At 38.1% G+C, this 57,671-nt stretch carries 49 protein-coding genes, 1 tRNA gene and 3 pseudogenes (1 of these 53 only partly in view); 25 read left to right on the forward strand and 28 right to left on the reverse strand.

The genetic code is table 11. The features are described from left to right. Positions 1–509: 509 nt before the first annotated feature. The 8 genes from secA to Q360_RS0120305 all read right to left on the reverse strand — a co-directional run bounded on the left by secA (position 510) and on the right by Q360_RS0120305 (position 10,021). The gene (gene secA / locus Q360_RS0120265) at positions 510–3,872 is read right to left on the reverse strand and encodes a preprotein translocase subunit SecA (RefSeq protein ID WP_027078714.1); all 3,363 of its coding nucleotides are present in this window, start codon (positions 3,870–3,872) and stop codon (positions 510–512) included. Positions 3,873–4,180: 308 nt separating this feature from the next. Further along, positions 4,181–4,405, reverse strand: coding sequence for a DUF2795 domain-containing protein (locus Q360_RS0120270; RefSeq protein ID WP_027064442.1), 225 nt, complete (start codon positions 4,403–4,405; stop codon positions 4,181–4,183). A gap of 134 nt (positions 4,406–4,539) precedes the next feature. After that, the gene (locus Q360_RS0120275; protein WP_027078715.1) at positions 4,540–5,115 is read right to left on the reverse strand and encodes a cob(I)yrinic acid a,c-diamide adenosyltransferase; all 576 of its coding nucleotides are present in this window, start codon (positions 5,113–5,115) and stop codon (positions 4,540–4,542) included. 176 nt (positions 5,116–5,291) lie between these two features. Beyond that, positions 5,292–5,432: a hypothetical protein gene (locus tag Q360_RS26230; RefSeq protein WP_169734681.1), complete on the reverse strand. Its 141-nt coding sequence runs from the start codon at positions 5,430–5,432 to the stop codon at positions 5,292–5,294. Between the two features lie 30 nt (positions 5,433–5,462). After that, entirely contained in the window at positions 5,463–5,957 is a 495-nt protein-coding gene (locus Q360_RS0120285; RefSeq protein WP_027078716.1) for a hypothetical protein, read from the reverse strand. Positions 5,958–6,253: 296 nt separating this feature from the next. Continuing rightward, positions 6,254–6,448 carry a hypothetical protein gene (locus Q360_RS0120290; protein WP_245603321.1) on the reverse strand — a complete coding sequence of 65 codons (195 nt, stop codon included), beginning with the start codon at positions 6,446–6,448 and terminating at the stop codon, positions 6,254–6,256. Between the two features lie 406 nt (positions 6,449–6,854). Continuing rightward, a complete protein-coding gene (locus tag Q360_RS0120300) occupies positions 6,855–8,726 on the reverse strand; it encodes an ABC-F family ATP-binding cassette domain-containing protein (protein WP_027078718.1) in 1,872 nt (623 codons plus the stop codon). A 98-nt stretch (positions 8,727–8,824) separates the two neighbouring features. Further along, the gene (locus tag Q360_RS0120305; RefSeq protein ID WP_027078719.1) at positions 8,825–10,021 is read right to left on the reverse strand and encodes a lipoprotein N-acyltransferase Lnb domain-containing protein; all 1,197 of its coding nucleotides are present in this window, start codon (positions 10,019–10,021) and stop codon (positions 8,825–8,827) included. 207 nt (positions 10,022–10,228) lie between these two features. Here Q360_RS0120305 and Q360_RS0120310 point away from each other — a divergent pair, with 207 nt between their 5' ends. From Q360_RS0120310 to Q360_RS0120350, 8 genes and pseudogenes are all read left to right on the forward strand, one after another. Beyond that, positions 10,229–10,981, forward strand: coding sequence for a CDP-alcohol phosphatidyltransferase family protein (locus Q360_RS0120310; RefSeq protein WP_027078720.1), 753 nt, complete (start codon positions 10,229–10,231; stop codon positions 10,979–10,981). 90 nt (positions 10,982–11,071) lie between these two features. Further along, positions 11,072–11,587 (forward strand): GNAT family N-acetyltransferase, encoded by a 516-nt coding sequence (locus Q360_RS0120315; protein WP_027078721.1) that lies wholly within the window; start codon positions 11,072–11,074, stop codon positions 11,585–11,587. A gap of 61 nt (positions 11,588–11,648) precedes the next feature. After that, positions 11,649–12,068: a GyrI-like domain-containing protein gene (locus Q360_RS24050; RefSeq protein ID WP_084273508.1), complete on the forward strand. Its 420-nt coding sequence runs from the start codon at positions 11,649–11,651 to the stop codon at positions 12,066–12,068. After that, positions 12,065–13,321 (forward strand): MFS transporter, encoded by a 1,257-nt coding sequence (locus Q360_RS0120325; RefSeq protein WP_027078722.1) that lies wholly within the window; start codon positions 12,065–12,067, stop codon positions 13,319–13,321. Before Q360_RS24050 ends, Q360_RS0120325 begins: the two co-directional genes overlap by 4 nt. A gap of 704 nt (positions 13,322–14,025) precedes the next feature. Then, positions 14,026–14,178, forward strand: coding sequence for a hypothetical protein (locus Q360_RS0120335; RefSeq protein WP_156950197.1), 153 nt, complete (start codon positions 14,026–14,028; stop codon positions 14,176–14,178). A 24-nt stretch (positions 14,179–14,202) separates the two neighbouring features. After that, positions 14,203–14,532, forward strand: a pseudogene (locus Q360_RS0120340) (DUF4198 domain-containing protein); the annotation flags it as partial. A 101-nt stretch (positions 14,533–14,633) separates the two neighbouring features. Continuing rightward, positions 14,634–15,263 carry a low molecular weight phosphatase family protein gene (locus tag Q360_RS0120345; RefSeq protein ID WP_027078725.1) on the forward strand — a complete coding sequence of 210 codons (630 nt, stop codon included), beginning with the start codon at positions 14,634–14,636 and terminating at the stop codon, positions 15,261–15,263. Then, positions 15,264–16,040, forward strand: a complete 777-nt coding sequence (locus Q360_RS0120350) for an MIP/aquaporin family protein (protein WP_027078726.1) — start codon at positions 15,264–15,266, stop codon at positions 16,038–16,040. Here Q360_RS0120350 and lptB read toward each other — a convergent pair. Genes lptB through Q360_RS0120370 form a run of 4 tightly spaced genes read right to left on the reverse strand, consistent with a single transcriptional unit; the run spans position 16,037 to position 19,033 of the window. Then, positions 16,037–16,777 (reverse strand): LPS export ABC transporter ATP-binding protein, encoded by a 741-nt coding sequence (gene lptB, locus Q360_RS0120355; protein WP_027078727.1) that lies wholly within the window; start codon positions 16,775–16,777, stop codon positions 16,037–16,039. The genes Q360_RS0120350 and lptB overlap by 4 nt on opposite strands. A gap of 51 nt (positions 16,778–16,828) precedes the next feature. Continuing rightward, positions 16,829–17,179: a carboxymuconolactone decarboxylase family protein gene (locus Q360_RS0120360; RefSeq protein ID WP_027078728.1), complete on the reverse strand. Its 351-nt coding sequence runs from the start codon at positions 17,177–17,179 to the stop codon at positions 16,829–16,831. Then, complete coding sequence (gene tatC, locus Q360_RS24055) at positions 17,163–18,056, reverse strand: twin-arginine translocase subunit TatC (protein WP_051554826.1); 894 nt, start codon at positions 18,054–18,056, stop codon at positions 17,163–17,165. The genes Q360_RS0120360 and tatC overlap by 17 nt, the downstream gene beginning before the upstream one ends. Next, a complete protein-coding gene (locus tag Q360_RS0120370) occupies positions 18,056–19,033 on the reverse strand; it encodes a KpsF/GutQ family sugar-phosphate isomerase (protein ID WP_394331963.1) in 978 nt (325 codons plus the stop codon). Before Q360_RS0120370 ends, tatC begins: the two co-directional genes overlap by 1 nt. Before the next feature lie 162 nt (positions 19,034–19,195). Between Q360_RS0120370 and Q360_RS0120375 the strand changes: the two genes are divergently transcribed. Next, positions 19,196–21,406 (forward strand): RecQ family ATP-dependent DNA helicase, encoded by a 2,211-nt coding sequence (locus Q360_RS0120375; RefSeq protein ID WP_027078730.1) that lies wholly within the window; start codon positions 19,196–19,198, stop codon positions 21,404–21,406. A 126-nt stretch (positions 21,407–21,532) separates the two neighbouring features. On the opposite strand, the gene Q360_RS24975 is transcribed toward Q360_RS0120375, so the two are convergent. From Q360_RS24975 to Q360_RS24985, 4 genes and pseudogenes are all read right to left on the reverse strand, one after another. Next, the gene (locus Q360_RS24975; protein ID WP_027078731.1) at positions 21,533–22,954 is read right to left on the reverse strand and encodes a c-type cytochrome domain-containing protein; all 1,422 of its coding nucleotides are present in this window, start codon (positions 22,952–22,954) and stop codon (positions 21,533–21,535) included. Between the two features lie 2 nt (positions 22,955–22,956). Next, on the reverse strand, positions 22,957–24,420 hold the full coding sequence (locus Q360_RS0120385) for a DUF1501 domain-containing protein (RefSeq protein ID WP_027078732.1): 1,464 nt from the start codon (positions 24,418–24,420) through the stop codon (positions 22,957–22,959). Between the two features lie 220 nt (positions 24,421–24,640). Further along, entirely contained in the window at positions 24,641–27,001 is a 2,361-nt protein-coding gene (locus Q360_RS0120395) for a PSD1 and planctomycete cytochrome C domain-containing protein (protein WP_036196344.1), read from the reverse strand. 246 nt (positions 27,002–27,247) lie between these two features. Further along, positions 27,248–28,156 (reverse strand): annotated as a pseudogene (locus Q360_RS24985) (S66 peptidase family protein). A gap of 337 nt (positions 28,157–28,493) precedes the next feature. Between Q360_RS24985 and Q360_RS0120405 the strand changes: the two are divergent. Beyond that, positions 28,494–28,994, forward strand: coding sequence for a fasciclin domain-containing protein (locus Q360_RS0120405; RefSeq protein WP_245603357.1), 501 nt, complete (start codon positions 28,494–28,496; stop codon positions 28,992–28,994). Positions 28,995–29,073: 79 nt separating this feature from the next. Here the strand turns inward: Q360_RS0120405 and Q360_RS0120410 are convergent, their stop codons facing one another. The 4 genes from Q360_RS0120410 to Q360_RS0120425 form a co-directional block, all read right to left on the reverse strand. Next, complete coding sequence (locus tag Q360_RS0120410) at positions 29,074–30,387, reverse strand: carboxypeptidase-like regulatory domain-containing protein (protein WP_036196345.1); 1,314 nt, start codon at positions 30,385–30,387, stop codon at positions 29,074–29,076. 555 nt (positions 30,388–30,942) lie between these two features. Continuing rightward, positions 30,943–31,686 (reverse strand): 23S rRNA pseudouridine(2604) synthase RluF, encoded by a 744-nt coding sequence (rluF, locus tag Q360_RS0120415; RefSeq protein WP_027078736.1) that lies wholly within the window; start codon positions 31,684–31,686, stop codon positions 30,943–30,945. 30 nt (positions 31,687–31,716) lie between these two features. Continuing rightward, positions 31,717–32,838 (reverse strand): serine hydrolase, encoded by a 1,122-nt coding sequence (locus tag Q360_RS24070; protein WP_156950200.1) that lies wholly within the window; start codon positions 32,836–32,838, stop codon positions 31,717–31,719. A 66-nt stretch (positions 32,839–32,904) separates the two neighbouring features. After that, on the reverse strand, positions 32,905–33,147 hold the full coding sequence (locus tag Q360_RS0120425) for a hypothetical protein (RefSeq protein WP_027078737.1): 243 nt from the start codon (positions 33,145–33,147) through the stop codon (positions 32,905–32,907). A gap of 402 nt (positions 33,148–33,549) precedes the next feature. Between Q360_RS0120425 and Q360_RS0120430 the strand changes: the two genes are divergently transcribed. The 6 genes from Q360_RS0120430 to Q360_RS0120455 all read left to right on the forward strand — a co-directional run bounded on the left by Q360_RS0120430 (position 33,550) and on the right by Q360_RS0120455 (position 40,450). Continuing rightward, on the forward strand, positions 33,550–34,260 hold the full coding sequence (locus Q360_RS0120430) for a peptidyl-prolyl cis-trans isomerase (protein ID WP_245603322.1): 711 nt from the start codon (positions 33,550–33,552) through the stop codon (positions 34,258–34,260). A gap of 4 nt (positions 34,261–34,264) precedes the next feature. Further along, positions 34,265–35,701 carry a peptidylprolyl isomerase gene (locus Q360_RS0120435; RefSeq protein WP_245603324.1) on the forward strand — a complete coding sequence of 479 codons (1,437 nt, stop codon included), beginning with the start codon at positions 34,265–34,267 and terminating at the stop codon, positions 35,699–35,701. Between the two features lie 3 nt (positions 35,702–35,704). Continuing rightward, the gene (locus Q360_RS0120440) at positions 35,705–36,658 is read left to right on the forward strand and encodes an AAA family ATPase (protein WP_027078740.1); all 954 of its coding nucleotides are present in this window, start codon (positions 35,705–35,707) and stop codon (positions 36,656–36,658) included. Positions 36,659–36,842: 184 nt separating this feature from the next. Then, positions 36,843–39,116: an aconitate hydratase gene (locus Q360_RS0120445; RefSeq protein WP_027078741.1), complete on the forward strand. Its 2,274-nt coding sequence runs from the start codon at positions 36,843–36,845 to the stop codon at positions 39,114–39,116. 74 nt (positions 39,117–39,190) lie between these two features. After that, entirely contained in the window at positions 39,191–39,745 is a 555-nt protein-coding gene (locus Q360_RS0120450; protein WP_027078742.1) for a TlpA family protein disulfide reductase, read from the forward strand. A gap of 51 nt (positions 39,746–39,796) precedes the next feature. After that, a complete protein-coding gene (locus Q360_RS0120455; protein WP_245603326.1) occupies positions 39,797–40,450 on the forward strand; it encodes a DUF3291 domain-containing protein in 654 nt (217 codons plus the stop codon). On the opposite strand, the gene Q360_RS0120460 is transcribed toward Q360_RS0120455, so the two are convergent. From Q360_RS0120460 to Q360_RS0120495, 8 genes are all read right to left on the reverse strand, one after another. Beyond that, on the reverse strand, positions 40,447–41,091 hold the full coding sequence (locus Q360_RS0120460) for a carotenoid biosynthesis protein (RefSeq protein WP_027078744.1): 645 nt from the start codon (positions 41,089–41,091) through the stop codon (positions 40,447–40,449). The two genes, Q360_RS0120455 and Q360_RS0120460, sit on opposite strands and share 4 nt — an antisense overlap. Continuing rightward, positions 41,084–42,562, reverse strand: coding sequence for a 1-hydroxycarotenoid 3,4-desaturase CrtD (gene crtD / locus Q360_RS0120465; RefSeq protein WP_027078745.1), 1,479 nt, complete (start codon positions 42,560–42,562; stop codon positions 41,084–41,086). The genes Q360_RS0120460 and crtD overlap by 8 nt, the downstream gene beginning before the upstream one ends. Before the next feature lie 2 nt (positions 42,563–42,564). After that, a complete protein-coding gene (locus Q360_RS0120470; protein ID WP_027078746.1) occupies positions 42,565–43,011 on the reverse strand; it encodes a sterol desaturase family protein in 447 nt (148 codons plus the stop codon). Then, positions 43,012–43,851, reverse strand: a complete 840-nt coding sequence (locus Q360_RS0120475) for a phytoene/squalene synthase family protein (protein ID WP_027078747.1) — start codon at positions 43,849–43,851, stop codon at positions 43,012–43,014. Between the two features lie 9 nt (positions 43,852–43,860). Beyond that, on the reverse strand, positions 43,861–45,318 hold the full coding sequence (locus Q360_RS0120480) for a phytoene desaturase family protein (RefSeq protein WP_027078748.1): 1,458 nt from the start codon (positions 45,316–45,318) through the stop codon (positions 43,861–43,863). Positions 45,319–45,342: 24 nt separating this feature from the next. Next, positions 45,343–46,242 carry a MerR family transcriptional regulator gene (locus Q360_RS0120485; RefSeq protein WP_027078749.1) on the reverse strand — a complete coding sequence of 300 codons (900 nt, stop codon included), beginning with the start codon at positions 46,240–46,242 and terminating at the stop codon, positions 45,343–45,345. A gap of 111 nt (positions 46,243–46,353) precedes the next feature. Then, positions 46,354–46,437 (reverse strand) — tRNA-Leu (locus Q360_RS0120490). A gap of 179 nt (positions 46,438–46,616) precedes the next feature. After that, positions 46,617–47,453 carry an AraC family transcriptional regulator gene (locus Q360_RS0120495; RefSeq protein ID WP_027078750.1) on the reverse strand — a complete coding sequence of 279 codons (837 nt, stop codon included), beginning with the start codon at positions 47,451–47,453 and terminating at the stop codon, positions 46,617–46,619. A gap of 132 nt (positions 47,454–47,585) precedes the next feature. On the opposite strand from Q360_RS0120495, the gene Q360_RS0120500 reads away from it, so the two are divergent. The 9 genes and pseudogenes from Q360_RS0120500 to galE all read left to right on the forward strand — a co-directional run. Next, positions 47,586–48,494: a dihydrodipicolinate synthase family protein gene (locus Q360_RS0120500; RefSeq protein ID WP_027078751.1), complete on the forward strand. Its 909-nt coding sequence runs from the start codon at positions 47,586–47,588 to the stop codon at positions 48,492–48,494. A gap of 220 nt (positions 48,495–48,714) precedes the next feature. Then, the gene (locus Q360_RS0120505; RefSeq protein ID WP_027078752.1) at positions 48,715–50,298 is read left to right on the forward strand and encodes an aldehyde dehydrogenase (NADP(+)); all 1,584 of its coding nucleotides are present in this window, start codon (positions 48,715–48,717) and stop codon (positions 50,296–50,298) included. A gap of 36 nt (positions 50,299–50,334) precedes the next feature. Further along, positions 50,335–52,065 (forward strand): DUF885 domain-containing protein, encoded by a 1,731-nt coding sequence (locus Q360_RS0120510; protein WP_084273512.1) that lies wholly within the window; start codon positions 50,335–50,337, stop codon positions 52,063–52,065. 9 nt (positions 52,066–52,074) lie between these two features. Continuing rightward, the gene (locus Q360_RS0120515; RefSeq protein WP_027078754.1) at positions 52,075–53,082 is read left to right on the forward strand and encodes a 4-hydroxyproline epimerase; all 1,008 of its coding nucleotides are present in this window, start codon (positions 52,075–52,077) and stop codon (positions 53,080–53,082) included. A gap of 2 nt (positions 53,083–53,084) precedes the next feature. Then, positions 53,085–54,341, forward strand: coding sequence for an NAD(P)/FAD-dependent oxidoreductase (locus tag Q360_RS0120520; protein ID WP_027078755.1), 1,257 nt, complete (start codon positions 53,085–53,087; stop codon positions 54,339–54,341). 275 nt (positions 54,342–54,616) lie between these two features. After that, positions 54,617–55,474 carry a glucose-1-phosphate thymidylyltransferase RfbA gene (gene rfbA / locus Q360_RS0120525; protein ID WP_027078756.1) on the forward strand — a complete coding sequence of 286 codons (858 nt, stop codon included), beginning with the start codon at positions 54,617–54,619 and terminating at the stop codon, positions 55,472–55,474. 3 nt (positions 55,475–55,477) lie between these two features. Further along, positions 55,478–56,032, forward strand: coding sequence for a dTDP-4-dehydrorhamnose 3,5-epimerase (gene rfbC / locus Q360_RS0120530; RefSeq protein WP_027078757.1), 555 nt, complete (start codon positions 55,478–55,480; stop codon positions 56,030–56,032). Positions 56,033–56,043: 11 nt separating this feature from the next. After that, a complete protein-coding gene (gene rfbD / locus Q360_RS0120535) occupies positions 56,044–56,904 on the forward strand; it encodes a dTDP-4-dehydrorhamnose reductase (RefSeq protein ID WP_027078758.1) in 861 nt (286 codons plus the stop codon). Between the two features lie 147 nt (positions 56,905–57,051). Further along, positions 57,052–57,671, forward strand: a pseudogene (gene galE, locus Q360_RS24075) (UDP-glucose 4-epimerase GalE) (it continues 408 nt past the right edge of the window).

A 57,671-nucleotide genomic window follows, 5' to 3' on the forward strand; every position in this document is an offset into this window, starting at 1 on the left:
TTCTTTAGCTGTTTTTGCAGGTTCTTTTTTGACATTTTTTTTTGCGTCTTGACTTTTTGCCATAATAATAGTATTTAATGATTAGTATTTTTTTAGTAATTAAGTGACTAGGTATGCGTGCACATCAAACAACAAAAGTCATGATATTCAACTCACTTGGGAGTTTAATATTCGATGTCTTTTTTGTCGTTTGCAAAGACAAAAGGCTTTAGTTAAATAATTAAAGTCTGTTTTCTTACCGAAAGATAGCGTAATTAATGACAGTTTAAAACCTTTAATTTTTTAATCTTTTGTCATATTAATTCTCTTTGTCACCAAATAGATTCTCTGGGTTTTAAAATTATAATGGCTTCTCTCCTCGGATGAGGAAAGAAGCCATTATATCTTATTTTTAAAAACTTAAGGAACAAATAAAAATATAGCCACTTTTCAAATACTATAGCTACTTTGGTATTGACCGCAGCGTAACCCAAAATAGGTACTATCTTTTAGTGCCTATTGCTAAGCGTTTAATCTTGAGTAATTACCCATTCACCTTTATGGAGTAAGGGTTCGGCCTGCTTGAATTTAACGGTCTTGCTTTCGCCGGACATAACATTCTTTATGGTTACGCGTTCGTTTCTGCCAATTTTTGGTTGCTCTCTGGTAATGGTTTCAGTCACTTGTGGACGTTGCCCTTGGTTCTGACCTACAGCTCTGCTGCGGGCTGCAAGTTCATCACTATTAGGAATTTCGGCTTTAGAGGTCTGTAAATTTTCCTTACTTTGTTGTACTTTACGAGCTTCTTGTATCTCGTTTGAATTTTCAGAAGGTAGTTCTCCTTTGAACAAGAAAGAAATAATTTCCTTGTTCACTTTCTCAATCATCTCTTTGAAAAGTTCAAACGCTTCGAATTTATAGATTAATAAAGGGTCTTTTTGCTCGTGTACCGCTAATTGAACCGATTGTTTTAGTTCATCCATTTTTCTCAAATGTGTTTTCCAAGAGTCGTCTATAATAGCAAGTGAGATGTTTTTCTCAAAATCTGTAACCAATTGCTTTCCTTCGCTATCATAGGCTTCTTGTAAATTAGTCACCACACTAAGACTTTTAATGCCATCCGTAAACGGCACTACAATACGCTCAAAGTTGTTGGACTTGTCCTCATATACTTGTTTTATAACAGGCAAAGCGGAAGCGGCGTTACGCTCCATCTTCTGCTTATAATACTCATAACCTGTTTTGTAGACTTTCCCGGTAATTTCTTGTGCACTTAATTTTCCAAATTCTTCCTCTGTAATAGGGGAGGTCATGGAGAAATATTTTATTAATTCAAACTCAAAATTTTTATAATCACTGGCGCCTTTGTTGCCCTCTACAATCACTTCACAGGTATCGTAAACCATATTGGCAATATCTACCTTTAAACGTTCTCCTTGCAATGCATGACGTCTTCTTTTATAAACTACCTCACGTTGTGCGTTCATCACATCATCATACTCCAATAAACGTTTACGCACACCAAAGTTATTTTCCTCTACTTTTTTCTGTGCGCGTTCAATGGATTTGGTCATCATACTGTGCTGAATGACTTCACCATCTTCAAGTCCCATCTTATCCATCATCTTGGCCACCCTGTCCGAACCGAACAACCGCATTAGGTTATCCTCTAAGGAAACGTAGAATTGAGAGCTTCCTGGATCTCCTTGACGCCCAGAACGTCCTCTTAACTGTCTATCTACCCTACGGGAATCATGTCGTTCTGTACCTACAATAGCAAGTCCGCCAGATTCTTTTACCTCGTTGGAGAGTTTGATATCTGTTCCACGTCCTGCCATGTTCGTAGCAATGGTCACTACTCCTGCGTAACCTGCCTCTGCAACTACATCTGCTTCCTTCTTATGAAGTTTTGCGTTCAATACGTTGTGCGGTACTTTACGGACACTTAAAAGTTTAGAAAGCAATTCAGATATTTCTACAGAGGTAGTACCAATAAGAACGGGTCTTCCAGCCTGGCTCAATTTGGTAACCTCGTCTATAATCGCGTTGTATTTTTCCCGTTTTGTTTTGTAAATCAAATCATTACGATCATCCCTGGCAATCGGTCTATTGGTTGGAATTTCCATTACATCCAATTTATAGATTTCCCATAACTCTCCAGCTTCTGTTACTGCTGTACCAGTCATACCGGCCAACTTGCTATACATTCTAAAGAAATTCTGTAAAGTAACCGTGGCGAAGGTTTGGGTTAATGCTTCGATTTTTACATTTTCCTTAGCTTCAATGGCCTGGTGCAATCCGTCCGAATATCTACGACCATCCATAATACGACCAGTCTGCTCGTCTACAATCATCACCTTGTTTTCCATTACCACATATTCCGTATCTTTTTCAAATAGAGTATATGCTTTTAACAATTGACTCATGGTATGAATGCGCTCACTTTTTATGGTAAAGTCTTTAAAAAGCTCCTCTTTAATTTCTGCTTCTTTTTCAATTTCTAAACCTTGATTTTCAATCTTAGCGATTTCACCTCCTATATCTGGCATTACAAAAAAGTCCCTGTCTTTCTCCCCAGAGATATAGTCTACTCCCTTATCTGTAAGTTCTATCTGATTGTTCTTTTCGTCTATCACAAACAATAGGTCTTCATCGACTTTAGGCATCTCCCTGTTATTATCTTGCATGTAAAAGTTCTCTGTTTTCTGCAAGAGCTGTTTTACCCCTTCTTCACTCAGGAATTTTATCAGTGCTTTATTTTTTGGCAGTCCTCTGAAAACGCGAAGTAATAAAAATCCTCCTTCTTTGGTGTCGCCCTCTGCAATCAGTTTTTTTGCTTCGGCCAAAATACCTGTTAAATGCTGACGCTGTTTTTGAACGATTTCGTTGACTTTTGGTTTTAATTCATTAAACTCGTGTCGGTCTCCTTCCGGTACAGGCCCAGATATGATAAGCGGCGTACGTGCATCATCTACCAAAACAGAATCTACCTCATCTACAATCGCATAATTATGTGGTCGCTGTACTAAATCTGTTGGCGTATGTGCCATGTTATCCCTTAGGTAATCAAAACCGAACTCGTTGTTAGTGCCATACGTGACATCTGCGTTATAGGCTGCTCTTCTGCCGTCGGAGTTAGGTCTATGGTGGTCTATACAGTCTACGGAAAGGCCGTGAAATTCAAAAATTGGGGCCATCCATGCACTATCCCTTTTTGCTAGGTAGTCGTTAACGGTAACCAAATGGGTTCCGTTGCCTGTTAGTGCATTCAAATATAACGGTAGGGTCGCTACCAATGTTTTGCCTTCCCCAGTTTGCATTTCAGCAATTTTACCTTGGTGCAGGGCAATACCTCCAACAAGCTGTACATCATAATGCACCATGTCCCAGGTCACTTGCTTACCGGCCGCATCCCAAGAATTTTTCCAAATCGCTTTATCGCCGTCCAAGGAAAGATAGTCTTTACTGCCAGATAACTTTCTGTCGTTTTCAGATGCGGTAACGGTGAGGGTTTCGTTATCAACAAAACGTTTTGCCGTTTCCTTTACTACAGCAAAAGCTTCAGGTAATATTTCGTTTAAGGTAGCTTCTGAAATAGTGTAGACCTCTTCTTTTAGAATATCTATTTGTGTGTAGCTATCCTCGTTTTTATCGATGTCGGTAGACTCGTGAACTTCTTTTTCTAGCTCGGCTATTTGGGCAGTGATGTCTTTGTAGGAGTCTTGTATTTTTTGCTTAAAATCGATGGTTTTCTGACGGATTTCATCCAAACTCAGTTTTTCCATATCGGCTTCAAAAGACTTTATTTGTTCTACAAGAGGTTGAAGCTCTTTTACATCTTTTTTTGATTTGTCGCCAACAAAAGCCTTTAAGACGGAATTTATGAAACTCATATGTTTTTATGTATTTGTACCGAATACGTAGAGGTTTTAATCTCTAAGAGGTTTTTTATATTAATTAAAATCGATTTTTACAACTTATATATCAATTAGGAACAAAAGCCATTCCAGTCTCTACAATAGTCTAAAATACCTTTTATTACTGTCAAAATTACATAAAAAAAAAGCCTCCAAGGAGACTTTTTAGTAGTAATTATAATATGTAAGCCTACAAAAGGTAGTTCGTCATAAAATGATACAGCCTATTTTATATACCTTGTTTATAACCAAATAGTATGCTTATGTTTTAGCTAAATGTAGCGCTAATATTCGTCCTCGTTCCAGAGGTAGTCTTCTTCCGTGGGATAGTCTGGCCAAATCTCTTCAATTGATTCGTAGATTTCACCACCTTCTTCCTCCATGGATTGTAAGTTTTCTACAACCTCTAAAGGCGCACCGGTTCTGATTGAGTAGTCAATCAACTCATCTTTACTTGCCGGCCAAGGTGCATCACTTAAATAAGATGCTAGTTCTAATGTCCAATACATGGTAACAATGTTTTTTTATATTTTTGCAAAAATAATTTTTAAATAATGGCAGCCAAGATAATTCGCAATTATTTCGTTTTAGTTATCAACATTTAACGCTTTTGTAAATTGATAACGAAGAAATTTGAGTTTTATTAGTCCGTTTTTTCTGAAATCCATTTTACCTCTTCTGCCTTCAAATCTTTTGACAATTTTCGTGCCAATACAAACAGATAGTCCGAGAGACGGTTTAAATAAGAGAGAACCTGTTCATCAAAAGGTTCGTTTTCTTGTAAAAGTGTCGCCATGCGTTCTGCCCTTCTACAAACGGTACGTGCGATATGACAGTATGACACGGTAGTGTGGCCACCGGGAAGTATGAAATGTGTCATTTGTGGCAAATCTTTTTCCATAGTGTCTATGGCTACTTCTAGTTTTTGGATATGGGATTCCTTAATTCTTGGAATATTGAGCCGCTCTTTACCATTTTTTAATACTGCTTTTTCTGGGTCCGTTGCCAAAATTGCGCCAAGGGTGAACAAGTCTTCTTGTATTGTGGTAAGTTCTTGTTTGGTTGAAGTGTCTATTTTTTGGTCACGAACAAGCCCCAACCAGGAATTAAGCTCGTCTACGGTTCCGTAGCTATCTATACGGATATGATGTTTAGGAACACGCGTGCCGCCAAAGAGTGCTGTTTCTCCTTTGTCTCCGGTTTTGGTATAAATTTTCATATGTTTCTTTTGGATTTTTAGGAAGCCTGAAGCGTAGTATTTCAGGTTTCTTTTGTTACTGTTTTTGAAAGCAGGCAATTGATAGTGGTTAGCGGACAGTCGAATGATATTTCTCAGTACCCCTATTTTCATGTTGACTTTTGAACTTTTCTGTTCTTACTACCAATTGCAAGGGCCTACTTCTGTTCCTTTTTTCGTTTATAATCCTCCATGAATTTTCTTGATTTTCTATCTCTTGATTTTCCTCTATTCATAAAACGGAAACCTACATAAATCGCAAAAACGACTCCAAGAGTAATGTATACGGTATTGTTCATGGTCTAGGATTAGTGATTAAAATTAAGGGATTATATCCGTATCTTAAAATGTTCCTTTGCTTGTTCTTTTCTGAAAAATACGATACCACAGTGGTACAGATCCAAAGTAACACGAACATGCGCTTGCTCTTTTAATGCGTTCCACATGGTACGGCTTTTCTTTGTGGCGTGTACGCCCTCTATGATGAGCATACTTTCATTATGAATATATTGTTTTCCAATAGTTTTAAATGGTTTGCCTAATACATTCGCATAAATAATATCAAAAGGAAAAGAGCCGTAGTCCAACTCTTCAAATATGGTATTCAACTTTATTTTGAGTTCATTGGAATCGGTTACCAAGCCAATATTTTTGTGTGAAAAATAGGATATGCTTTTTACTAAAACATTTTCTGTAACCGAAAGGTCTTTGTTTCCTTTACGGTATAAACCCTTAGTAACGAACCCGTATATGAACGGAGAGTGCACGCCATGCTGATTGGTTGCCGAAAGGAGAAACTTTATATAATAAATAAACCGGTACACTGCTGCAATTCAAAATTTATCAAAGGTAGTCATACGCACTCTATTTTTTAGTGGAGATTTGGTTATAAAGATAGGAGTGTTCAAGAAGTGTAATGTTTATCTTTTTTTGTCTAATGCTGAAGAAGTGTCTTTTTAATGTACTGGGTGATGTTCTTGATAGCGCTCTAAACACCTGGTGAGTCAACTTCTTCATCAGCCCTTACTACTATTATAATGATAAATGCCCACTAATAATGAACTCTGGCAGGAGGTTTAATTAATGGGCACTTAAATCATGAGCGTTAGTCGATATTATATTAAGCCATTTTAGCTTTGTTTCTTTTTGTAGTAAAAGTCAATACTTTAGTTACTCTAGCATTTTTAAACTTGTAAAGTCTTGCAACTTCCGCAGTGTTCTCTTCCTTCAATTCAGTAGTAGTTTCGATAACGGTAGTTATTTTAATAGTTTCTACATTAACAGCTGTTATGTTGTTCTGAGCTTTTGCGCTCATTCCGATGAAGAAGATAAAGAAGATGGTAGCTATTGTTTTTATGACTTGCGTTTGTTACACTATTATAACGCCAGCAAGTCTGTTCTAGAGGGTAGTCGTTCGCCGAATAACCCACATTACTCCGTATCTGACAGCAGTTTGGTTGAAGTGCAAAATTTGTTCGGTAAACGGCATGAGCGCCAAAAACACCTTATCGAAAAAAGGTGTCGTTTGTTTGTGGTTATTTTTTGGATTTGGTAAGGAAAATAATTTTGAACCTGTTTAGTTGAGGTCTTTGCGCTTTATGTACAATAAGACTTTAGTAAAATAAGATGAAATAAATTTAGTCTTAGGTCTTTAGTAGTTCTGTCCTACTTTCGATTTTTAGCGTAGCAAAGCAAATGTAATTGCTAAAGCAACAACGTGGTTATCCCTCCATCATGGCCGAAAGCTCAAACCAACGTTCAGTTTTTTGATTAATGGTTTCCGATAGTTCGCCAAGTTCTATAGATAAGGCAGCGATTTCCTCTCCTGATAAAGAGGAATCAGCGAATTTAGCCTGGAGTTCCACCTTCTTGGACTCTGATTTTTTAATGTCTCGCTCCAATTGTTTGTACTCCTTTTGGTCGTTATAGGAAAGTTTGTTTGTAGTTTCGGTTTTTTTCCAGGTGGCTTTAGAAGTATCGGCTTTTTCTTTAAGCTCTCTTTTCTCCTGTACCTGGCTATCTTCATAGGCGCGATAATCAGAATAGTTGCCTGGGAAATCTTCTACAACACCATCACCCCGAAAAACAAATAAGTGATCTACAATTTTATCCATGAAATACCTATCGTGAGAAACGACAAGGAGACATCCTTGAAAATCCAACAAGAAACTCTCCAAGACATTTAGGGTTACAATGTCCAAGTCATTGGTAGGTTCATCTAGGATTAAAAAGTTAGGATTCTGAATTAAAACGGTACAAAGGTAAAGGCGTTTACGTTCACCACCGCTCAGTTTATCTACGAAGTCGTATTGTTTTTTACGGTCAAATAGAAACCGCTCCAATAGCTGTTGGGCAGAAATCTGCTTGCCTTTCATCAAGGGAATATAATCCCCAAACTCCCGGATAACATCGATTACTTTTTGCCCCGCTTTTATTTTAATTCCTATTTGAGTGTAGTAGCCAAATTTTATGGTTTCCCCAATAATGACCTTTCCACTATCTGGTTGGTCCCTTCCGGAAAGGATATTAAGAAAGGTGGATTTCCCTGTTCCATTCTTACCAATGATGCCTATGCGTTCCGCTCTATTGAAGTTATAATCGAACTTGTTAAGAATAAGTTTGTTGGGATAGGATTTTGAAACCTTGACAAATTCTACCACCTTACTGCCCATCCGCTCCATGTTAAGCTCTAGCTGCACCTCATGCTCCTTTCTGCGGTTGCTAGCTTTTTCCTTAATCGTATTAAAATCGTCAATCCTTGATTTGGATTTAGTAGTACGTGCCTTAGGTTGGCGTCGCATCCACGTTAACTCCTTTTTAAATAGTAATTCGGTTTTGTGCTGTTCTACCGTTTCTTGCTCCAAACGGGCTTCTTTCTTTTCCAGATAGTAAGAATAGTTTCCTTTATAATGGTGTAGTACTCCATTGTCTAGCTCAATAATATCGTTGCATACGCGTTCCAAGAAAAATCGATCGTGCGTTACCATAAAAAGGGTCATATTTTCCCTGGCAAAGTATTCCTCTAGCCACTCAATCATCTCTAAATCCAAATGGTTGGTAGGTTCATCCAGCACCAATAAGTCTGGTTTGTTGATAAGGGCATCTGCTAGGGCCAATCGCTTTTTTTGTCCACCGGAAAGCATGCCTACTTTAGCATCTAAATTTTCTAGTTTCAACTTGAAAAGTATCTGCTTATATTGGGTCTCAAAATCCCAAGCTTGAAAACGATCCATAGCTTCAAAGGCAGTTTGGTAAGCGTCTGCATCTTCGGGATTTTGTAAGGCCTTTTCATAACTACTAATCACTTGAAGTACCTCATTGTCCGAGGCAAAAATTGTTTCCTCAACAGTAAGTTCAGGGTCCATTACCGGTTCCTGAGACAAAAAAGAAACGCGTGTGCTTTTTCGGTAATTCACTTGCCCAGTATCTGGACTATCGGCACCCGATAGAATATTAAGTATGGATGTTTTTCCACTTCCGTTTTTGGCAATTAGCGCTATCTTTTGATCTTTATTAATACCAAAGGAAAGGTTCTCAAAAAGAACCAATTCGCCATAGGATTTAGAAATATTTTCAACGGTAAGTAGATTCATAAATTTACAAGTATCAAGGTCAAGGTTGCCTGCCAGAGGTAGGTTTACGTGTTTTTAAATTCAAACATTAGACTTAAGCGCGAATATCAGGCTCAAATTCAATACTTTTTATTTTTAAATAGCTGTGCAGGTTTTTTAAAGTGATATATCAGAAACAGATATCTGATTCCCAATGCCAATAAAATGAAGCTAATTAAAACGGAAAACACCTGCACTTTTAAAAGCCACAAAACTACGCTAATTACCAATAGAACTAAAGCAATTCTAATATATGTTCTAAGCCATTTTAAAGGTTGCTTTTTAACCAGGTAAAAAGCAATGATTAGATTGGGTGCGAAGGCCCAAAAGATATTGTAGTTTGCTTTTGTAGCATCATGGTCTGTCAGAAACCATAGAAAGAGAATAATGAATCCCGCGATTCCAGTTAGGGAAAATAAAAGGGTGTCTATCCATTTTGTTCTGGTGTTTCCCTTCCAATCAGAATACGTACAGTAACTCACCACTAGTAATAGTAGTCCCAGCCAGAATGTGGGTGATAGTAAGAAAAACGTGGTATCTCGTGCAGTAGGGATATCAAGAATAAGCACTTCTTTTTTTACAATAGGTGTGCCATTTACGGTTGCATATTTTAGTTGTTCGTACACATAAATAGGTAGAAACAGATGTTCATAAGGGGTAGCCTTTCTATCGATTACGGAGCCAAGTGCTAGGTCTATCCCAAAATTGGACCAGGAATTTACGTTCAGGTTTTGATGAATGAGCTGTCTGAACGTAAACTGCTCTTCTAGATGATTGTAATCAAACCGTAAGGCATCCCCAAGATTTTTTTCAAAAATCTCCGGGATTTTAGTAGCGCAGTTTTCGAACAGAAAGTCATAGGTATATAATCTGTTTTCTGGTAATAAGTTGGTTTCTAGAAAACCTACTATCTTTTTACGTTGTTCCAAATCTAGGTTCAACTCTTGTTCCTTGATCCAGCGTTGTTCAACAACATAGTTTCTTTCAAACAGGCTAAAAGGGTGGCGTGTAATAGTGTAGTCTAGTTTTCCTCTTGTGAAGTTTAGATAAAAATTAGGATCCTCAAAGTTGTAGGTTCCGTACCCGTATACTACGTCTATACCAACTGAAGGGTCTTGGAGGCGTATAGCGCTATGCCCAAATTTTGCCGCTAAATCTTGCCCAGTGCCTACCGTAAGCAAACTAAGTTTTGAAAGTCGGGATAACTGTGCTTCTTGGGAATACCCATGTAAACTAAGAATTATGAGGAAAATAGAAAGACTAATTTTTTTAAACATCTGTAATTCCGATTAATCTAGCAACAAAGATGCGAATAATAAGAGATTTATCCGATATTCGATTTTTATTATTCATGCAAGTATCTTTTTGTTATCAAGGAGCTAATAAACTAGTGTTTTACACCCTTCTTGGAATTTAGAATGCTTAACTAAATCATTTGTGTTATTTTTAGGCGAGTGCAACGAATACAGCTAATAAACCAACCTATGCGAAAACACATTCCAAATTTCATTACACTTTTAAATCTTTTTTGTGGCTGTGTGGCAACAGTCTTCGCGGTATTAAATCAGTTAGAACTTACAGCATTGTTTGTCGCCCTTGGTATTTTCTTTGACTTTTTTGATGGGTTGGCAGCACGTGTTTTGAATGTTAAAAGTGAACTTGGGTTGCAGTTAGATTCGTTAGCCGACATGGTAACCAGCGGCTTAGTACCAGGTATTGTTATGTTTCAGCTATTAGGCTCGTCCCAAATGGGCGGATGGAATAATGATGTATTGAACAGGATGGCGTATTTGGGCGACTTTCAACTCGGTTCGGTATTGCCTTTTTCGGGCTTTATTATTACCCTGGCATCTGCCTATCGCTTGGCGAAATTTAATTTGGACGAAAACCAAGTATCCTCTTTTATCGGTCTACCCACTCCTGCCAATGCGCTGTTGATTCTTTCCTTGCCCTTAATTTTGTTTTATCATCCTAGCAATATACTCAGTGATATAATCCTCAACCAATGGTTTTTGATAGGGTTAACGCTTTTGAGCGCATTTTTATTGAATTGTAATTTACCGCTATTTGCTCTTAAATTTAAAAATTGGAGTTTTAATGATAATGTACTTCGCTATATCTTTTTGATTATAAGCCTAGTCCTCCTTATTACGATGCAGTTTTTGGCAGTACCTATTATCATTCTTTTTTATGTGTTGAGCTCTTTGGTTAGTCATTTTGGGTTAGTAAAAAAGTGAGCTAATAAATCAAACAAAATTATTTATAACTATTTTTTTTAAGGTCCATAGTTCAAACGAGTAATAAATTTTATGAGGTAAAATAAATCCATGAATATTACCAATTCCACCCCAGAAGACATCACTGAAATCTTTCGCCTTTACAAAATAGCTTCTACCTATCAGAAAGCCATAAAAACAGTGATTGTTTGGCCTAATTTTGAACGTATATTGGTTGAAACAGAAATATCGGAGCAGCGTCAATTTAAACTAATAATCAATACTGAAATCGCTTGCGTTTGGGCAGTTACTTTTTCTGATGAGCACATCTGGGAAAAACGAAATATAGATACCGCAGTTTACATACATCGTATAGCGACCAACCCCAACTATAGAGGTCAAAATTTTGTAGGTATGATTGTTACTTGGGCAAAGGAATACGCCAAGGTAAACAATAAACGGTATGTACGTTTAGACACCCTTGGGGAGAATACCAAACTTATTAAGCACTACGATAATGCAGGATTTGACTTTTTAGGGCTATTCGATTTAAAAAATACGGACACACTTCCAGCCCATTACAAGGAAGCCCCTGTATGTTTGTTTCAAATTGATTTAAAAGGGTGAGACAATGCAGCCAAGAATACTATAAGGAAAGGAAAAAAGGAGGATTGGTAGGTCTATAACGATGAGTCTAGCAAATAATCTAACCGGTAAACTTTGGAATAATTTTATGCCAAGAAGCGTAGAGATTAGAAATAGGGTAGGAGAACATTTTATTTCCCTTCAAGTATATCCACTTGAGAATTATATTGCTTTTAAGCCAAAACTTGAATTTATGAAATACGCACTTTTGGAAGTATCGCGGTATAGTGCGATTCTCGTGGGTATAGTAGAATTTACGTTTAAAGCGGGACTATGCGACATTTTTGATTACAAAGGTGCTGGTGGCGACCCCAGTATTTTTCAATATATTTATGCCAATTGGTTACCTAAACCTGAGTATCGTCTCGATAATCGTCTTCATTTTGAAGTTTTAGGAGCCAACTACAAGAACAACGATTCCAATTCCGAAGAAGAAATTTGGATTCCTATAAAACAACTATGAATCAAACACAAAAAGCACCTTGGTATTATCTATTACTATTGATACTAGCCGGGGAAAGTGTTTTCATAATTCCATTTGTGCTTCCCCGTGTATTCAGGCCTACTGTACTGGATGTATTTACCTTGGATAATACACAGCTTGGATTATGCTTTTCTGTGTATGGTTTTGTTGCCTTGATTTCTTATCTTTTTGGTGGGCTCTTAGCAGATAAGTATCCTCCGAGAAAACTGATTGCAGTTGCACTCTGGACGACCGCACTTGGAGGATTGGTATACGCTACCTTTCCGAGCTATCTTGTTCTTAAAGCATTGTATGGCTACTGGGGCTTTACCACAATTTTTTTATTCTGGGCAGCCATGATAAAAGCGACTCGCGTTTGGGGAGGGGCAAACTCACAAGGTAGGGCCTTTGGGTTTTTGGATGGTGGCCGTGGTTTGGTAGGTGCTTTGTTCGGAACCATGGGTATCCTTATTTTTTCCATTTTTATCACGTCTGAAATTACCGAGGCTACGATGACAGAAAGCAGAGCTGCATTTAGATATGTAATTTTGGTATCCTCAGGTATTGTGGTGGTGGTTGGCTTTTTAGTTTGGTTTTTTATGAGGATGGATAAAGCGTCGGAGAAGGCCATTATTTTAGATAAAATTACTGTTTCTCAAATCAAGGAAGTGCTGAAACTGCCTGCGGTTAGTTTGTTAATGGTCATCATTCTCTGTGCCTATGTAGGATATAAAATCACCGATATATTTTCGCTCTACGCTCAAGACGTAATGTTGTATGACCAAGTACAGTCAGCTCAAGTAGGAACTTTTTTATTATTCATACGCCCAATAATAGGTGTGGTTATAGGTGTTTTGGCAGACCGCTCACAAACTACCTATTGGTTGTTGGTTAGTTTTATTCTTTCTTTCTTTGGTGCTTTATTATTTGCAACAGGAATGATTTCCGACTCGTCCACGGCCTTGTTTTTTATATCCACCTTAGTGGTAGCAACCGGAGTTTATGCGGCACGTTCCTTATATTTCGCAGTTATGGAGCGTGGCAAGATTCCATTAGTATTAACAGGTACGGCTGTGGGACTTATTTCCATAGTTGGATATACGCCGGATATTTTTGCAGGACCCGCCATGGGTTATTTACTGGATGCTAATCCCGGTGCTATAGGTCATCAGTATGTTTTTGGAATGCTGGCCATATTTTCTTTGGTAGGCGGTATAGCGGCTTGGTATTATTATAAATTATACAGGAAGTAGTTCACTACCTTATGAAGAAGCACTTACCCTTAGTGCTTTCTGTTATCATCGTAATTATTGTGGGTTGAGTCTATGGTGGTCATCCATCTTATCTGATACCTTTGATTTTGGTTTTTAAAGGAGAAGCCTTGGAGTTGAAAAATATGCTTCGAGCTGTTATGGGAATTTATATAGGAATTGGAATATTTTGGATACGGAGCAGGTACAAAGCTAAACTTTAGTATGCGGCTACGTGGAGTAACGTGCTGTTTATGGAAGGTGTCTCTTTTGAAAGAATTATAAGTATACAGTTTGATGGGGTTTCCATGCAATTTACTCCTGCACTTATCTCGGAGATATTATTTTTTTGCTGGGGACTTTATAATTTGAAAAGGTATTCCATTTTAGAAAAATAGTAAAACCCTTTTTAATTTTCTATGTAGGAGGGTGTAATCTAAAAACGACTATAATGCGTAAAATAAGCTGTCTTTTTCTCTTTTTGTTCGCCATCGTTTTGTTCTCCTCCCATGAGTGATTTATTAAAACAGACGCTCATTTTTTAAAATCTAATTCAGTCACATAGCTTTATATTTGCTAAACGGAACTTTTAATACTGGTGAGAATGCAATCACTGCCACCGTATTATAAATCCGAAAGTTATCGGCCCTAATTAGCTGATGGAACCAAGCGAAGGTCAATTTATAATAAAAGATAAAACTACATATTTGTATTTTGCCACAGGTAATGCTGGAACCTATGTGGTAGGGATACCCATATTGCTAAGGATTTTAGAAATGGATGCGAAGGCTTTTATAGCCTATTTAGTGCATAAAGGTCTAAAACATGCTATTGCCAAGCGAAAGGCATTAAAAAATTAGAATACGGGAGCTAAGGAGCGCTATTCTAAACATGTGAAAGCTTTGCTTCAAGTAGGAGGAGAAAGCTTCATCGATTTTATGAAGTCTTTAGGGTATCCTATTGAATTTGTGCCTATGAACAATCCGTTTCAGATTAGCCTAGGAGATGCAGTTGGCTTTAAATTGCTTCGAAATGGAAAGCTTCTGGCCAATCATATTGTGCACTATAGTACAGCCGTTCCAGGCCAAGATGCATATGAAAATGAAAATTCTACTAGAACAAACGAAAACATACTTGTATCCATAAAGCCTTCATTAAAAGGAAAATGGTACGTAGCCACAATTGATATGGAGAAAAAAAAGATGAAGATATGAATCATGAATCTAATTGGGCAACATTGACCTTTGAGATTAAATAAACGTTAGCATTTATTCTCAAAGGGAATTTAGGCTCCGATAAATTGTATTATTGCGCTATGCAAATACAAAATTCCGGATTGTTCCAACGTATTCAAAAAGTGATAGGCAAGTTGGATATTTTAGAAATTCCTAAAGAACGAATACTAGTACTTCAGAGCCTGATTGATTTTATTCAAGATAAAAAAGATGCTCATGTAAATATCAACCTCAATTTTATCTGCACCCATAACTCACGCCGTAGTCATTTAACTCAAATATGGGCTCAGACTATGGCCGCATATTTTAAGATAGAAAATGTATTTTGCTATTCCGGAGGAACAGAGGCAACTGCCTTATTTCCAAAAGTAATTGACGTATTAAGTACAATAGGTTTTGAAATTACCAATCTTACAGAAGGAAATAATCCTGTATATAGTATCAAATTATCGGATGATTTGCATCCTATAATAAGTTTTTCAAAAACATACGACAACCCTTTTAATCCAAAAGCAAACTTTGCCGCGATTATGACCTGTGGTCATGCAGATGAAAACTGTCCGTTTATTCCTGGAGCAGAGAAAAGAATTCCACTTACTTTTGAGGACCCTAAGGCATTTGATAATACCCCTTTACAGACCGAAAAATATCTGGAGCGGAGTGTGCAGATTGCTACTGAATTAAGTTACGTATTTTCTAAAATTCAATAATTGAAAGAGTACAAGGAATTGCTTGGGGAGTCTATAGGGACGTTTATACTTGTTTTTTTTGGCTGTGGTTCTGTGGCTGTTGCTGTTTTGTTTAATGCTTTCTCTAGTCTTTTGGAAGTTGCACTTATATGGGGTTTAGGTGTCGCTATTGCTATTTATACAACGAGAAATATATGTCCTGCACATTTGAACCCTGCGGTAAGTTTAGCCATGTGTATTTCAAAGAAACTAGGGTGGAAGAAACTGCCGTTTTATATACTAGCACAGTTTTTAGGAGCCTTTTTAGCGGGATTACTGCTATTTGTCATATTTGAAAATGCAATACAAACGTTTGAGGAAGTTCATGAAATTACACGAGGATCGGATGCGTCCATAAAATCGGCCATGATGTTTGGAGAGTATTTTCCCAACCCTAGTTTTGAGAATTTCATGGAAGTATCTGCAGCGCTAGCTTGTATCATGGAGGGTCTGGGGACGTTTCTCCTCGTGTTCGTGATATTACGCGTTACGGAGAAACCGGAGCAAATAAATAATACCACACCACTGGTTATTGGTTTAACTGTTACTGTGATTATATGTATTGTAGCACCATTTACACAAGCGGGTCTTAATCCTGCCCGTGATTTTGGACCTAGAATGGTAGCTTTTTTTACTGGATGGGGAAGTGCTGCTTTTCCTAAAGTAACCTATAGCTTTCTAACCGTTTATATTTTATCACCATTGCTAGGAGGAATAGTTGCCGCATATAGCCATAAATTGATAAAAGGAGGTAATTAAAAGTCCAACTTCTTCTTTCGAAGTTCAAAGTTTTGTCCCAAATAAACTTTACGCACCATTTCATCGGCCGCAAGATCCTCCGGAATACCAGACTTTAAGATTCCGCCTTCAAACATTAGATAAGAACGTTCCGTAATGGCAAGTGTTTCCTGTACATTATGATCAGTAATCAAGATGCCAATATTCTTGTCTTTTAGTTGCGCAACAATACGTTGTATGTCTTCCACCGCAACAGGATCAACTCCTGCAAAGGGTTCATCCAACAGAATAAATTTTGGATCGGTTGCCAAGGCACGCGCGATTTCTGTCCTTCTTCGTTCCCCTCCTGATAATAAATCACCACGACTCTTTCTGATGTGACCAAGACCGAATTCCTCTATCAGGGATTCCATCTTCATATGCTGTTCTTTCTTACTTAGTTTGGTTAATTGCAGTACACTAAGGATATTTTTTTCAATACTCAATTTTCTGAAGACTGATGCTTCCTGAGCCAAATAGCCAATGCCGTTTTGGGCTCGTTTGTACATAGGAAATTTAGTAATCTCCATGTCGTCTAAATAGATAGCACCTCTATTAGGTTTAATAAGACCAACAATCATGTAAAATGATGTCGTTTTTCCAGCTCCGTTTGGTCCTAGAAGGCCAACAATTTCACCTTGGTTTACTTCCAACGATATACCTTTGACCACTCTTCGGCCTCGGTAAGATTTCATTATGTTCTCGGCTCTAAGCTTCATCTTTTCAAATCTAAACCTTATTCATAGGTACGAAAAGGTTTTATCGTTTATTTAACCTTCCTTATTTTCCAGTTCTTCCCAATACTCATAAGCACGTCTTAGATGGGGAATGACGATTGTACCGCCTACTAGCGTTGCAATACCTAAGGTTTCCATAAGCTCTTCCTTGGTAACACCTTCTTTATGGGAACTTTCTAGGTGATATTTTACACAATCATCACATCGCAGAACAGTAGATGCGACCAAACCTAAAAGCTCTTTGGTTTTTACATCTAATGCACCCTTAGAGAAAGCATTCGTGTCTAAGTTAAATATGCGCTTTATGACCTTGTTGTTATCTGCTAAAAGCTTATCGTTCATCTTCGCCCGATAGGCATTAAATTCATCAATTTGGTTTGACATCTTTTTTTACTTTTTCTGCTTTTGCTTTTGCAGTTTTGGCGTTGTCCGCTGCTTTCCGCGCACTTTTTGCTTCGTTCTTTAACACCCGTTTAGAAATGTAAATACTTACCTGATATAAAATTAAAACGGGAATGGCTACAATAATCTGGCTTGTAACATCAGGAGGTGTTATTACGGCTGATAGGATTAAAACGATTACCAGTGCAATTTTACGGTATTTTTTCATTATTTCCGGAGTAACCAAACCAACTTTGGTAAGGAAATAGATGACAATAGGTAGTTCAAATAAAATACCACAAGCGATTACAGATGTCCTAATAGTTGAAATATATGAAGCTAAATCAAATTCGTTGGTTACTTCTGAGCTCACCTGATAGGTGCCTAAAAAATTGATAGACAAAGGCGCTACAACGTAGTATCCAAAGAGTACGCCTAAGAAAAATAAGAAGGAAGCTACAAGAATAAAACCTCTTGAATTCTTTCGTTCTTTCTCATAAAGTCCGGGACTAATAAATTTCCAGACTTCGTATAGTACATAAGGAAAGCCTACGATGAAACCAGCCCAAATAGAAGTCCAAATATGGGCAGAAAACTGACCTGACATTAACCTACTTTGTATCGTGAAGGGTAATTTATCTGCACAAAAAGCCGAATCAAAACCTAAAAAAGTAGCGATTTCACAAAAGAGACGATAGGTCGGAAAATCCATTTTCTTTGGACCAAAAATAATGGTATCGAAAATAAAGTCTTTCATTAAAAATGCTACAGAACCAATAATTACTATAGCTAAGGTAGACCGTATTAAATGCCACCTCAATTCTTCCAAATGATCCAAAAAGGACATCTCGTTCGGTGGTGTAGTAGTTTTGTCGCCCATTATAAAATACCTTCGTTTATGAGATTATGTAAATGAATTACACCTTTGTATGCACTATCTTCAATAGCTAATAATTGAGAGATTCCTTTTTGTTGCATGACTTCCAAGGCTTTTATGGCCAGCGTATCGGTATTGACAGTTTTTGGGTCGGCACTCATAATATCGGCTGCCGTTAACCCCTTAATATTATCGTGTATGTTCAGCATTCTTCTGATATCCCCATCCGTAATAATACCAATAATTTTTTCCTTGTCTAATACTGCGGTAACACCGAGCATCTTTTCAGATATTTCCACGATGACTTGTTTCACCTCAGTATCTAGTTGTACCTGGGGCACTTGGTTGTTTTTTATAATATCTGCAACCCTCAAATAGAGTTTTTTACCTAAAGCTCCTCCAGGGTGGTATTTTGCAAAATCTGCACTACTAAAACCTTTCAGTTCCAATAATACGATTGCCATAGCGTCTCCCATGACCAATTGTGCGGTTGTGCTTGTGGTAGGAGCCAACCCGTTAGGACAGGCTTCTTCTTTGACAAAGGTATTCAAGAGAAAATCTGCCTGTTTGGCTAAGAAAGAATCTGGATTTCCTGTCATGGCGATTAATTTGTTGTTCCCTCGTTTTAGAAGAGGAATCAACATTTTAATTTCCGGGGTACTACCGCTTTTAGAGATACAGATAACAACATCATTATCCTGTACGGTGCCCAAATCACCATGTATTGCATCTGCAGCGTGCATAAAAATAGCAGGTGTTCCAGTAGAGTTTAAGGTCGCAACAATTTTTGATGCGATGATGGCACTCTTACCAATACCCGAAATTACAACACGACCTTTGGAGGTAATAATACAATTGATTGCATTAGCAAAATCCTCGTTAACTAAAGTCAAAAGGTGCGTGATTGCATCTCGCTCTATTTCAATAGTCTTTTTTGCTAAACCAATAATAGTACTCGCAGATGTCAAGGTATTATTCAATTTTATGGATTGTATTCCTAAAAGATTGTCTTATCTTTAATATTACAAAATTACATAAACTTAATGTTATAGGATATGTATCCCTTAATAATTTGGTCTGCTATTTTATTTTAACTACCATGTAATTTACTTATATAATTTTTTTGCGAAAAATTGAAAAACGTGATAGACGAGAAAGCTTTGGACGAGGTTAATTTACATGCCTCTTTAAAAAAATATTTTGGTTTTTCCCAATTCAAGGGACTTCAAGAGGAAGTTATTAAACAAATTTTACAAAATAAAAATTGTTTTGTAATCATGCCCACAGGAGGTGGTAAATCACTTTGTTATCAACTGCCTGCATTGATGAAGCCTGGAACGGCTATCGTGGTTTCTCCTTTGATAGCACTAATGAAAAATCAGGTCGATGCCATAAGAGGTGTTTCTTCCGAGCATGGCATTGCCCATGTATTAAATTCTTCTTTAAACAAGACAGAAATAAAACAGGTAAAGCAAGATATAACCGATGGGATAACTAAGCTTTTGTATGTTGCGCCAGAATCTTTAACCAAAGAGGAAAATGTGGAATTTCTGCGGTCCGTAGAGGTGTCTTTTGTAGCGGTAGATGAAGCGCATTGTATCTCTGAATGGGGACACGACTTTAGACCGGAATATAGAAATCTTAGGTCCATTGTGGCACGTTTGGGAGATGATATCTCTATTATAGGGCTCACAGCTACCGCGACACCTAAAGTACAGGAGGACATTGTTAAAAACTTAGGCATTAACGATGCCATACTTTTTAAAGCTTCGTTTAATAGGCCCAATCTATATTATGAGGTACGCACAAAGACTGAGAATGTAGAAGCAGATATTATCCGGTTTGTAAAGCAGAATACCGGAAAGTCAGGAATCATCTATTGTTTGAGCCGGAAAAAAGTACAGGAACTAGCCCAAATTCTTCAAGTTAATGGCATAAGTGCAGTACCCTACCATGCCGGTTTTGATGCTAAAACGAGATCCAAGTATCAGGATATGTTCTTAATGGAAGATGTTGATGTCGTTGTGGCTACAATTGCATTTGGCATGGGCATTGATAAACCGGATGTGCGTTTTGTAATACACCATGATATACCTAAAAGTATAGAAAGCTACTACCAAGAGACCGGAAGGGCTGGAAGGGATGGTGGAGAAGGTCATTGCTTAGCTTTTTATTCTTATAAGGACATAGAAAAACTTGAAAAATTCATGTCTGGTAAGCCTGTAGCTGAGCAGGAAATAGGAAATGCGCTATTGCAAGAAGTTGTAGCCTACGCTGAAACTTCTATGTCTCGCCGCAGATTTATGTTACACTACTTCGGTGAAGAATTCGATGAAGTTGATGGCGCTGGCGCTAATATGGACGATAATACGCGCAACCCAAAACAAAAGGAAGAAGCACAGGAGGATGTTTTAAAGTTGCTAAAGGTGGTTCAAGGTACTAGTGAAAAATTCAAATCTAAAGAAATTGTATGTACGCTTCGTGGTACGAGTAATGCCATAATATCATCACATAAAACCAACGAAAAAAAGTTTTTCGGTATAGGAGCGGACAAGGATAAAAGCCATTGGATGGCTTTGGTACGGCAAGTTTTGGTTGCTGGACTTCTAAAGAAAGAAATAGAACAATATGGTGTAATTCACTTTACTGACAAAGGGATGGAATTCTTAAAAAGCCCAAAGTCCTTCATGATGACCAAAGATCATGTATACAATGCAGAAAACGATAATGCAATTGTAGGCGCGGCTAAAACTGGTGGTGTTTCTGATGTTAGGCTTTTGAAGCAATTAAAGGATTTGAGAAAGGCACAGGCAAAGAAGTTGGGAGTGCCTCCTTTTGTGGTTTTTCAAGATCCGTCCTTAGAGGATATGGCTTTGAAATATCCGATTACGATAGATGAATTGCTTAATGTGCATGGAGTAGGAGAAGGGAAAGCAAAGAAATATGGCAAACCTTTTCTACAATTTATATCCGATTATGTTTTTGAAAACGAAATCATTAGACCCGATGATTTAGTAGTCAAAAGTACTGGGGCAAATTCTGGCCTTAAATTATATATCATTCAAAATGTAGATCGTAAACTTCCACTAAGTGATATTGCTTCGGCAAAAGGTATTGAAATTAATGCGCTCTTAAAGGAAATGGAGCAAATTGTATTTAGTGGAACCAAGCTTAATTTGGCCTATTGGATTGATGAAGTTTTGGATGAAGACCAACAAGAAGAAATTCATGAATACTTTTTAGAAGCGGAGACGGATGATTTGGAAGTCGCAATGAACGAATTTGATGGTGACTATGAAGATGAAGAACTACGCTTATACCGACTAAAATTTATTAGTGAGGTGGCCAATTAGGACTACTTAAATCATGAATACCCAATCGTTTTTCAATGTCTTAAAAAAAGGAATCCTATTTTCATGATAGTTGCATTAAGGATATAAATTTTACCTCCAAGGGCGATTCAAATTTATTTATCTTTCCTAAAGAGAATCCGATATAACAAACGAATTTCGTAATTCTTCAGCTATACCTCCCTCAATTCTTAACATAGGATTTTTGGATTTCAGGTCTTTTATACCAGTAGCGGTAATTTTAGTATTCCATAGATAAATTTCCCTTAGGCCGTCCATTTTATTAAAAACAGCAATACTGCCATCGCTGATTGCGGTGCTGTATATCTTCAGCGTCTTTAATTTTGATAATAGGTTTAGCGCTTCTATTTCTGTATCGGTGATAGGTGTTTTATCTAGTTCTAGCCACTCTAGGTTCGCACAAGAGCCGATGAAGTTCATCTCGTCCTGGCCAATCGGAAGTCCGCTTATATCCAATTGAACAATATTCTGACTAACAAAATTTAGGCCAGTCACTTGTTTAGCGACGTAGCGAGGTGATTTGTACACATTAACGCTTAGCGCATTAGCATCGCCTGCAATACGCTTTATGGTTACGTAATCGGTATTGAGGCGTTGTAAAGTGCTATCGGCCACTTCTGGTAGTTTAGCCCACTTTTCCCTTGTATCTGGTTGCATCAAGCCTTCGACTAAACCTTTTAATTGTTCTGAGCTCTGTAAATGCACCAATCTCAGCGTATCGGAGGCACCTAGAGCAATCCAACGTTCAAGGATTTCTATTTCCTGCTCATTTAAAGCTTGTTTGTCTTCGGGGGGCATGTGCTCTTCGTCTTCTATGGGAAGGTGCACCCTTCTTATCATCTCGCTTTCTTCGGGATTGCCGGGTTGTATCGTATTACCTACTTCCCCACCAGCCAGAAGTGCATCAAGTGAAGTCATCAATAATCCACCTTTTGTTTTATTGGGATTATGGCAGGAAACGCATTTATTTTCTAGAATTCGCCCCACCACGTCTTTATACAGTAAGGGGTTTTCTGGGATTTTATTCGCTCTTTTTTCCGAAGGAAGTGCCAAGAAATTTTCCCCGTGGGTGACCATTCCGCCATAGTGTCCTGTGGCGAAAATTAAACCTATCAAGGTTACTTGAAGTATTTTGTAAAAAATTGGCTTATTAAAATTACTTTCCACCAAGCCGTACCAAACGGCTGCTAAAAGTGCCAATCCTCCTCCCATCCATTGGTGCCAAAACAGGAGATCTCCTTTTGGTGCCATTTCCTTCCCCAAGAAAAATCCCGAAATCGCAGTCAATAAGGATAATAATACTGCGATGGTCAATAGTTGCTTCGGAACTTTCCTTCCTGTTAATCCTAAAAAGGCACAGAGTAAAAGTAAGACAATGGGAAAATGTAATACCAAAGGATGCCAACGACCCACCCAGGCGATTAGTCGGGGTAACTTAATATAGGTATCGAATAGTAGACAAAACAGGAGAAACAGGGACAGTCCAAAAACGGCATAGTCTACCCATCTATTTTGAGAAGGTTTTGTCATATTTATGCTAAAAGATCGTTGATTACATTGCCCGCTACATCGGTTAGGCGAAAGCGGCGACCTTGATACTTATACGTAAGTTTTTCATGATCAAGACCCATCTGGTGCATTAGCGTGGCATGGAAATCGTTTATGTGGACAGGGTTTTCTACCACATTATATCCGAATTCATCAGTTTGGCCATAGTTGAGTCCTGGTTTGATACCTCCTCCCGCCATCCAAATACTAAATGCTTTTGGGTGGTGGTCGCGGCCATAATTTTCAGGATCAAATTTTCCTTGGGCGTAATTGCCCCTTCCGAATTCTCCTCCCCAAACTACTAAAGTGTCCTCTAGCATACCCCGTTGTTTTAAATCTAGTACTAAGGCGGCAGAGGCCTGGTCTACATCTTTGGCCTGACCGGCCATTTCATTATGTAGGTTGCCATGTTGGTCCCAGCCCTGATGGTACAATTGTATGAAGCGCACCCCGTTTTCAGCGAGTCTACGGGCTTGTAGGGCATTTGCTGCGTATGTCCCAGGTACTTGGCAGTCTTCGCCATAGAGGTCGATAATTGATTGTGGTTCTTTAGAAATATCCATAACATCGGGTACCGACATTTGCATACGGTAGGCCATTTCATATTGTGCAATCCGTGATTCGATTTCGTCATCGCCCGTTTCTACGTGGTGCATCTTGTTTAATGAGGCCACATGGTCCAATAAATGCCTTTTATCAGATCTTGAGATTCCATCTGGATCGTTTAGATATAGCACGGGGTCTTTTCCTGAGCGCAATAAAACACCCTGGTGCTTAGAATCTAAAAATCCACTTGACCATAGCTTGGAATATAGTCCTTGACTATTGCCCTTTCCTCGTGAGGTTAACACCACAAAAGAAGGCAGGTTTTTATTTTCACTACCCAACCCGTAGCTCAGCCATGAACCCATACTAGGTCTCCCGGCTATTTGGCTACCGGTTTGAAAAAAAGTAATCGCAGGATCATGGTTTATGGCTTCTGTATGCATACTGCGTACTACAGTAATGTCATCTGCGATTTTGGCAATGTGCGGAAAGAAGTCGCTGATCCAGGTCTGACTCTCCCCATGTTTTTTAAATCCGATTTTTGGCGGCATTAACGGAAACTTATCTTGATTGGCCGTCATGCCTGTCAATCGTTGCCCATTGCGAATTGACTCAGGCAAATCTTCGCCCATGCGTTTTCTCAAAATAGGTTTATAATCGAAGGTTTCGAGCTGCGAGGGTGCTCCGGCCTGAAATAAATAAATAATTCGTTTTGCCTTGGGTGCGAAATGTGCAACGCCCAAATCTCCTTTCGAGGCCAAACTTGGTCCCGAACCCTTGAATAAATCGGGTATCAGTAAGGACCCCAGGGCCAAGGAACCAATACCTACACTTAATTGCGAAAAGAAGTGCCTTCTGTTGGACTTTAAGGGGTTTTCAGATGCGTCTTTATTTTCTTCCATTTTGTAAATTCTTATAGGGCTATTTAAATACTATACACAATATTGTTTCTTACTATTACCTGGCATACGTTGGAATTTTTTAATTTCCATAGAACCCTTTTTCTACTGCTACACCCGGGCACCCTTAGGCAGCGTTCAGGATAACATGTGTAGGGTTTATATAACAACAATAATATCCTCCTTGGTTTTTTCTTTATTGTTTTTTTCTACGTACTGATTTTTATTCTTTAGTAATTGTTTCATCCAAATTGTAGATTATTTGTGTTGTTAGCATAAGAGCTGCGGTCTTGGCCGGATTAACGTTAAGTTGCTCATATTCGCCTAGGGCGGTCAATTTCTTGGCGTTTTCCAAATCGTTTTCATATAACTTAACCGCATCATAATAGTAGTCATTTAAGGTCAATAGCTCTTCTTTTCTGGGTGAACGGATTAAAATTCGCCGAAAAAGATTTGTTACTATGTTGGGGTCGTCACCTCCTTTTTCTTGAAGAGTTCGCTGTGCCAATACGCGAGCAGCTTCCAAAACCTGTATGTCGTTTTGTAGGGCCAATGCCTGCAAAGGTGTATTGGTCTTTTGCCTACGCACCTCACAAAAATCTCGAGTAGGCGCATCAAAAATAGTCATTGAAGGCGGTGGCAGTGTACGTTTCCAAAAAGTGTATAGTGAACGCCTGTAGAGGTCTTCACCATCGTCTTGCACGTATTTTGTTAAAACACCCCTGTTTTCACCAGCATTGGTTTCTTCCCATAGGCCCGGCGGTTGATAGGGTTTTACGCTTGGGCCGCCTAGCTCCGTATTCAAAAGTCCGCTGGTGGCAAGAATATAATCCCTAATCATTTCGCCGCTCATTCTAAAGCGTGGCGCGCGCGCCAAAAATCTATTTTCCGGATCGGCCTTTTTGAGATCAGGACGCATTTGTGATCTTTGCTGGTATGTGGCTGAAAGCATTATTTTTCTCAGCAAGTGGTGAATATCCCAATTGTGTTCCATAAAATCTGCAGCAAGCCAATCTAGTAATTGCGGATGTGTGGGTAGACTTCCTTGCACGCCAAAATCTTCTGCAGTCTCTACCAAACCTCTACCAAATAACATTCCCCAGATGCGGTTGACAAAAACCCTTGCGGTCAAGGGGTTATCTTTGCTGACTACCCATTTGGCTAAACCTAAGCGATTTCGCTCCAAGTCTTCTGAAAAAGGATAAATGATATACGGTGTATTGGGAACTACGGAATCGGTAGGCTGGTCGTATTCCCCGCGATTTCTTATAAACGTTGTTTTTGGTGCTGAATCGTTCATAATCATCACGTTTACCTCTTGACCTTTTTTTAAATTCACAAAGTCGAGTATGCCCTCAGTTTCTTCTGAGGTTAAGGTCAAAAACGGTGGGTCGGCAAAGAACTTTTGGTTTTTGGCCTGTACGGCATCCATTTGTAAACCTTTTTCATTAACCTGATTAAAAAACGCGAAGAACTCAAAGTAATTGGCTTGTGAAATGGCATCATATTTATGGTCGTGACAACGCGCACATTCTAAGGTTAATCCTAAGATTCCTTTTCCAAGGGTATTTGTTCTATCAAGTACATAATTGGTGCGATATTCTTCTTGAATTACGCCACCTTCTTGCGTTATGGGGTGATTTCGATTAAAGCCTGTTGCTAAAATCTGTTCTTTGGTAGCATTAGGTAGCAAATCACCTGCCAACTGCCAAGTTAAAAACTCGTCGTAGGGCAAATTCTTGTTGAAAGCATGGATTACCCAATCGCGCCAAGGCCACATAGTTCGGTAACTATCGTCTTGGTATCCATGCGAATCAGCATAGCGAGCGAGATCTAGCCAAGATTGTGTCATGCGTTCTCCATAGGCGGGAGAAGATAAAAATCGGTCAATCGCTTTTGGGATAATTTCTTCGGAGGAAAGAGTTAATAAAGCCTTGATGTCCTCAAGGTTAGGAGGAAGTCCAGTTAAGTCAAGACTTATTCTCCTGACCAAAGTTTCCTTGGTTGCTTTTTCGGAAGGTTCTATATTCTTTTCCTGAAGCTTTTTTAAAATAAAGCCATCGATTTCGTTTTGTCTCCAGTTACTCGTTATCAGGTCTGAAGTTTGTAGTTCAGGGATTTTCTTTTTCTTTGGGGAAAGATAGGCCCAGTGCTTTTGGAATTTGGCACCCTGCTCAATCCACTTCTCGATTAATCGCTTTTCATAAGAATTTAGACTGAGTTTAGAATCGGACGGAGGCATGATTTCTTTAGGATCCTCCGTAATCATATGCCAGTAGGCTTTACTTTGCTTAGAATTACCCGCAATAAAGGCATACTCGCCAGGACTCTCTTTTAATTCCTTAAAAGCGGTTTCTTCCAAATCTAGTCGCAGTCCGGCCTTTCTCTTATTCGCGTCCGGTCCGTGACACGTGTAGCAATTATCAGAAAGTATGGGTTTAATATGGAAATTATAATCCACCGTTTCCGGAAGCTCCAAACTGGCGTAGGTGTTCTCTGAGTATTTAAAAAAATCCGAGGTAAAAAAATAAACTAAGGATATAAGAAAGCCAAGAACGGCCATTAGGATAATTTTTTGTTTCATTTCTTTCAAATCAATGGATGAAATAAGTTGCGTGTTACTCTAAAGGTACATTACTAACTAAAAGTAAAGTTATAATTTCATTGAACCCACTACTTTAAACACTTACTATGATACTATTTTTGCTTTACTAGTACAATTCTGTATAAAACCAAGAAGTTTCGTGAACACCGGAACCAATTTAAAACAGTTCGTTTGTTACTCCTATTGTGGGCTAGGAAATTTCGCTTTTTCAGTAGCACCTTAGATTCAATGTCTTAATGCTTGCCTACACCGCCTTGGATGAAGTTGCCCATTAAACAATATCACCCACGGTCCTTTAACAACTATGGATATGGCAGTAGTGTTCAAAGTAGCTTTCGCGCCAATAGGAAATGTAAGATGTTGGTCTATGTGCCCGAAGCTCCTCCCGTATATTGTAGGAATTCCTAAGGGTTTTATTCTATCCATAAGTACTTATTTTAGTGTAAACGAATTGGGTTTGCTTGTACGGTCGCACCCAGCACCTACACCAAAAATAATTTCAGAAGCCTTTTTAAAAGTTTCCCCTTAAATACGGTGTGTAACCATACGGTCTATTCTGTAGCTTGCTTCTTCAATATTTTCTATACAAACAATTTTACCCGTAAAATCAATCTCATGTGGTGTACCGATTAAGGCATTAATTAATGTTAGGCTTCCACCGCTTAATTGTCCGTTAGCTATCCTTTTATGAATAGGATATCTTTCGTATTCAGGATTGGTTGTTAGGGTTTTTTCCAAAATTGCATTAGTTAAGCTATGCGTAGGCGTTGTATGCTCCAGAATGCCCTTGAATGCTTTTCTACTGTAGCGGTCTTCTTTAGTACTACCTACAGGACCGAGGAAATAGATTAGGCCGGTTTTTTTGTGTATTTCATTTAATAACGCGGTTATATCGCTAAAACCTATTAAAGCTTTGGGGTTTCTTTTTATAGTTTTATAATTTATCAAATGCAGTATTCGTGTACACCCATATCCACCGCGAATACAAAGAATACCGTTTATTTTTTTGTCGGCAAACATTTCGTTGATGTCTGCCGCCCATTCTTCATCAGTGTTGCTAAAGTAGCCATGGGGTTTGGAAACTCTTTTGATAGGATAGGGTTTGTATCCCATCTGTTTTAAGGTCTGTTTCAAAGTTTTAGTTGTGAAACTATAACCAGGGGCAATTAGACCAATGGTAGCTCCTTTCTTTAAGGCTTTAGGGAGTTAATGGTTCTACTATTTTATGTAGCGACTCTTGACACGCATACCTAGAAGTAGGTAGAAATGCAGTAAATGAAATTCCTAATAGTCTGTTAAAAAAGTTACAACGTGTCTGATTCATAGCTGTTAATTAATCAAAATTATAAAATAGGAAAAAATTAAAATTAAAAAATGTTTAACATTTTTTAAAAAAAATTAAACAAATATTATGATAAACGCTGCTCATTTACATCTACTTTTATCGAAATTTAAAAACAATATTATGAAAATGATTAAAATTATGTTTGTATCAGCAGCCTTATTTGCTGGGACTTTAGTGCAGGCTCAAAACATTGTAGGTGTTGCTGCCGCTAATGAAAACTTTACCACGTTAGTTGCTGCTGTAAAGGCTGCAGACTTGGTTGAAACATTGAGTAGTGAAGGGCCTTTTACTGTTTTTGCTCCGGTAAACGATGCGTTTGCTGCCTTACCAGATGGTACGGTTGCTGGTTTGTTAAAACCAGAAAGTAAAGCTGCATTAACAGGGATTCTTACATACCATGTGGTATCCGGAAAATTTGAGGCAGCGGCTGTTATCGATGCTATTAAAGCTAACGATGGTGCTTTTGAAGTAACCACCGTGCAGGGAGGTACGCTTGTTTTATCTTTGGCTGATGGTAATGTAATGGTAGCCGATGAAAACGGAAACATGGCCACTGTAGTTATAGCAGATGTAGCTGCAACTAATGGTGTTATACATGCTATCGATACGGTAGTTATGCCAAAATAAAGTGCAGTTCTACATAATCCTAAAATTCCCAGTTTTCAATTGAAAACTGGGAATTTTAAGCTTACGTAATAAGCGTAAACTACGGAATACTTGTACCGCTATCCACCGTTTTGTTTCTTCTCAATTGTCGTTGTATTTTCTTAATAGCGGATTCTATGGATTTCTCCGGTTCAATAATATTATATTCACCCCAAAAGTCAGGATCTGCAAAACCAATGGCCTCATCACTTAGTATTATGGAAGATTTAATCCGTTCCTTCGCGTTCAGTTGAACGTTTGTTAGATTTTTTTTCCAATCTGTAACTGCCATTTCACAACTCATGGAATACACCGAATTAAAAAGTTTGTTATCCCAGTCTATTTTAAATTCCAGGAGCACATTGCTGTAACCGTAGTACCATTTGCCATCTTTTTCTCTATAATCTACGCGATAGGCTACCTCGGTAGGCCAAACATTAGCATTTCTGGGCTTTTTCCTAACAAACATTTGGGCAGCCATTTTCCTATTGGTGATATTTAAGGCATAGATAGCACTAGTAAGAATTTTATTTTCGGCATCTATGTATAATTTGCCGGTGTAAAATGGATCTATTATTTCAGCTTTTTGTTGAAAATTAATAATGTAAATAAGTTTGTCATTTACTCTAGTAGAACTATCAAAGGTAAAGTCGTAGTAGTTAATAGTCTCATTAGTAAATATATAGTCTGGATATTTTACCATATCCACGAATAGTGTGTTGAAAGGTCCACCTTGTAATTTAAGTGCTAGTGTATCCAATTTATTGTAGTCGGTGCTCTTTCGTGCTTTGTAAAGTTTAAGTTCGTCACGTTTATAGGAAGAATAGGAGGCTTTGTAAATATTTACCACCGCTTCAGACAGACTAACATTTTTATTCCGCTTTTTTATAGTTTCCCTGTAAAAGGCAGTCATTACTGTGGGGTCGTTCATATAATTTTCACCCTTTTTCCTCAGTGTTTCCCTAACCAAAGTCTTTGCATCTTTTGGGATACTCAACTGGACTTCTGAAAGTTCCATGGCAGATTCTGTCATCAGTATTTTATGGTCCTTAGCCTTAAATTTACTCAATGGTAATCTTAAAGTTTTGTAGCCTAAATATGAAATAATGATATTTTTGTCTAGGCTTTTCTTAGGTACCTTTAATAAAAATTCTCCATCCGTATTGGTTACTGTACTAACGTTTGTTCCCTCTAGGGTAAGTGATGCAAAAACTAAGGGTTTCTTTGAATTAGTATCTAGTATTTCTCCTGAGTAGGCTTTAAAACTAGTCTCTTGACTAATTAAATGAGTACTCATACTCACCATCAACAACACCGATAAAAATATCGGGAAAATGAAGGCTTTTTTCGGGAATAGGTTTCTATTATTTTTCATTTCGATTATTGCATAATTTTAAGATATAATATAATAATTTATCGCTGTGTAGCGTAATTATAAATCATAAATTATATCTTTTTCTTGTTAATTTTTTCTTTAAAGAACTACCTAACTTTAATGATGTTAACTGCTTATTAAATTGCCTCTCACGATTGTATTAGATTTCCTTAGTTTTAGCAATCTAAGTCGGTTATTCTGTGCTTGGTTTGTAAGCTAAACTGCTTGACTGATGCGTAAGATTACTTTTTTAAAAATTAACTTTCAGGTAGCTAAAACGATAAGCATAAGGACTCTGCCGTTACTCAAGTATACTTATTTTCATTAGCTTTTTTTCTAAGCTGTTCTGAATTGTTAGCGGTAATTGTTAGAATTGTGAGGTACACTTTCTAATGCTCTTCGTATTCCATATCAAACTTTCGTTAATCATTTTTAGGCTGTAATTAGTACTTACCGATTGTTTAAAAATAGTATCAGTAAAATCGTACTTTGATACAAGCTGACGGTTTTGTACTAAGCGTGGTTCAAACTTTAGCGCTATATAAAACTTCAAACTTAACTTTCTGATTCATTGGTTTTTGTGGAATCAGCTACCAATCTGTTAATTTGCTGAAGCTCTTCCGTTGTTAGGTCTCTCCATTTGCCTGAGGGGAGATCTAAATGAACGTTCATGATTCGGATGCGCTTCAACTTTTTTACCCTGTACTCCAAATGCTCGCACATACGTCTTATTTGACGGTTGAGACCCTGTGTTAAAATAATACGGAACTGGTAGGTGCTTACTTGGCTTACCTCGCAGTTTCTTGTCACGGTATCCAATATTGGGACCCCATTTCTCATTTTGTTTAAAAAGTCGGGTCTAATTTGTTTATCTACGGTTACGAGATACTCTTTTTCATGATTATTTCTTGCTCTAAGGATTTTGTTGACAATATCCCCGTCGTTGGTCAAAAATATCAAACCTTCACTCGGCTTATCTAATCTTCCGATAGGGAAAATGCGTTTAGGATAATTTATAAAATCAATAATATTATCTTTTTCTACCTTGCTGTCTGTGGTGCATACAATCCCAACCGGCTTATTAAAAGCAAGATAAACAGGTTTTTCTTTTGGTGCAGTAACCGCTTCTCCGTCTACTTTTACGGCATCACCGTCTACCACTTTTGTTCCCATTTCAGGAACCTTGCCATTTATGGTAACTCTGCCTTGGGCTATAAGTTTGTCTGCTGCCCTCCTTGAACAATAGCCTACTTCGCTTAAATATTTATTTATCCTCGTCTGTTTTACTGTATCTGCCATAGCTTTGTTACGGATACCCGATATTAGTTGTTACGCTCTATTTCTAATGTATGTATTTCCCTTCCTTAGGGATGCTAAAAACGGAATTCCGATGCCATCGTACCCGTAAACATTATCATTAAAGACCCTGTTTTTGTTTGCCAAAATTATTGCTGTCAACAAAAAATCTACATGATTTTTACTATCAATTATATAAGCACAAGCTGTTAAAGTGCCATAAGCAAAACCCGCCTTATTATATATTTTTATATGGTCTGGAACGGTTTCCTGGGTGTCTCTATAAAAGAAAAATTCACAATAACCATCATAATATTCAGTAGAATTATATCCCGCATTTCGAGGTAGTGTGTACATGGATTTCAATAAAAAGGTGTGTTGATCTTCCGAAAGGTCAAAACGTTTTGTGGGGTCGAACTCGTTCGGAAAGATGACTCTTTTTAAAACCTCGTGCTGACTAGTAATCGGATAATAATTCTTTAGACTAAAATCAAAGGGGTCATTTACATGGGCGTCATTTTCGTAATATCCAATTCCTTTTTTAACTCGCTTTAGTTGAAGTAGTTTTGCAGTTGTATTTATACTAGGCACAGAAATACCGGTTGTACTATCGTTTAAATATAGGATAAGCGGTTTGGTTTTTAAATCAATTGAATGATGGCCTAGTCTGTGAGAAATACGAACGGGTCCTATTCCTTTGTCCGTCAAACTCTTATTAATAGCATCTTGTGCTAATAGCTCTAGCATGCGGTTATTGGCCAGGTTATCGCTTACCGCGAATACTTCCGAAATATCTTGCGCAATGCTAAATTCTATTGAATCTCCCTCTATATAATTTTTTGTGTTTTTGTTGATGCTATCAGTCTGGTTCAAACGTTCGAGCACTAGCACGGCAATTGGAAATTTAACGGTGCACACAGGATAAAAACAGTGTCCTTGATCTAGTTGAAAATCAAAGTCAGTAAAGACAATGCTATTGTTGCGCCGATCTATCTGCGTGTATCGTATTTGTACCTCGTATTGGTCCAGACTATCCATGACCCTACTTATGGTTTGGTTTCTGGATGCCAAGGCTTGCTTTAAAACTGAACTACTGTTTTGCTGGGAGCAAGAGCTCAAAACGGAGACTAAAAGGAAAAGAATAGTTGCTTTCATGTGTGACACATATTAATTTGAAGCATTGGTTTTTACTATTTCATTCTAAGCACCTAATACTTGGGTTTAGTTATCTGTGTATACTTCTCCACGATGCGGTTTTAAGGTATCTCGTACCGTAATCATGTCTTTCTCGTTTACCACCATGTAGGCCAAACTGTGCATTTCGTTTAGTTGCTCGTGCCCCGTGATATCTAAAGGAAGCTTTTCCATCGTAATAAATTCCTTTAAGTGCTTTTCGTGGTGTTCAGCCGTTCTAAAGCCTTCTGGCCCTCTAAAATCCCAAATCAATTTTATTTTTCTATCCAAAATTTAATATTTTAGGTTCAAAATTAAGCTTTTCGACTTAAATCCAAGGGATACAATAGTATTCTGCGAGATTGGTTTCTAAACTATCTTGCTTATTTTGTATCTGAAGGAGATTTAGAACAATAAATCCTTCTAAAAATTTCTTATTGCCCTAAAATTGTGTTAAGTAAAAGGAGCTAGAGTTGCAAGGGATTTTCTAATTGTTATTTTTGCCAAATGTTTTGTTTAATAACCTTTAGGAAAAGGCATTTCGCCTTAAGTATAACTACGTTGACCTTAATATGTATTTTTCTGAGTTCCTGTAGTTCTTATTTTAAAAAAAAGGAAAACATAGTACCTCTAGCTAGGGTAGGGGAAAACTTTTTATATGGGGAGGATATTGCTGTATACATTACAAATGGAATGTCCGAGTCAGATAGCGCATCTTTCGTTAACAATTATATTAATACATGGGCATCTAAACAGTTGCTTTTGTCCAAGGCTAAGATAAACTTACAAGAGGATAAATTACAAAAATTTGATGCCTTAGTAGCAGACTACAGAACGGACCTATATACCCGGGCATACAAGGAAGCGTTAGTTTTAAAAGGTTCGGATTCTTTAATTTCCAAGGACCAACTGGCTAATTTTTATGCAGAAGAAAAAGAGAATTTTAAATTAAAGGAGCGGATTTTAAGAATTCGTTTTGTTGCCTTGCCAAAGAATTTTTTAAATAAGGGTGAAGTTAGTAAACGTTTAAAAAACTTCGAAAAGGAAGATGTTTCGTATTTGGATTCGATAGGGGTACAGTTTACAAAATTACATTTTAACGATTCTATTTGGGTGAGAGCATCTAGAGTAGCAGCCGAAATACCGCCCATAGGCTTTGAAAATCAGGATAGGTACTTAAAAAAATCACAATTTTTTGAATTGGAGGATTCAATCGGGGTATATTTGGGAATGATAGAGGAAGTAAAAGATATAAACGAAATAGCTCCTATGTCTTTTGTTGTACCTACCATAAAACAAGTGTTATTGAATCGCAGAAAAATAAACTACCTGCGTAAACTTGAAATAGAAATTATAGATGAAGCAATTAAGGATAAGGAATTTGAGGTGTATACCAAGGATTAGAAAGTTGATTTGTACCGGTATATTGAGTATATGTTCGGTTATAGTGTTTGGCCAGCAGACCGTTCCAGAAGTGCCAGATAATCAAGTAGAGCCAGAAGAAATTGTAGCTGAGGCAGAGATTACCAAGAAAAAGGACACGGTTAATAATTTTAAGAGAATAAAGTTGGATGGTATTTCTGCCGTTGTAGGCGATTATGTGATTTTGGATTCTGATGTTGCGAAAACACTGATTGATCTTAAGAGTCAAGGCGCCGCTACAGATGATATTACGCATTGTGGACTTTTAGGTAAGCTGATGGAAGACCGTTTATATGCGCACCAAGCGGTTCAAGATAGTATTTTGGTTTCGGACGATATGGTAAATGCCCAAAGTGAAGCGCAATTGCAATCTTTGGTTCAGCAAATAGGGTCTATGCCTAAGGTGTTGAAGTATTACAAAAAGCTGGACGAAGTGAGTTTTAGGGAAGAGCTGTACAAGATTAATAAGCTGAGGATGTTGTCTGAGAAAATGCAGCAAGAAATTATAATGGATATTGAAATTACCCCGGAAGAGGTACGGCAGTTTTTTAGTAATATTCCTGACGACGAACGCCCAGTTCTTGGTGCTGAATTGGAGATTGCGCAAATCGTGAAAACCCCTAAGCCATCTGACGAAGAGAACCAAAAAGTAGTAGACAAGCTCAACCAAATAAAAGCGGATATTGAGGATAATGATGCTAGTTTTAATGTTAAAGCAATTTTGTATTCTCAGGATCCTGGATCAAAATCTAAAGGTGGATTTTATAGTATTACCAAAGAAACAGGCTTTGATAAAACATTTAAGGATGTAGCCTTTAGCCTTAGAGAAGGTCAAGTTTCAGAACCTTTTAAGACCCCCTTCGGTTATCATATTATTTTTATAGAAAAAATACGGGGACAAGAATTGGATTTGCGTCATATCTTAATATCTCCCGAAATTTCAGACGCTGTTGCTGAAGAGGCAAAATCGGAATTGGATAGTATTCGCCAAAAAATCATGAATGAAGAATTTACCTTTGCAGAGGCGGCTTTAAATTTTTCAGATGAAAAGGAAACAAAATATGATGGGGGTGTACTTCGTAATCCCGAAGATTTTGGAGCCCGTTTTGAGCTTACCAAAATGGATCCTTCTTTGTATAATCAGGTTCGTAACTTAAAAGACAATGAGATATCCTATCCCACTTTAGAAGAAGATCAACGTGGAGGTCCACCAAAGTATAAAATTTTAAAAGTTACCAATAGGTATGATGAGCATAAAGCAGATTTTGCGCAGGACTATATTAAAATTCAGCAATTGGCCCTTACACAAAAGCAGTTTAACGCAATAAAAGAATGGATGGCAGAACACATAGCAGATACTTATGTTAGCGTAAACGACGCAAATAGGGATTGCGATTTTGCTAATAAATGGGTAAAGGATTAATATATGTCAGACGTTGCTGCTATACAAAACCTAGTAGAAAAACATTTAGCGCTTAAGAAGGAAATAGCTAAGGCCATTGTTGGCCAAGATACCGTAATAGATCAGATTCTATTGTCTATTTATACAGGCGGACATTCATTATTAATTGGTGTTCCCGGTTTGGCAAAAACCTTAATGGTAAATACCATTGCACATGCGCTTGGGTTAGATTTTAAACGCATACAGTTTACGCCAGATTTGATGCCTAGTGATATTTTAGGGAGCGAAGTCTTGGACCAGAATAGAAATTTCAAATTTATTAAAGGGCCTATTTTTTCTAATATTGTTTTGGCAGACGAAATAAATAGAACACCGCCCAAGACGCAAGCAGCCCTTTTGGAGGCCATGCAGGAGCAATCAGTGACCATTGCCGGTCATCAACATAAATTAGAATTACCCTATTTTGTTCTCGCAACCCAGAACCCTATAGAACAAGAAGGGACCTATCCATTGCCTGAGGCGCAGCTAGATCGTTTTATGTTTGCTATCGAACTGCAGTATCCCACTATCGAAGAAGAGATTCAAATTGTAAAAAATACAACATCAACAAACAAGGTCAATATAAAACCACAGTTTACAGCGAATGAAATATTAGCTGTCCAAGAGTTGGTAAGGCGTATTCCAGTTCCGGATAATGTAGTGGAATATGCTGTAAAATTAGTAAATAATACAAGGCCTAATTTAGCTACAGCATCAGATTTTATTAAACAATATCTAGATTGGGGTGCAGGTCCTAGGGCGTCTCAGAATTTAATTTTGGGAGCGAAGGCAAACGCTGCAATACATGGTAAATATTCCCCGGATATAGAAGATGTACAGGCAGTGGTTAAAGGAATCCTAAAACATCGAATTATTAAAAATTACAAGGCTGAGGCCGAGGGGATTTCTGAGGAGGATATCATAGACCGATTGTTGTAGTTCCCTTTTCTGTTAGTTTTTTAGGTTCCTCATAAAGAACTATGGCTTTATTTGATGTTTAGCCTTCTGTTAACCTAAATATCTTCCATTTAGCTAAAAACATCGAAAGCAGCATTTAAAGTTTTAATTACGGCTCATATTTTCTTAAATTTACTAAACGATTTAACCTTAAAATAAATACAGGATGGCATTCGATATCGATATGATTAAAGGGGTGTACGCCAATATGGCGGACCGAGTGGATAAGGCCCGGGAAATTGTGGGAAAACCACTTACTCTTTCGGAGAAAATACTATACTCACATTTGTGGGAAGGTACACCAACCAAGGCTTTTTCAAGAGGAAAGGACTATGTAGATTTTAATCCCGATCGTATTGCTTTGCAGGATGCTACAGCGCAAATGGCACTTTTACAGTTTATGCAAGCTGGAAAGAAACAGGTCGCTGTCCCAACAACGGTGCATTGTGATCACTTGATACAGGCAAAAAATGGAGCAACTGCAGATTTAAAATTTGCAAATTCTACTAGTGCCGAGGTTTTTAATTTTCTAGAGTCCGTTTCTAATAAATATGGAATTGGTTTTTGGAAACCAGGAGCAGGAATTATACATCAAGTTGTTTTGGAGAATTATGCCTTTCCTGGCGGTATGATGATTGGTACGGATTCCCATACAGTAAACGCTGGCGGGTTAGGAATGGTAGCCATTGGTGTTGGTGGTGCGGATGCAGTGGATGTGATGGCCGGAATGGCTTGGGAATTAAAATTCCCAAAATTAATTGGGGTACGATTGACTGGAACAATTTCTGGTTGGACTGCTCCAAAGGATGTTATTTTAAAAGTAGCTGAGATACTAACTGTTAAAGGGGGTACTGGAGCTATTGTAGAATATTTTGGACCTGGCGCTATTTCATTGTCTTGTACCGGTAAAGGAACTATTTGTAATATGGGTGCGGAGATAGGAGCAACGACCTCTACTTTTGGTTATGACGAGTCCATGGAAAGATACCTTCGTGCTACGGACAGATCTGATGTTGCAGATGCAGCAAACGAAGTAAAGGAACACCTTACTGCCGATGCCGAGGTGTATGCAAACCCAGAAAACTATTTTGATCAAGTTATAGATATTGACCTTTCTAAATTGGGTCCATTATTGAACGGACCTTTTACGCCGGATTTATCTACGCCAGTAGGTAGTGATATGACCGAAAAGGCAACGAAAAATGATTGGCCCATACAAGTTGAATGGGGACTTATTGGTTCATGCACCAATTCTTCTTACGAGGATTTGTCAAGAGCGTCCTCGATTGCGCAACAGGCATTGGATAAAGGTTTAAAAATGAAGTCGGAATTGGGTATTAATCCAGGTTCCGAGCAAGTTCGTTTTACAGCGGAAAGAGATGGTATTCTAAATGTTTTTGAAAAATTGGATGCTAAGATTTTCACTAACGCTTGCGGACCTTGTATTGGACAATGGGCTAGGTATAGCAATCCCAAGAACGCACCAAAGAATAGTATTGTGCATTCATTCAACAGGAACTTTGCCAAGCGAGCAGATGGCAACCCTAACACGCACGCTTTTGTAGCGTCACCAGAAATAACAGCTGCCATTGCTATAGCCGGTCGTTTAGATTTTAATCCGATTACCGATTCGTTGATTAACGAAAATGGTCAAGAAGTACGGTTTGATGAACCAACAGGTTGGGAACTTCCACCAAACGGTTTTGAAGTTCAGGATGCTGGTTTCCTTGCCCCTGAGGCCGATGGTTCTGGAGTTCAGGTCGTGGTTGCTGGAGATTCTGAAAGACTGCAGGTGTTGGAGCCCTTCTTGCCCATACAAAACGAAGAGCTGCAGGGTGTAAAGCTATTGATAAAGGCTTTTGGTAAATGTACTACCGATCATATTTCAATGGCAGGACCATGGTTGCGTTTTAGAGGACATTTAGATAATATTGCGAATAATACGCTCATTGGTGCGGTAAATGCCTTTAACAAAAAGACAAACTTTGTAAAAAACCAAGCAACAGGCGAATTCGAAGGGGTGCCAGATACACAGAGAGCATATAAAGCAGCAGGTATAAAAACTATTGTTATTGGTGACCATAATTACGGTGAAGGTTCTTCTAGAGAGCATGCAGCTATGCAGCCAAGACACTTGGGAGTTGCAGCGGTACTTGTAAAGTCTTTTGCTCGTATACATGAAACAAACTTGAAAAAGCAAGGAATGTTAGGCTTAACCTTTGCTAAGGAAAGTGATTACGATTTAATAAAAGAAGACGATACTTTTAATTTTATTAATATAGCTGATTTTGCGCCGGACAAACCGTTAATCATTGAAGTGGTTCATGCAGATGGCTCCAAAGACACTGTAGTAGCAAATCATACTTATAACAAAGCACAAATCGGATGGTATAGAGAGGGTTCTGCGCTCAATGTGATCAAAAGAGAAAATGCAGTATAATAACTTGTAAATAGTTAGTGGAAACTCCCGATTATCCTTGGGAGTTTTTTAGTTTTAAGGTTACTCCATATAAAATGAAAAGACAAACAGTTTATACTTTATTTGTAATTGCAATTATTCTTTCCTTTTTTGTAACTCCATTAGGAGATTTTAGTAAATTAATGCTAAATCGAATATTCTCTGCGGCACCTACGGTTATTACACAAGAAAATAGAGGAGGGATAAGCAGTTATGACTGGGGGTTAAAAGATGCGAATTGGGAGTTTTTCAGTTTTAAGAAATCTAAGGGTAAGGTTGTTTTTATTACATTTTGGGCATCATGGCATTTACCTTCCAAAGCACAATTAAAAGATATACAACTACTTTATGATACATATAAGGGTAACGTAGACTTTTACGTTATTACCAATGAAGAGCGTGCTCCGGTGGAACTATTTATGATGAAAAACGACTACACTTTTCCAGTTACGTATCAAATCGTAGGAAATCTTAGTCCGCTGACCCTATTAAAACCACCAGGGTCTTATATTATTGATAAGAATGGTGATATTGTGGTACATCAGAATGCAATAGCAGATTGGCGCAATGATAAGGTAGACGAACTATTTGCAGAACTGATCGCGCAATAATGAGTTATGAGTCAAGTCACTACCCTTACTTTTTTTAGATATGCTTCCTTTATGAATAAGGTGTGGGCCTTTGGGATGATGCAATTTGCCCACAAGCCTTTAGCCAAGCAAAAAGGATTACTCCATTATAAGCTTATGGGCAGTGGTAAGGATGGTTTTAATCCCTTTGCAGATTGGTCCGTATACGCGTTGCTACAAGTTTGGGAAAGTGAGGAGGCTGCGAATCGATTTTTTGATACATCTACGTTGTATCAACGCTATGTCAGTAAAACAACACAGCAATGGGTTATCTTCTTAAGAAGTATAAAAGCAAAAGGAACCTGGGCTGGTGTAACCCCTTTCGTTCCAAGTAGTGAAATTAATTCCTCTAATCCTTATATTGCGGTAATTACAAGAGCTACAATTAAACCTAAAATGCTCCGTACATTTTGGAAGTATGTACCCATATCACAAGCGCCTTTAAAAGACAATAAGGGCTTATTATTTACGAAAGGTATTGGCGAAGTGCCATTTCTGCAAATGGCAACGTTTAGCTTATGGAAGGATAAACAATCCCTTATGGATTTTGCCTATAAGAGCAGGGAACATGCTGAGGCGATTGCCAAAACAAGAAGTTTGGATTGGTATAACGAGGAACTGTTTTCTAGATTTGAGCCATATCGTTCAAAAGGAACGTGGGATGGAGTACCTTCGTTACCGTTCTAAGGAAATAAAAAATAAAAGAAGAGAAAGAAAATGAACTGTGCTAGGTATAAGTGTACTGACAATAGTTTGTTGCCCCTTATTCCAAGAAGCTTCACGATAACCTGAAACGCAATTCCTAAAGCAAACCAAGTGATATAATTTTCCATAGTTGGAAGACCCCCAGCAAAGGTCCAATAATCAAATATAGGAGCCGTATGTTCCATAAGAAAATCTAGCAGTACCATAAGACCGGCCGCTCCAATAATCTTTGTTACCATATGCCATTTTGTATAGTCCATAATACTGGCAGTGATAAAGGTTAGTATAGCCCAATAAGCGCCAATTAAATATGGTACGCCGTCTAATTTTGGACCAAAATTTCTGCCATAAGCATACTCCCCAAATAGTATTTGATAGGTTACACCGAGCCATTCTGCAAAAATACCACCTGCAAAAAAGATAAGGAAAGCGATACTTTTCTTGAACGTATCAATAGGAAAGAATACCAAAAAAATAAGTAATGATATAATAAGGTTTAGTGGTGTTTTTTCTACAAACCAATCTGCCTCCCCTAAAGCAGCGCCTATCATTGCCGAAATATGAAACAGCCAAATGATAGCGATACTAACGATCAGTTTATTTTCCTTTAGTGTTTTAAGCATCTTTTGCGATGTTTGGGGCTAAGTCTTCAATGATTTTCGCAGACAAAAGGCATAGCGGGATTCCTCCGCCAGGATGTACCGACCCTCCACAAAAATATAGATTTTCAATACGCTTGGAGAAATTTGGATGCCTAAGGAACGCTGCGAATTTGTTGTTGCTTGCTGCACCGTATAATGCCCCACGATAAGAGCTAGTGGCATTTTCTATACCCACCGGATCTAGTATGTGTTCCGTAGTAATGTGTTTTTCTATATCGGTTCTTAAGACCCTATTAATTTTTGAAATAATATTTATTCTAGCGGCTTCCTTTAATGTCTCCCAGTCCTGTCCATAATTCCCGGGCGCGTTAATCATAACAAACCAGTTTTCGTGCCCTTTAGGGGCGTCCGAATGGCTTTCTTTAGAAGTAATATTGATGTAAATGGTAGGGTCTTCGTAAAGTGTCCTTTTTTCAAAAATATGTTCAAATTCTTCTGGGTAGGAGTCACTGAAAAGGATGTTATGTAAATCTAGATTAGGAAACTCCTTATTTATGCCCCAGTAAAAGATAAGGGCGGAACTGGAACGTTCCTGTGTTAATGTCTTTTTTGGTTCAGGTTGGTCTTTTAGTAATTTTTTGTAGGTAGGGTAGACATCCATGTTGGTAACCACTAAATCTGATTGGTACTCCCTTAGAGACGAAGTGGCTCCAATAGCTTTTTTATTCTTTACGGTGATACGTTCGATTGTTTCATTGAATTTAAAAACAACACCTTGGTCTAGCGCAAGTTGGTATAGGCTTTGACTTATTTGATGCATACCACCTTCCGGAAAAAAAGTTCCATAATGCATTTCCAAATGGGGTATCATGGACATGATACCAGGGGTTTTATACGGCGTGGATCCATTATAGGTGGCGTATCTATTGAATAGCTGTACTAGTTTTGGATTTTCAAAGTGAGCCTCGTTGGTGCTGTTTAATGAACTTTCAATATCCAAACTGGCCACGCTGAGTATTGATTTTAGCGTTTGTTTGGAGAGATAAGTACTCGCTTTATGCAATGATTTTTCTAAAAAAAGAGACGCCGTGAGCTCGTATTTTTTTTTATTTTTTTTTAGGTATTTTTCAATATTTACAGCTGGCTCGGCAAAACTAATGGATGCTTGTTTTATGAAAACATCCAAATCGCTAGTTACACTAAACTCATGTCCATCTTCCCAAAAGTAATTACAGATAGTCTTTTTACGATGGTAGCTAAAGTAGTCGGTTGGTCGCTTATGGAAGAGTTCAAAAAGTTCATCTACAAAATGTGGCATGGTAAAAAGGGAGGGGCCAAGGTCAAAACGGTAACCATCTTGTTCCATTGCGTGTAATTTACCACCAGCGTAGTGATTAGATTCTACAACGGTTACTTCGTAGCCTTTTTTACATAAACGCAATGCCGAAGCAATGCCTCCAATGCCGGCTCCTATCACTAAGGCTTTAGGCATAGTTACTTTTTAAAGTACTTAAAAGGGACAAACAGCATACCAAAACACTCGCCATCGCCTTTCCCTAAGTGTTTGTGGTGCATTTTGTGTGCACGTCGTACACCTTTAGCATACCAGTTATTAGCATTTCTAAAGATTTTAAAGCGTTGGTGTATGAAAATATCATGTACCAAGAAATAGGCAATCCCATAGGCTAATATTCCAAAACCAAGGGGGTAGCCATACCAAATTATATTACCACCTACATAGAATAGCGACATGCTTATGATGGCATAGAATATAAAAAATGCATCGTTCCGTTCGAACCAAGAATCGTGGTCTTTACGATGGTGATCTTTATGTACGGACCATAAAAATCCGTGCATAACATACTTGTGTGTAAGCCATGCCATAAACTCCATGAAGGAAAAAGTTCCAAAAAAAATGATAATCCAAAGTGCTATTTTCATCTAAACGAGCTTCATTTTATATTTAACATACGACCTAGCGAGCAGTCCAAACTTTTGATAATTAGGAACCCTTATACGCGCATTCTTAATATCTAGCGAAGGCGTATTCTGTAATTTCTGAAGTAATTTGTAGTAGTATTTGTATGCTGTATACACTCCAAATTTAGCTTCGGCAGGTAATGCCATAATACCTTCATATCCAAGTTGGAAGTCGGCCTTTATTTCATCTACAATGCGTTTTTTAGACTCTTCATCCAATTCCGTAAGGTTTGTGTTGGGGAAATAAGATCGGTTTAAATCTTCAAAATCTGCCTTTACATCCCGTAAGAAATTTACTTTTTGAAAAGCAGAACCTAGTGCCATGGCAGATTCCTTTAATCTTTCATAAGCTTCATTATCACCTTTAACAAACACCTTTAAACACATGAGTCCTACAACGTCGGCAGAACCGTAGATGTAATCTTTATATTCTTGTTCTGTTTTATATATGTTTTTAGTAAGATCCATGCGCATACTTTTCATAAACGATGCTACTAAATGGATAGGGATGTCGTATTTATGGAAGGTATGTTGAAAGGAATTTAGAATAGGGTTTAAGCTTATTTTATCCGCAATAGAAGCGGTAAGTTCCTGTTCGAATTTATTAAACAATTTTTCTTTATCGTAATCATGGAAAGTGTCTACGATTTCATCGGCAAAACGCACAAAACCATAAATATTATAGATATCCTCTCGTATGGAGTTGGACAGCATTTTGGTAGCCAGAGCGAACGAAGTGCTGTACTTCTCAGTTACAAGTTTGCTGCACTGGTAGGATACCATATCAAAAGTAGCTTTCATAGCGGTGGACTAATTTTCTTTTGTTATTAATTCTGACACCAATTTTCCTGAAATTAAAGAAGGTGGAACCCCTGGACCTGGAACTGTTAGCTGCCCAGTAAAGAAAAGGTTTTTAACCTTTTTACTCTTTAAATTAGGCCTTAGAAACGCCGTTTGCGTTAGGGTATTGGCCATACCGTAAGCGTTTCCTTTGTAGGAGTTGTATCGTTCAATAAAATCATTGACACAGAATGATTCTTTGAATATAATATTATTTCTAATCTTTTGCCCTGTTCTTTTCTCGAATCTATTTAAAATAATATCAAGGTATTCTGCTCTTAATTCTTCGGTGTCCTTAAGGTCTGGAGCTATTGGAACTAGGAAAAACCCAGTTTCACAATTTTCTGGTGCCATGCTGCTATCTGTTATTGACGGAAAATTAGCATAGAATAATGGGTCTGTAGGCCATTTCGGCTCGTCATATATTTCTTCTGCATGCAATTCAAAATCCGTATCAAAGAATAGATTGTGGTGCTCTACATTTATTAGTCTTTTATCAAAACCTATGTAAAACAGTAGTGAAGAAGGAGCAAAGGTCTTTTTGCTCCAGTAGTCTTCGGTATATTGTCTATGTTTGATGTCTAACAAGGTTTCAGAGTGGTGGTAATCCGCACCACTAAGTACCACATCAGATTTTATTTCTGTACCGTCGCTTACAATACCGATAGTCTTTCCGTTTTCTACTAAAATTTTAGACACTGCTTGATTCGTATGAATATGAACGCCTAGCTCTTTTGCCAGGGTTTCCATACCTTTTATAATTTCATACATACCACCTCTTGGGTGCCAGGTACCTAGACCAAAGTCTGCAAAATTCATGAAGTTATAGAAAGATGGGGTATTGCTAGGTTTTGCACCTAAGAATAAAACAGGAAATTCTAAAGTGGAAATTAATTTTGGGTTTTTGAACTTCTTACGTACTTGTGAGCTAATAGTCTTAAAGAATTGGTCCACTTTTAGCACGGTCTCTTTGGTAACTAGCTCTAACGGCGATAGTCCAGGTCTAAGTACTACTTTGTTAATAGCAATGTCATAATTTTCTTGTGCGTTGGCTATGAATTTTCGGAGCTGTACAGAACTACCTTTTTCGATTCGTTCAAATTCCTCGCAGATTTTATCCATGCTATCCCCAATGGTAATAATATCATCAGAAAAGAAAATTTTGTAGGCCGGACTTAGTTTATCTAGGGTGTAAAATTCGGCAGTTTTTCTGCCAAAATCAGCAAAAAACTTATCGAATATGTCTGGCATCCAATACCAACTCGGCCCCATATCAAATGTAAAACCCTGTTTGGTGAATTTTGATGCTCTACCTCCAACTGCAGCGTTTTTCTCGTACATCGTTACATTAAACCCTTCTTTTGCAAGATAACATGCGGCGGATAAGGATGAGAAACCAGAACCTATTATACTAACTTTTTTGCCCATAAATTTAATAGCAGATTTTATTGATTATAAACGGCTAACAACCTGATCTATAGAATGAAAGGTTTTTACAAAACTAGGTAGCTTGGTTTCATCCAAATGCTGCACCTGCCTTCCTAAAATCCAGAGGTTAGGATTGTTATAATCAGACACTAAATGTTTAAAGTCTTCGATGTATTTATCAATACGATCTTTTTCAGGTACAACCGTAAAATAGGAAAGAAAGTAAATGTTGTCAAAATACTTCATTAAATCCATAAGGTTTTCCATTGGTATGGTCTGTCCTAAATAAATACTTTTATAGCCTCTAAGTATAATTTCGTAGTTGAGATAAAGAAGGCCTATCTCGTGAATTTCGTTTTCAGGGAGGTAAACCACAAAAACCTTGTCGGTTTTAGTCGGTTTCAAATGCTGTAATTTTTCCGTATTTACGAGAATTTTCTGTTTAATAAGACCCGTAATAAAATGCTCATGTGCAGGACTAATGGTGTCTGTTTGCCAGAGCAAGCCAAGCTCATTTAGTAATGGGATAAATGTTTCTTTAAAAACTTCCCTAAATGATTTTTCATTAATTAAACTGTTATAAGTACTAAAGAAAATATTTTGATCAAAATTCATCATAGCCAGCTTAAAAGCGTTCATGGCATGATTTTTAAAACTACTTTTTGCAACGATTTCTCTTACAACTAATGATATATCACCTTCAGGTATTTTTGCTATTTTGGATATTTTATGTCCGCTGTGATAGAGGAGCGTAATGTTTAATAATTTTTGAAGACTCGCTAGGGTGTAGGTTCTAATATTGGTGTCGGTACGCTCAGGGCTCAATAGATTATATCTTTTTTCCCAAATTCTTATGGTATGCGCTTTAATCCCAGAAAGGTTTTCTAAATCGCGGATACTAAAATTCTTTTTTATATTGTTCATTTAATTATCAAAAGCCTTAAACAAAGTTACACTTTAAACGGATAGCGCTTTCAAAAAGCCAAGTTAAAATTTTAAATAAAAAGAAAAAAGCCGGGCGTTTACCCGGCTATGTGCCCACGACTAGATTCGAACTAGCACGTCCTTACGAACACTACCCCCTCAAGGTAGCATGTCTACCAATTTCACCACGTGGGCCAAAATATATTCTAGCCTGTAAAGATAGAAAGCTATTGTTTAATTCAAAGTAATTTTTGGAATATATGTTTAAGGAAGAAAATTTGTTTAAGGATATGTAAGGTAAATGATATCAGCGGTTCACTATATTGCTGTAAGTGGCTCTTTTTGCACCTTTGTGACTTTGGCCTATGGTTTGGTTAATGACGCACGTACGCTGTAGGGGTGCTTTTTTTTATATGTTTAAATTTTCGATTAAAATTAGATATAGAACCAAAACCCGATTTTTCGGCTATTTCTAAGATGCTTAGGTCCTTGTTGGATACTAGCAACTGGCAGGCATGTTCTATTCGCAATTCAATTAAAAATTGAAAGAATGTCTTGTTCGTACGTTGCTTAAAGAACCGACAAAAGGCATTTGGCGTCATAAATGCAAGGTTGGCTACGGTAATTAATTTTATGTCCCGCTCAAAATTATGCATCACGTAATCTAGCACCTCTTGTAATCGTTTCCCTTCATTAGCATTAAGTGCTTTTGGATGAACGAAACCTGTTAACATCGTAATTTTGTCTTCAGAAATCCTTTTAAGTAATTCTAGGAATGAAATAAACCGGGAAAATTTATCCGCGAAAGGGAGGGCTTTCATAATTTGCCGGGCTGCAAGGTTTTTAGCTGATACTCTGTAACCTGTATTCGGTTTATTAAAAAACGATGCGGTTTGTTCCAAATCCGGAATGGTAAAAAAATCGGAGCCAAAGCTATTTGGGGTGAAGAAAAGAGAAATCATGTGCGATACTTCGTCGTTGCTTGTGCTTTGAAAAAGATGCGGTATTTTTCCATCGATGACTATTAAATCCCCTGTCGTATAAGAATGTATGCTATCTCCTATAATAAGTTTTCCCTGTCCTTTGACCAACAAGCTTATCTGTATTTCTTCATGTTGATGAAGCTTGTCAAAAAACACAAGTTCCTTGTTTTCTTGAACAATCAATGCACCGGCTACCGGTTTGGGTATTTGAAATGGATATATTTTCAAAATGTGTTTAATTTACCTTGCAGTTTGTAAAATAAGTTAAAACAGGTTAATATAGTCTAATTTACGGTTAAAATTGATGAATAAAGTCTTTTTTATCCTGCCGTACCTTTGTATGAACCTAAAACAGTAAGCATGAGTATTCAGTGGAAAGGCGTAATGCCAGCGGTAACAACAAAATTTAAGGAAGACGACACCTTGGACATGGAAATGTTCGAAGTAAATATAAAAGCACAACTAGATGCCGGAGTTTCAGGCATTATCCTTGGGGGTACTTTAGGCGAGGCTAGTACCTTAACTGGCGAAGAGAAAAAGCAGCTAATTATAGAAACCGTGCAACTGGTTGATGGAGCTGTTCCTGTTATTATTAATATAGCAGAGCAAACAACCAAAGGAGCAATTGAAGCAGCTCGCGTTGCCAAAGAGTGTGGTGCTAGAGGTTTAATGGTATTACCTCCCATGCGATATAAGGCCAATGACTATGAAACCATTACCTATTTTAAAGCGATTGCGGATAGTACTGATTTACCTATAATGATTTACAATAATCCTGTGGATTACGGAATTGAGGTAACCTTGGATATGTTCGAAGAGATGCTGGAATGTAAAAATATTGAAGCCGTAAAGGAGTCAACAAGGGATATCTCCAACGTTACTAGAATCAAAGCACGTTTTGGAAATCGATTAAAAGTACTTACCGGTGTAGATACCTTGGGTATGGAAAGTATCCTAATGGGCGCAGATGGTTGGGTTGCTGGGTTGGTATGTGCTTTCCCAGCGGAGACTTGTGCAGTTTATGAATTGGTAAAAGCAGGTAGAATAAATGAAGCTTTGGAAATTTATAGATGGTTCCTGCCTATATTGGAATTAGATATTAATCCACAATTAGTACAGAATATTAAAATGGCCGAGGTAGCTACAGGAATTGGAACCGAACGCGTTAGAGCACCCAGGTTACCTTTGGTAGGAGCAGAGCGTGAAAGAGTGGCGAAAGTTATAAGTGATGGTTTGGCTCATAGGCCCAAGTTGCCTGCTTATAAATAACTGAGCATGGAACAGTATGGCGCAAAAACATACACATAAACAAAGTAGAGAAATAAGAAACAACTGTGCTATTCGTTTTAATGGGTTGTTTCTTATTTTTGATTAAAATTCGAAAGTCCATAATGGGCATTTAATTAAATAAAGGTGATGCCATCCGATATAATAAAATCTATATCTACCGGTTTAGTATTTTTAATTGAAATAAAATAAAAAGACATAAATGATATCAGGAGCTAATTACATAGGAACGAAACTCTCAAAAAAGGGAGATAAGCAATTCAATACCTTTAATCCTAAACTTAATATCCCTACCGAGTGGACGTTCCAAGAGGCAAATGAAGAAGAAATAAATGATGCAGCTAGCTTGGCCAAAACGGCTTTTACTATATATCGCGAATTTTCAGGGAAGCGTAAGGCCACATTTCTACGTGCTATTGCCGAGGAAATCGAAAATTTAGGAGATGAACTGATTCAGGTGTACACACAGGAATCTGGTTTACCAGAGGGTCGTGCTATTGGCGAAAGAGGCAGAACTATGGGCCAATTGAGAGCCTTTGCGGCTTTATTAGAAGAAGGTTCTTGGGTAGAAGCAAGTATTGATCCGGCACAACCGAATCGTCAACCGATGCCAAAAGTTGATCTTCGTAAAATGTTATGTCCCGTTGGCCCCATTGTAGTTTTTGGGTCCAGTAACTTTCCATTGGCTTTTTCAACTGCTGGTGGTGACACTGCCAGTGCCTTTGCATCTGGATGTCCTGTAATCGTTAAAAGCCACCCCATGCACGCTGGTACTGGTGAGCTTGTAGCATCAGCTATTATTAAGGCAGCAGCAAAAACAGAAATGCCCAACGGTGTGTTTTCTAATTTAAATAGCAGCGGTATAGAAGTGGGTCAGCATTTAGTTACACACCCTGCCGTTAAAGGAGTAGGTTTCACAGGAAGTATAAAAGGAGGTACTGCCTTATATCGCTTGGCAAATGAAAGACCGGATCCCATACCGGTTTTTGCAGAAATGGGTAGTGTTAACCCTATCGTTGTTTTCCCTTCTGCTTTAACGGAGAAAGGGGACGAATGGGCAAAGCAGTATGCAGGTTCTATTATGTTGGGAGCTGGTCAGTTTTGCACAAATCCAGGACTTATATTAGGAATAAAGAGTACTTCATTAGACGGATTTATAGCAACTCTAGGAGCCGAGATTGGCACATTGGAACCGATATGTATGTTGCATCCCAATATTCATAGTAACTACGAGAAAGCGAAGCAAGAACTTTCTGCCCAAACTTCCGTGGATACCGTGGCTGACTATAATACGGTGGTAGCACCAAATATGGCGCAACAGCGTGTATTGACCGTTAACGGTACCAATTTCTTGAAAAACACAAAATTACATCAAGAGGTGTTCGGTCCTTTTTCTATTATCGTTCGTTGTTCGGACGCTAGTGAAATGGAAGCTATACTCGCCAAGTTAGAGGGGCAACTTACAGGGACTGTGCTAGGCAATGAGAATGAACTCAAAAAGTATAAAACCATTGTAGATACGCTCCAGGACAAAGTAGGACGTATTATTTTTAATGGTGTGCCAACAGGGGTGGAAGTTTGTCCCTCTATGCAGCACGGAGGTCCATTTCCGGCGGCAACGGATAGCAGGTTTACTTCCGTAGGAACAGGAGCTATAAGGCGATGGGTACGACCTGTAAGTTTTCAGAACTGGCCAAACGAATGGCTGCCTGAAGCCTTACAGAACAAAAATCCGTTAGGGATAACTAGAGTAGTGGATGGATCACATACGAGCAATGCGCTATAAGCTAAATTAAATCAGATACTGTAAAATAAGACAGACATGCACAAGGGTATTTTTAGTTCAGTTACCGTATTCCTCATCGTAGTGCTCACAATGGGTAGAATGGGACTTGCCCAAGAAAGCAGTGCCAAACAATTGGAAGCTGTTATAGATGAGGTATCCACTTTTAAATTATATGATTATTTAGATTACCCCTTAGGAAGGCATCAGGCAGAATTAGAAAAGAAGCATGCCGATTTTGCGCTGTCGCAATTAAAGGTCTTGGAACAGATAGCTATTTCCGGGTTGACAGAAACGGAGCAGATTTCATATGAGCTCTTGCGTTTCAGGCTACAAAATAGGGTAGATGAATACAAGTATGAGATGCATTTGAACCCCATACAGGCAGATCAGGGCTTTCACCTTAATCTGAATTATAGCATCAAGCCCATACTTAGCTATGAAGACGCAAAACGGTATTTAAATCTTTTGAACGCGGTGCCTGAGTTTGTAAGGGAACATCTTGTATTGATTCGTGAAGGAATTAAAAAGGGAATCTCACAGCCACAGGTTATTTTTAAAGGATATGAATCTACTTATGATGTCCATATTATGGATGATGTAACTCAAAGTGCTTTTTTTGAGCCTTTTAAAAGTTTACCAGCTACGTTTAGCAAAGCACAGTCTGATTCTATTTTGACGGCTGCGCAGTTAGCTATCCAAAAGAATGTAGTTCCTTCCTTCAAAACAATAAAAAAATTCTTTGAAACAGAATACATCCCCAAAACAAGAACGGCTTTAGGTGTATCCGAAACCCAGAATGGACGCGCCTTTTATCAGAATAGAATCAATTATTACACGACTACGACGGAATACACAGCAGACGACATCCACAATATCGGACTCGCGGAAGTGGCTCGGATAAAGTCGGAAATGAAAAAAATCATTAAAAAAGTCAGTTTTGAGGGGAGTTTTGATGATTTTTTGACTTTTTTACGCACCGATGAACAATTTTACGCAAAAACAGGAAAGGAATTATTAATGAATGCAAGGGATATTGCTAAGCGCATTGATGCAGAGCTACCAAAGTTTTTTAATACACTACCGCGAAGACCGTATGGAGTTATAAAAGTGCCTGATGCGATAGCACCCAAATACACAGGAGGGCGCTATTCCGGTCCTTCGTCCGATACCCAACCCGGCTTCTATCTGGTGAATACCTATAAATTAAACAGTAGACCGCTGTATACACTGCCATCCCTCACGGCCCATGAGGCGGTTCCTGGCCACCATCTACAGGGAAGTTTAAACAGGGAACTGGGCGATAGTATTCCAAAGTTTAGAAAGAATACCTATTTATCCGCCTACGGAGAAGGTTGGGCTTTGTATACCGAGTTTCTAGGAAATGAACTAGGTATTTACACCACGCCTTATGAGGAGTTTGGGAAATACACCTACGAAATGTGGCGCGCCTGTAGATTGGTTGTAGATACGGGCATCCATTCAAAAGGTTGGACACGGGATGAAGTCGTTAGCTTTATGCTTGAAAACACCGCGCTTTCCGAACACGAAGTGAATACGGAAACTGACCGCTATATTGCATGGCCCGGACAAGCTATTTCCTATAAGATGGGCGAAATTAAAATAAGGGAACTACGCAAACGTGCGGAAGTCGAATTGGGACAAAACTTCAATATCAGGGATTTCCATGATATTGTATTGGAAGAGGGTACGGTAACCTTGCCTATTTTGGAAAAACGAGTAACTGCCTATATCAAAAGGAATAAATAGTTTAGTTAAATGCCTAAAAGTACATTTGTTTGTATAGATGCCCATACCTGCGGTAATCCTGTGCGCGTTATAAAACATGGCGGTCCTGATTTAATAGGTGCCAACATGAGCGAAAAGCGACAACATTTTTTAAGGGAATACGATTGGATACGAAAAGGATTGATGTTCGAACCACGTGGGCATGATATGATGAGTGGTAGTATTTTTTACCCACCGGCTAACCCCGATAATGATTTTGGAATATTATTTATAGAAACAAGTGGTTGCTTGCCTATGTGTGGTCATGGAACTATTGGTGCTATAACCATTGGCATAGAAGAAGGATTGATTATCCCTAAAATTCCCGGAGAAGTACGTATGGAAACTCCGGCCGGACTTGTGAAAATAACCTATCAACAAAAGGGAGATAAAGTAGATTGGGTGCGACTAACCAACGTAAAATCTTATTTAGCTGAAACTAATTTAACCATTGTATCTTCCGATTTGGGAGAACTTATTTTTGATGTTTCCTATGGTGGAAATTTCTATGCTATTGTAGACCCACAGGAAAATTTTTCAGGTATTCAGGATTTTACGGCGAGTAATTTGATACAGTTCAGTCAAGAATTGCGGTCAAAAATCAATGAAAAATATCCTGGTAAATTCGTACATCCAGAGGACGATACCATAAGGGATGTAAGCCACATGCTTTGGACGGGAGCTACGATTTCTCCAGATGCCACGGCTAGAAATGCTGTTTTTTATGGAGATAAAGCTATAGATCGTTCTCCTTGCGGTACAGGGACATCGGCAAGGATGGCGCAATGGTATGGAAAAGGAAAGCTCAAAAAGGGCGATAAGTTTATACATGAAAGTTTTATAGGCTCAAAATTTATTGGCAGGCTAGATGCTGAGACAGACCTCATGGGAGTACCTGCCATTATACCCAGTATACAGGGTTGGGCTAAGATTTATGGTCAGAATACAATAACAATAGATGATAACGACCCATACGCACATGGGTTTCAGGTGATATAAGTATGGGAAAGAACATTGTAATTATAGGCGGTGGTATCGTGGGACTTTGTTCAGCGTATTTTTTAAAAAAAGAGGGTCATGAAGTTACGGTAATAGACAAGTCAGATATTACATCCGGAGCGTCTTTTGTGAATGCTGGTTATTTAACGCCAAGTCACGTAATTCCTTTAGCATCACCAGGAATGATAGCGCAAGGAATTAAAATGATGTTCAATTCCGCGAGTCCTTTTTATATGAAACCCCGATTGGACTGGGATTTCATGAAATGGTCATGGTATTTTCATAAGTCTTCAACAAAACAAAAGGTAGAGAGAGCGATTCCAGTAATTAAGGATATTAATATTATAAGTAGGGAACTTTATGCCGATATAAAAGCTTCTGGTGACTTGGGAAATTTTCAATTGGAACGGAAGGGTTTATTGATGCTTTACAAAACAGAAGCCTCTTATGAACATGAAATGGAGGTAGCAAAAAAAGCAAGTTTTCTAGGATTGGAAGTAAGCGAGCTAAACAAAAATGAACTGGATAAGATAGAACCTAACATTCAGATAGATGCAAAAGGAGCTATCCATTATGAATGCGATGGCCATACCACACCAACGGAGTTTATGCCCAAAATGGTCGACTACTTAAAACGCGTGGGTGTCCTAATAAAGACCAATGAAGCGGTATTGGATATGGATGTTGCAAATGGAAAAATAAGTAAAGTAATTACAGATAAGAATTCCTACCAACCAGAAGCCGTGGTTATGGCAGCGGGTTCATGGAGCGGAGAGCTTGCCAAAAAACTCAATATAAAATTATCCCTCCAAGCAGGAAAAGGCTATCGTATTAATTTGGAAAGGGATACTGGTATTGGTATGCCCGCAATTCTTATGGAAGCGAAAATGGCGGTTACGCCTATGGAAGGATTTACCCGTTTTGCAGGAACTATGGAGTTTACAGGAATTAATGATGTTGTAAGGAAGGAACGCGTTATGGCTATCGCCAATGGTGCCAAAACATTCTATCCTGATTTAGAAATTAAGCAAGAAGAGATTAACAGTGCCAAAACCGGAATGCGCCCTGTATCCCCAGACGGAATGCCCTATATTGGTAAATCCAAGGATTATCATAACCTTGTTTTCGCCACAGGCCATGCTATGATGGGCTGGAGTCTTGGTCCGGCAACAGGAAAGCTAGTTTCTGAAATTATAGACGATAAGGAGACCACGATGTGTATTGATGCGTTTAGACCGGAACGTAGTTTTAATAGATAGATTTTGGAAAGAGAAGATTAAGCCCTAGTGCAGTATTTACTAGGTTCTATAGCAAGTAGCATGGGTATCTTTTTTTAATTTGTATAAATTTACCGATCTTCACGAAGGTCGATTTACCCTTATCAATAAATAAAACGATATTAAAACCCTTTAGACGATGAACTCCGCATAATTAAAATAAGCATTAAACAGTTTTGAAATGGCTATTTTAATTAGTACATATTACACTTGACGTTAGGTAGTTGGGTCTGGCTGTTTAATCATTAAAAAAAAACATGAAAGGAATAATACTAGCAGGAGGTTCGGGTACGAGGCTACATCCTTGTACCTTAGCAGTGAGTAAACAGTTAATGCCTATTTATGATAAACCCATGATCTATTACCCACTATCTACATTATTGGAGGCAGGAATATGGGAAATTCTCATCATTTCTACGCCGCACGATCTTCCTATGTTTGAAAAATTATTGGGTGATGGCAGAAAATATGGTTGCGTTTTTGAATACGCCGTACAGGAAGAACCTAATGGGCTAGCCGAGGCTTTTATTATAGGAGAAGGGTTTATTGGAAAAGAAAAAGTAGCACTTATTTTAGGTGATAATATTTTTTACGGCTCAGGATTAGTAAAAATGCTTCAAGCTAATAATGAACCAGACGGTGCTATTATTTATGCTTATCATGTGAATGATCCGGAACGTTACGGCGTGGTCGATTTTGATGATGATTATAATGTGATTTCCATAGAAGAAAAACCTTTAAAGCCAAAATCAAATTATGCGGTTCCGGGTATCTATTTTTATGATAACGATGTGGTAGAAATTGCCAAGAATACCAAGCCAAGTGCTAGAGGTGAAATTGAAATAACTGACGTAAACAAAACATATTTGGAACGCGGAAAGTTAAAAGTGAGTATTTTGGATCCGGGTACGGCGTGGTTAGATACGGGTACGTTCAACTCCTTAATGCAAGCATCGCAGTTTGTACAGGTAATTGAGGAAAGGCAAGGTTTGAAAATTGGTGCTATTGAGTCCGCTGCATATAAAATGGGCTATATCACCAGAAGTCAGTTTAAAAAACTTACTGCGCCCTTTATCAAAAGTGGCTACAGTAACAAATTAATGGAACTCAGGTAGATTATGAAAGCAGAGGCTACAATGATAGAAGGGTGTTATGTTTTAGAGCCCAATATATTTGAAGACAAGAGAGGTTATTTTTTTGAAAGCTTTAATCAACAAAAGTTTGAGGATATTATTGGTACCGCAATAAATTTTATTCAAGATAACCAGTCTAAATCATCCAAAGGGGTGCTAAGAGGATTACATTATCAAAAAGGAACTTTTGCTCAAGCAAAGCTAGTTCGGGTATTGGAAGGTGAAGTGTTGGATGTCGTTGTAGATCTTAGAAAAGATAAAACGACTTATAAAAACGTATTTGTAACTACCCTTTCCCAAAAAAACAACAAACAGCTTTTCATCCCTAGGGGATGCGCCCATGGGTTTCTCACATTAAGCGATTCGGCTACCTTTTTCTATAAATGTGATAATTTGTACCATAAAGAAGCAGAGGCGGGTATCCGATATGATGATCCTGAATTTGCTATAGATTGGAAGCTGCCAGATAGTGAGCTTATCATCTCTGAAAAGGATATTTTGCTTCCTTTTTTCAATCAAACAGAAAAAACAGCCCTATAAGTTTTAAGCGTATGATTAATGTATTGGTTACAGGTGCAAACGGGCAATTAGGTTCCGCCATAAAATCTATTGCGAACACTGAAGGGCTTATTTCCTTTACGTATTGCACATCTTCACAATTGAATATTACGGATGCAGATGCAATTTTGGAAAATTTTAGAAGCTATGACTATGACTATTGTATAAATTGTGCGGCCTATACCAATGTGGATGCAGCAGAGGAATATTTTGCTCAAGCAAACGCGATAAATGGTCTTGGGGTCAAATATTTGGCTACAGCATGCAAGGAGAGTCGAACTAAACTTATACATATTTCGACTGATTTTGTCTTTTCTGGAAAACATAGTCTACCCTATACTGAATTTGATACGCCCGAACCTGCAAGTGCCTATGGGCTTTCTAAATATCGGGGAGAACAAGAAATCAGTAAGCATTTGTCCGATTATTATATCATAAGGACGTCATGGTTATACTCGGAGTTTGGACATAATTTTATGAAGTCTATGCTCAAATTAGGTAAGGAAAGAGCGCATCTCTCCGTTGTTTTTGACCAAATTGGAAGCCCTACGTATGCAGTTGATTTAGCTCGATTTATTCTTCAATTGATACAAAAAAATACGGATGCATTTGGCATATATCACTATAGTAATGAAGGAGTTGCGAGTTGGTACGATTTTGCTAAAGCTATATTTGAAGAAGCCGATATACGCATTGCCTTAAGTCCGATTAGGACTGCGGAGTATCCGTTGCCGGCAAAACGACCAAGTTACAGTGTTATGGACAAGGCCAAAGTGAAAGCCAGTTTTAATCTACAGATTCCACATTGGCGGGATAGCCTTATCGAGGCCGTGAAAAATAATGCTTTACTCTAGGTAAAAGCTCATAATTACAATAGCCCATCAATAGAGCTAAAAACCTTAGTGGAAGCACTTGAACTAAAGTGAAAACTAATTTTCATTTGCATACAGGCTTCGAACAAGCAAGCGGACTAAGGGGGATAAATATTCAAAATAAATTGTATAAAAATAGTAGTAACAGGTGGCCTTGGCTTTATAGGGGGGCACACGGTGGTTGAATTATAAATTTAAGGTTTTGATGTCGTAATTATTGATAATCTATGTAACTCTTCGGAGGACGTTTTAGAAGGAATACAAAAGATAACCAGTAAAGAAGTCAATTTTGAGAAATTAAATCTTCGAGACAAGTCTCAAGTGGCCGAGTTCTTCCAAAAATATAATGATATTCAGGGTGTATCCATTTTGCAGCGTATAAGGCAGTAGGAGAAAGCGTAGCTAACCCTTTGGCTTATTATGAGATAATGTAAGTAGTCTGGTATATTTACTACAAGAACTGACCAATAGGGGGAAATCGAATTTTATATTCAGTTCTTCCTGTACGGTTTACGGCCAAGCGGATATCGTACCCATCACGGAGGATTCCTCAGTAAAACCTGCGGAGTCGCCGTATGGAAATACAAAACAAATCGGAGAGGAAATTTTACAGGATGTATATAAAGTAAATCCCCATGTAAATGCGATTGCTATGCGTTATTTTATAGGGGTGCACATTCTTCTTCAGAGATAGGAGAGTTGCCATTGGGAGTACCACAGAATTTGGTGCCTTATATTACCCAAACAGG

The organism is Maribacter antarcticus DSM 21422 (assembly GCF_000621125.1).
In the GTDB taxonomy this organism is placed as follows: domain Bacteria; phylum Bacteroidota; class Bacteroidia; order Flavobacteriales; family Flavobacteriaceae; genus Maribacter; species Maribacter antarcticus.

What these genes read in the sequence shown, in the direction of transcription:
- Q360_RS0120440 (WP_027078740.1), top strand. Translation starts at nt 35,705, where the DNA reads ATGTCAGACGTTGCTGCTATACAAAACCTAGTAGAAAAACATTTAGCG.
- Q360_RS0120405 (WP_245603357.1), top strand. Translation starts at nt 28,494, where the DNA reads ATGATTAAAATTATGTTTGTATCAGCAGCCTTATTTGCTGGGACTTTA.
- Q360_RS0120270 (WP_027064442.1), bottom strand. Translation starts at nt 4,405, where the DNA reads ATGTATTGGACATTAGAACTAGCATCTTATTTAAGTGATGCACCTTGG.
- Q360_RS0120275 (WP_027078715.1), bottom strand. Translation starts at nt 5,115, where the DNA reads ATGAAAATTTATACCAAAACCGGAGACAAAGGAGAAACAGCACTCTTT.
- rfbC (WP_027078757.1), top strand. Translation starts at nt 55,478, where the DNA reads ATGAAAGCAGAGGCTACAATGATAGAAGGGTGTTATGTTTTAGAGCCC.
- Q360_RS0120460 (WP_027078744.1), bottom strand. Translation starts at nt 41,091, where the DNA reads ATGCTTAAAACACTAAAGGAAAATAAACTGATCGTTAGTATCGCTATC.
- Q360_RS26230 (WP_169734681.1), bottom strand. Translation starts at nt 5,432, where the DNA reads ATGAACAATACCGTATACATTACTCTTGGAGTCGTTTTTGCGATTTAT.
- Q360_RS0120395 (WP_036196344.1), bottom strand. Translation starts at nt 27,001, where the DNA reads ATGAAACAAAAAATTATCCTAATGGCCGTTCTTGGCTTTCTTATATCC.
- Q360_RS0120345 (WP_027078725.1), top strand. Translation starts at nt 14,634, where the DNA reads ATGCAAATACAAAATTCCGGATTGTTCCAACGTATTCAAAAAGTGATA.
- Q360_RS0120485 (WP_027078749.1), bottom strand. Translation starts at nt 46,242, where the DNA reads ATGAACAATATAAAAAAGAATTTTAGTATCCGCGATTTAGAAAACCTT.
- rfbA (WP_027078756.1), top strand. Translation starts at nt 54,617, where the DNA reads ATGAAAGGAATAATACTAGCAGGAGGTTCGGGTACGAGGCTACATCCT.
- Q360_RS0120520 (WP_027078755.1), top strand. Translation starts at nt 53,085, where the DNA reads ATGGGAAAGAACATTGTAATTATAGGCGGTGGTATCGTGGGACTTTGT.
- Q360_RS0120500 (WP_027078751.1), top strand. Translation starts at nt 47,586, where the DNA reads ATGAGTATTCAGTGGAAAGGCGTAATGCCAGCGGTAACAACAAAATTT.
- Q360_RS0120385 (WP_027078732.1), bottom strand. Translation starts at nt 24,420, where the DNA reads ATGGAAGAAAATAAAGACGCATCTGAAAACCCCTTAAAGTCCAACAGA.
- Q360_RS24975 (WP_027078731.1), bottom strand. Translation starts at nt 22,954, where the DNA reads ATGACAAAACCTTCTCAAAATAGATGGGTAGACTATGCCGTTTTTGGA.
- Q360_RS24050 (WP_084273508.1), top strand. Translation starts at nt 11,649, where the DNA reads ATGAGTCTAGCAAATAATCTAACCGGTAAACTTTGGAATAATTTTATG.
- Q360_RS0120410 (WP_036196345.1), bottom strand. Translation starts at nt 30,387, where the DNA reads ATGAAAAATAATAGAAACCTATTCCCGAAAAAAGCCTTCATTTTCCCG.
- Q360_RS0120305 (WP_027078719.1), bottom strand. Translation starts at nt 10,021, where the DNA reads ATGTTTAAAAAAATTAGTCTTTCTATTTTCCTCATAATTCTTAGTTTA.
- secA (WP_027078714.1), bottom strand. Translation starts at nt 3,872, where the DNA reads ATGAGTTTCATAAATTCCGTCTTAAAGGCTTTTGTTGGCGACAAATCA.
- Q360_RS0120455 (WP_245603326.1), top strand. Translation starts at nt 39,797, where the DNA reads ATGAATAAGGTGTGGGCCTTTGGGATGATGCAATTTGCCCACAAGCCT.
- Q360_RS0120300 (WP_027078718.1), bottom strand. Translation starts at nt 8,726, where the DNA reads ATGAATCTACTTACCGTTGAAAATATTTCTAAATCCTATGGCGAATTG.
- Q360_RS24070 (WP_156950200.1), bottom strand. Translation starts at nt 32,838, where the DNA reads ATGAAAGCAACTATTCTTTTCCTTTTAGTCTCCGTTTTGAGCTCTTGC.
- Q360_RS0120360 (WP_027078728.1), bottom strand. Translation starts at nt 17,179, where the DNA reads ATGTCAAACCAAATTGATGAATTTAATGCCTATCGGGCGAAGATGAAC.
- Q360_RS0120315 (WP_027078721.1), top strand. Translation starts at nt 11,072, where the DNA reads ATGAATATTACCAATTCCACCCCAGAAGACATCACTGAAATCTTTCGC.
- rluF (WP_027078736.1), bottom strand. Translation starts at nt 31,686, where the DNA reads ATGGCAGATACAGTAAAACAGACGAGGATAAATAAATATTTAAGCGAA.
- Q360_RS0120310 (WP_027078720.1), top strand. Translation starts at nt 10,229, where the DNA reads ATGCGAAAACACATTCCAAATTTCATTACACTTTTAAATCTTTTTTGT.
- Q360_RS0120290 (WP_245603321.1), bottom strand. Translation starts at nt 6,448, where the DNA reads ATGAGCGCAAAAGCTCAGAACAACATAACAGCTGTTAATGTAGAAACT.
- Q360_RS0120475 (WP_027078747.1), bottom strand. Translation starts at nt 43,851, where the DNA reads ATGAAAGCTACTTTTGATATGGTATCCTACCAGTGCAGCAAACTTGTA.
- Q360_RS0120510 (WP_084273512.1), top strand. Translation starts at nt 50,335, where the DNA reads ATGCACAAGGGTATTTTTAGTTCAGTTACCGTATTCCTCATCGTAGTG.
- Q360_RS0120505 (WP_027078752.1), top strand. Translation starts at nt 48,715, where the DNA reads ATGATATCAGGAGCTAATTACATAGGAACGAAACTCTCAAAAAAGGGA.
- Q360_RS0120325 (WP_027078722.1), top strand. Translation starts at nt 12,065, where the DNA reads ATGAATCAAACACAAAAAGCACCTTGGTATTATCTATTACTATTGATA.
- Q360_RS0120430 (WP_245603322.1), top strand. Translation starts at nt 33,550, where the DNA reads ATGTCCGAGTCAGATAGCGCATCTTTCGTTAACAATTATATTAATACA.
- Q360_RS0120515 (WP_027078754.1), top strand. Translation starts at nt 52,075, where the DNA reads ATGCCTAAAAGTACATTTGTTTGTATAGATGCCCATACCTGCGGTAAT.
- lptB (WP_027078727.1), bottom strand. Translation starts at nt 16,777, where the DNA reads ATGAAGCTTAGAGCCGAGAACATAATGAAATCTTACCGAGGCCGAAGA.
- crtD (WP_027078745.1), bottom strand. Translation starts at nt 42,562, where the DNA reads ATGCCTAAAGCCTTAGTGATAGGAGCCGGCATTGGAGGCATTGCTTCG.
- Q360_RS0120445 (WP_027078741.1), top strand. Translation starts at nt 36,843, where the DNA reads ATGGCATTCGATATCGATATGATTAAAGGGGTGTACGCCAATATGGCG.
- Q360_RS0120450 (WP_027078742.1), top strand. Translation starts at nt 39,191, where the DNA reads ATGAAAAGACAAACAGTTTATACTTTATTTGTAATTGCAATTATTCTT.
- rfbD (WP_027078758.1), top strand. Translation starts at nt 56,044, where the DNA reads ATGATTAATGTATTGGTTACAGGTGCAAACGGGCAATTAGGTTCCGCC.
- Q360_RS0120480 (WP_027078748.1), bottom strand. Translation starts at nt 45,318, where the DNA reads ATGGGCAAAAAAGTTAGTATAATAGGTTCTGGTTTCTCATCCTTATCC.
- Q360_RS0120470 (WP_027078746.1), bottom strand. Translation starts at nt 43,011, where the DNA reads ATGAAAATAGCACTTTGGATTATCATTTTTTTTGGAACTTTTTCCTTC.
- tatC (WP_051554826.1), bottom strand. Translation starts at nt 18,056, where the DNA reads ATGGGCGACAAAACTACTACACCACCGAACGAGATGTCCTTTTTGGAT.